The sequence below is a fragment of the Methylobacterium sp. GXS13 genome (assembly GCF_001455965.1).
Classification (GTDB): domain Bacteria; phylum Pseudomonadota; class Alphaproteobacteria; order Rhizobiales; family Beijerinckiaceae; genus Methylobacterium.
Window position 1 is genome coordinate 1 of record NZ_LKKO01000019.1, and the last position, 56,458, is coordinate 56,458.

Here is a 56,458-nt window from a genome sequence, read left to right on the forward strand (position 1 = left end):
GCGGGGGGCTTGCGCCCCTTCGAGCCGCCGCGTGGGGGTGGTCGTGTCGTCATGATTCCGCCAGCACCCGTCTCCGCTTCGGACGGAACGTCCGGGCGCATCGGCCGCGGCGTCGCCGAGGACCCGGACCGATGGGGTCGCCCGGCTCTAGCATCGCGGGGGCGCAGCGGCAAAGGCGGGGATGGCCGACCCCACAACCCTCAGTACTTGAGCCCGGTGTCGCACAGCACCGTCACGGCAACCGCGACGGCCGGCAGGCGGCCGGAGGCGAGCAGAGCCGCGGCCGCGCAGACATTGGCGGCGGCCGAGTAGCCGACATGCAGGCCCTCCCGCGTCGCCAGCAGCCGGCGCCAGTGCACGGCCTCGTCATCGGTCACGGAGAGGGCGAGATCCAAGAGTTCGGCATCCCAGTGCGGCGGCACGCTGCCGTAGCCCGTCCCCTGCAGGACATGGCGCGGCTTGGTGACGGGCTCGCCCGCGAGGGGCCGGCAGCCGTCGGGCTCCACCGCCGCGCAGACCACGTGTGGGTTCCGCACCCGGAGCGCCGCGGCGACGCCCAGGAAGGTCGCGCCCGTCCCCACGGAAGCGACCCAGGCGTCAACGCAGTTCCCAGATTGCGCCCAGATCTCCGGGCCGGTCGTGGCCCGATGGATCCCGACGCCCTCCAGAGCGTGGAACTGATCGACGTAAAAACCGCCGCGTTCCCGGGCGAGGCGCCCCGCTTCTTCGGCTGCGGCCGCGACATCGGCACCCGTCACCTGCCCCGGCACCCCATCGACCTGCGGCACCGAGACGACCTCCGCCCCGAGGGCTTCGAGCATCCGCGCCCGCTGCGGGCTGTTCCCCGCCGACAGGGTGACGACCAGCGGATGCCCGAGAGCCGCGCAGGCCACGGCGAGGCCGGCCCCCATATTGCCACTGGTCATCTCGACCACCGGAGCCCCCGGGGCGAGACGCCCATCCGCTCGGGCGGCGAGCAGGATGGCGCGGGCCGCCCTGTCCTTCACGCTCCCCCCGGGCTGCATGAACTCGGCCTTCGCCAGAATGCGGCCCGGTCCGGGATAGGCGCGGTCGAGGGCGATCAGGGGTGTGCCGCCGATGAGATCGAGCGCGGATGCGGTGATGGTCGATTGCAAGGACGTCGACTCGGCGGGGATGATTCCGACGCGGACAGCTTAGCAGCGGGCGGCTGGGGCTTCACGTCACTGTAGTCCGACGCGTCCGAGGCTACGGGCCGCCCCCGGCCAGCAGCCGCGCCTTGAGCCCGACCGGAAAAAGCTCAGGCCCGCCGTCGCGATCGAGATCCTCGAGGTCATACCAGCGGGCCACGCAGGGCGCGCCGGAATCCTCGTGGAAGACGACAGACTCGAGCGTATCGAGCGGGCCGGGCGGCAGGGCGACGGGGAACAGGAACAGCACCTCGTGCCCGGGGCTGCCCTCATGCACGTACAGATTCTCCATGATGAACGGCGGATCGAGAATCCGCACGGTGAGCCCCAGCTCCTCCTCGAATTCCCGCAGGAGCGCCTGCTCCGCCCGCTCGCCGAAGGCCACGCTGCCCCCGAGCGGCCGCACGCCCTTGAGGCGTCCGGCGTCGGTATAGACTTCGGCGACCAGCAGCCGACGGCCCCGCCAGGGCAAGCCCAGCGCCTTCACGCGGATTTCCGGAGGGGGGCGCCAGACATGCATGCCGTCTGGTAGTGCGCGGCTCGCAAACCGACAACGGCCCGGAATGCCGGCGCCGCGGCTTCCGGCGGATCGGATGCCCGGCCGCGATCCGCAGCGCCGGAACGTTACGCGAAGGCGTGCTTACGGTCCGGCACCTGAGCCCGTGTCTGGGCAACATGGAGCCGTGTCGCGGCGACCTGGGACCAGGCCGTGGCGACCGAGTCGTTCCGCACGTTTCGCTCGCGCCTGCGGACTGCGGCGATGTCGAACTGCTTCTGCATCTCCATCAGCATTTCCATGCTGTATCCGAACGCCTTCTCGATCTGAAAGGCCAAGTCGGCCGTCAAACCGGTCTTCTCGGTCAGAAAGTCCGAGAGCACGTGACGCGTGACACCCAGAAGGCCGGCCGCCTCCATGATCGTCAGGTTGCGCGGCTCGAAGACCTTGCGGCGGACGAACAAACCGGGATGGCACGGACTTGTCGCTTGATGGACAACGTTCACCTGGGTCTCCTTCACCAACGGATCGAGTCAACGTCGCAACGGCGTTCAGGTCGACCGATCGCCGCAGCGGCAGACCTGTCGCTCCACACGCGCGCAAGCAGCGCTCCGCCCGCGTGATCGGAACCAAACGATTAGCTTAGCCAGCCATGATCTGTTTAATTTTGCCGGTACAGAAACTGTATTGTCCGGCAATCAAGACATAACGCCCATATCAACCGATTTGCCGGCCGTCAATCTTCGCCATTAACGGCGATTTTTCTTGGTAATATTGATTTTATTCTGAAAAAAGTCGTAATATACATCGAGATTTGTGCATATGTGTTGATCATCAGGCGATCGATACAACTATCGTCGCCGAGACAACAATAGGATCGTGTGCACGCGACGCCGTCCGTCGACGAAGAATGCCGGCCCGCTTCAGTCCGTAACAACCAACGGTATCGCGCGGCGATATCTGCTCCACTTGGCATCCCTGGCCCGGCATCGGCAGGAAGCACCGGGACGGTTTTCTCGGAACCGCAGCTTTCCGCGCGTCGGCAGCCGACGAGTCGTTTCTCGCCCGATCACGGCGGGGCGGGCCGGGACAGGTTACCCGGGCAGCGCGGCGGCTACGCGACGACGTGCCGGCCATCCGATCCGCCCCGGGCCGATGCGCCTTCATCCCGCGTCGCGCCCGGGGATACCATCCGCCTCGGCACGGCCGTCATGGGGCCAGGACAGGGATCGAATGTCACCGGGTCCGACTGAACCCTGGCACGTCTCAGGCGCGATAAGGCCCGGCATTCGCGCCGAACCACATGGCAGAGGACGAACGGCAGCGGCGGAGGGACGAGACCCCTCGTCGCTCCGCCGCTCTGGTCCCGATGCGGCATCCCCGACGTTCGGTCACCGCGAACCGGCCTCACCCGAACGCGTAGAGGCGCTTGACGATGGCCAGAGGCCGTCGGGTCGGAGCCTGAACCTGAATCCGCGCCGCAAGCTCGCTCGCGATCTGCCGCTCGCGCTTCCGAGCGCGGGCGATATCGAAGCGGGTCTGCATCTCCATCAGGGTTTCCATGCGGCACCCGAAGGCTGTCTCGATACGCAGCGCCAGCTCGCCGGTGAGAGGCGACGTCTCATTGAGGAAGTCGGACAGAGTCTGGCGCGTTATGCCCAACTGGCTGGCCGCGGACATGACGGTCAGATTGCGTGGCTCGAGGATATTACGACGGACGAACCCGCCAGGATGGCCGGGGTTCTCCAAAACATAATGCGTTCTCATTACGAACTCCTTCCTGGATATTGAACTTCGACAGGATACAATCCGGATCGAAGTCCGTTATTTTTGGAAGATACGACCTTCGTTCATCATTCTTCACGAAGGCTATCGTGCTTACGTTGCAGATCACAAAAAGTTCCGCAGCCGTATTTTGCATGCGTTAGGCATACGCTTTGGCGTTATCACACCATTATTCGTCGATTTCGGCAGAATTAGTGTATTATTCCGCAGATTAATTGCCATATCTCCCTGAATACGGCGGCATTTGATCGCAGAATACCAAATCCATGGTCTATTTGGCCGTGCGATACGCAAGACTTGGAGCGTCCTGCAAAGCGATCCTCCCGCTGATGCCGGACTACCGGAAGCCTTCGCGATCCCGCGCGCGGTCCGCTCGCCGGACCAGATATCCACACGCTTGACGTTCAACTGGTCTACAGCCAAGCTATACAGTGACGGTTCCCTTTGGGGATCAAAAGGGAACGCGGTGAGGGGTCTTTTCCCGAAACCGCGGCTGTCCCCGCAACTGTGAGCGGCGAGCCCTTCACCACCACGTCACTGGGCCTCGGCCCGGGAAGACGGTGCGAGGGCGGCGACCCGTGAGCCAGGAGACCTGCCGTCAGCCGTGGTCACACGCGAAACGCGCTGGGCGGGGTGTCCTGGCGGGTGTCGAGACGGTCGTTGCGCGAGCGCGGTCGGCGAGGCTTCGTTCGCGGTGACGTGCCACAGCAAGCGCGCCCGCGTTCCGGTTCCCGATGCTCTCTCTTGTCGTGCCGATCCCGGCTGCGCCTTCGCGCGGACCGATCCACCACCCGGGCCACTGCGCCCCGGCGGAGCGGATGGCGGCACGCAACAGTAATTGTAATGTTATTACATTGCTTGTAGAGCGTCCGGGCCGGTTGCCGCCGCGCATGGACCGTCTCTAACCATGTCCCTATCAAAACAACCGCTCTACAGCTGGAGCGTGCCGTTCTGCGGCGCCCTGCTCACCGTGCTGGCGAGCCAGGCCGGGGCCCAGGATGTCGTCGCCCTCGACCAGCTCTCCGTCGAGGGGGAGGGCGGCGTCAGCCTAACCCGGGCCGCCCCGATCGGGCTGAACCTGCGTACCCCCGACCGGACCGCGAGCCGGCTCGGCCTGACACCGCTGGAGACGCCCGCGAGCGTCGACATCGTGTCCGGCGAGACCGCACGGCTGCGCGGCCAGGACACGATCGCCGAGGCCGTGACCCAGGATGCCACCGGCATCACCACGATCGCGGCGCCCGGCGCCCGCAACGGCGCGTTCACCTCCCGCGGCTTCGCGGGGCCGAACTCGATCCAGCAGCTCTACGACGGCACCCGCTTCTATGTCGGCGCCAACACGGTCACGTTCCCGTTCGACACCTGGAACGTCGAGCGCATCGAGGTGCTGCGCGGGCCGTCCTCGGTGCTCTACGGCGACGGCGCCATCGGCGGCGTGATCAACGTCGTGCCCAAGAAGCCGGTCTTCGTGCCGATCAACGTGGCGCGCGCGGTCATCGGCACCGACGGGGTCGCCCGGCTCGCGCTGGATTCGGGCGGGGCGCTCGGCCGGGAGGAATTCGGCGAGACCTTCGCGTATCGCCTGAACGTCAGCGGCAACCGCGCGGACGGCTGGATCCGGCCGGAGGGCGATTTCCGCAACCTCGCGGTCTCGGCCGCCCTCCTGTTCCAGCCGAGCCCGGACCTCACCTTCACGGCGAGCCACGATCTCGGCTACCAGGAACCGGCGCGCTACTGGGGCACGCCCCTGGTCGAGGGCAGGATCCCGGACCTGATCCGGTTCAACAACTACAACGTCCGCGACGCGAAGATCACCTGGGCGGATAACTGGACCCAGTTCAAGACCGAGTGGACGCCTTCGGCCGACATCATCGTGCGCAACACCGCGTACCGGCTCACCAGCCGGCGCCACTGGCTCGATACCGAGCAGTATATCTACAATCGCGGTACCGGACTGGTCGACCGCGGCGATTATCTCGAGATCTATCACAGCCAGGAACAGGTCGGGAATCGCCTGGACGCCAGCTTCAAGGGCAGCCTGTTCGGCCTGCCGAACGCGTTCGCGGTCGGGTTCGACGTGAACCACATCGACTTCCGCCACACGAACAATTTCTATTTCGACCAGACCACCAGCGTGCCGCTGACCGGCTACGATCCGGGCTACTTCCCGCAGAACGGTCGGGCGCGGCCGGCCTACGCCACGCAGACCAGCCAAGCGTCGGTCTTCGCCGAGGACCGGGTGATCCTGTCGGAAAAACTCTCGTTCCTCACAGGGGTGCGGCTCGACGTGCCGACGCTCCATCGGCAGGATCTGCAGGCGGGCACGCAGTTCGAGAAGACCTATCAGGCGCTCGGCTACCGGTTCGGCCTTGTCTACAACCCGACGCCGGACAGTGCGCTCTACGCGCAGTACAGCTTCGCCACCGACCCGGTGAACAGTCTCATCACGCTGACGCAGTCGCTCTCCAACTTTCAGTTGGCCACCGGCACGCAGGTCGAGATCGGCGCCAAGGGGCTCGCCTTCGACGGCGCGCTCGAATGGACGGTGGCCGGCTACCGGATCGTCAAGGACAATCTGATCTCGGCGGTGCCGGGCCAGCCGACGCTGTCGACCCAGGTGGGGAGCCAATCCTCGCAGGGCTTCGAGCTGGCGCTGGGCTGGCAGTTCAGCCCGGGCTGGCGGCTCGACGGCAACCTCGCGCTGCTGCACGCGCAGTACGATGCCTTCGACCAGAACGTGAACGGCGCCACCGTCTCGTATGCCGGCAACCAGCCGATCGACGTGCCCGAGCGGGTCGCCAATCTTTGGCTGACCTGGGATTTTTCGCGGGACTGGACGGCGCGCGTGGGGCTCCAGAACGTGGGCCAAGTCTACAGCGACTTCTCCAACACGGCCCGGCGCCCGGCCTACAACCTCGTCAACCTCGTGCTCGACCATCAGGTGACCGTGGATTCGCGCTTGAGCCTGCGGGTCTACAACCTGTTCGACAAGGTCTACGCGATCAGCGGCAATGCCGTGAACGGCGTCGGCACCAACTGGCTGCTGGGCCGGCCGCGCTCCGTGGAAGTCGCCTACACGGTGACGTGGTGAGGCGCTGGATCGGCAAGGCGGCCCGGCGCTGGATGCTCCTGTTCCACCGCTGGGCCGGGATCGCCACGGGCCTGTTCTTCGCCCTGTGGATCGGCTCCGGGCTGGTGATGCTCTACGTGCCGTTCCCGGCGCTCACGCCGCCTGAGCGCCTCGCGCACCTGGCGCCGATCGCCTGGGATCAGGTCGGTGTTTCGCCGGATGCGGCGCTCGCGGCCGGCGGCGTCGCGGGCGTGCCGGCCGCGTTCGCCCTGGAGATGCGCGGCGACGAGCCGATCTACCGCATCATCGGGCGCGACGGCGCGCCGGCGACGGTCTCGGGCCGGAATGGCACGCGGCTCGGCCCGGTCGACGCGGAGGCGGCCCTGCGGCTTGCCGCCGGCGACCGGCCGGGCGCCCGCGTCGAGCCGGTCGAGCGGGACCAGTGGACCGTCACCGCCCGCTACGACCCGCTGCGGCCGTTCCACAAGGTCGCCCTCGGCGATCCTGCGGGGACCGAGCTCTACGTCTCGCAGGTCACCGGCGAGATCGCGCTCGACACGACACGGTCCGAGCGTGCCTGGAACTGGCTCGGCTCGGTGCCGCACTGGATCTACCTGACGCCTTTGCGTGCCCGGGCGGAGCTGTGGCGCACGGTGCTGCTGTGGCTCTCGGGCTTCGCCGCCCCCGCGGCGCTCAGCGGCCTCGCCATCGGGATCTGGCGCCTGCGCCTGCGCCGCCGCTACGCCGGGGGCGCCGTGACGCCCTATCGCGGGCTGGCACGCTGGCACCACCTGTTCGGCCTCGCGGGCGGGCTGGGGCTCGGGGCGTTCATCCTGAGCGGCTGGATCTCCATGAATCCGAACCGCTGGTTCGCGTCGAGCGCGCCGCCTTCCGGGCTGCGCGCGGCCTATGCCGGAACGCCCGGACCGCTCGGCGTGGCAATCCATCAGATCCGCGATCGCGCCGGACCGGAAACCCGATCCGTGCGCTTCACCGTCATCGGTGGCCGCTGGTGGGTCTTTGCCGACGCAGCGGACGGTCCACGCCCCGTCGTGGCGGACGGCAGCTCTTTTCCCGATACAGCCACCCTCGCGGCCGCCGCCGCCGCCGCGATCCCCGACGGACGCCTGCGGGCGACCCAGCATCTGGCCGCCTACGACACCTATTGGTATCCGCACGGGACGGACCCGCGGCCCCTCCCGATCCTGCGTCTGCGCTTCGACGACCCGGCCGCCACCTGGCTCCATATCGACCCGCGCGACGGCACCATCCTGCAGCGGCTCGACCATTCCGGCCGCATCAACCGCTGGCTGTTCGACGCGCCCCACCGCCTCGATCTTCCGGTCCTGACCGGCCGACCGACCCTGCGCGCGGCGGCGCAATGGCTCCTGAACCTGCTTGCCGCCGGAATCGCGGTCACCGGGATCGTCGCGGGTTGGCGGCGCCTCAGCCGCAGCCCGAGGCGTCCTGCTCACCCGGCGTCAGCGTCAGTGCAACCGACGTCCCGGTCCGTGCCGCGATGAGGGCCGCCTCCAGGCAAGCCATCACCTGAAGCGATTCCAGAGCCGCCGACGACTCGACTACGCCTTGGACAAGCTGTCGAGCCAGATCCGCATAGTAGCGCCGCTGGTCCCCGACCACCGCAGGCGCATGTGCCACGGCTCCGCTCCCGTCGTGGATGGCGATCCCGTCCGGGTCCTCGCCCCATCCCGGCGCCCCCGGAGCCATGCCGGCCAAGAGCTGCTGCTCCTGGATGTCGCTCCGCTCCTTGATGAGGCTGCCGGCCTCGCCGTGGACGACGAAGCGGGACGATCCGCCGGCGACCAGCATGCTGGCCTGCAGGACCACGCGCAGGTCCCGATACTCCAGCACGACGTGCGCCCAATCGTCGGACAGGGCGCCGGGGCGCAGCCGCGCCAGATTGGCCGTCACCCGGTCGGGCAGCCCGAACAGCTGGAGCGCCTGATCCACGAGGTGCGGGCCGAGATCGTACCAGATGCCGCCGCCGGGCCCGGCGCCCTCCCGCCATCGGTCACGGACCTGCGGGCGGAACCGGTCGAAATGCGATTCGAAATGCCGGACCTTGCCGATGACGCCCTCGGCGATGGCCCGCCGGACACTCAGATAGTCGCTGTCCCAGCGCCGGTTGTGGAAGACGGACAGCATCCGGCCCTGGCGCCGCGTCAGCGCGACGAGCCCGCGCGCCTCGGCGAGGTCGAGGGTGAAGGGCTTGTCGACGACGATGTGCTTGCCCGCCTCCAGGGCGATTTGGGCCAGCGGCGCATGCGTGTCGTTGGGGGATGCGATCACCACGAGGTCGACATCCTCCGAAGTGGCGACCGTCGCGGGATCGGTGAGGACGGCCAGGCCGGGCAGGTCGGCCCAAACCTTGGCGGGGTCGCTTGAGGCGACCACCCGAAGGTCGAGCGCCGGAACCGCCCGGATCAGCGGGGCGTGGAAGGTCCTGCCGGCATAGCCGTAGCCGATCAGGCCGACACGGATCCGTGCAGGTGCGCTCGCCATTCGGGTGCCGTCCGGCCCGGCCATCGGGGCGGCGTGACTATAGCGGCGTGAGCGTCGGTGTTCACCGCCTCCGCTGCCCTTCTCCGTCATCACGAGCGAAGCGAAGTGACCCAGGGCAGCACGACATCTTCGAGGCTGGCGCCGCACTGGGTTGCTTCGCTGCGCTCGCAATGACGGAGGGGCGCACAGGCCGGCGCATGAGAACAGTATCCGGCGCGTCCGCCGCCCAGGCCCGTCCCTAAAACCGCGCGGTCAGGAACAGCCGCACGTTCCGGCCCGGCAACAAAATCTCGTCCTTCTTGAACGAGGTCGAGTTGCGGATATCGTCGTCGAGCAGGTTCCGGCCCTGAACGCCCAAGGTGATCGCACTCGCCCCATAGATCGCTGGATCGACAACCTTGGTGTAGCTCAGCTCGGCGCGCAGGTCGTTGTAACCAGGGGTCGGCGTCTCGAACAGGGCGGTCGCCTGGTGATCGAAGGCGTGGAGCAGGTTCACCCGGGCGAACCAGCCATCCGCCCGCAGGTAGACGCCGCCGCCCAGCCGGTAGGGCGGGATGCGCGGCACGTTGGTGCCGTTGTCGAACTGGGCGCGCACGAAATCGAACTGGGCCTCGACGCCGGCAAAGCCGTTGCCGACCGGCAGGACGTCATACTGGCCGATGATCTCGGCGCCGTAGAAGGTGGCGTTCTGCTGCTGGTAGACGATCTGCCGGTTCTCGGTACCGCTGCCGCAGGAGGCGAAGTCGTCGTCGCAGACCAACCCGGTGAAGTTGCGATAGATGAAGCCGGTATAGCGCGTGTAATACCCGGTGGCGTCGAGCCGTAGCGGGCCCTCGGCCCGCCGGATGCTGGCCTCCACGGTGCGGGCGCGCTCCTTCTTCAGGTCCGGATTGCCGATCTCGAACGTCGCGGTGGCATCGTGCGGCCCCTGCGAGAACAGCTCGTAGCCGGTGGGACCGCGCTCGACATAGGAACCGTTGAGGCTCGCCACGAAGCCGTAGGGCAGATCCTGGAGGGCGCCGATGCTGGCGCTCTTCGGGGCGAAGCGCCGCGTCCGGGCGTATTGGAACGGATCCTGTCCGTCGACCGGGGCGTAGTCGGCGGGGAATTGCGCGGCCGTGCTCGACAGCCGGTCGACTTCGTAGCGGCCCGCCGCCTGCAGCCGCGTGCCGGGGCGCAGTTCCAGCTCCTCGAACAGGTAGACCGCGTTGGCGCGGGACTCGGTCTTGGGCAGGAACGATTCGAGCTGGGTGTTGATCACCCGCCGGTCCGACTGGAAGCCAAGCGCGCCGGTGAGCCGGCCGAACGCGGTGTCGACCGGGACGTGCTGGAGTTCCAGCCGCCCCTCCGCCTCGCGGTTCTTGAAGATCGCCTGGATGCCCTCGATCCCATCCTCGCCGATGCCGACCTCGTTGTGGCGGTAGACCGAGTAGCCCGCCCAGTAGCGGATCACCTCGAAGGGGCCGTCCAGCGGCCGGTATTCGCCCCGCGACAGCACCCGGTCCTGGTTCGGGGTCAGGCGGGTGCGGTCCTGCTCGGCGACGCCGCCCGGGATCGCGTAGATCGCGTCGTAGTGGCTGAACGAGATGCCGACGAAGCCACGGTCGCCGATCGCCGAGATGCCGACCGCGCCGCCTTGCGATTCGTTGTAGGAGTTGCGCTGGATCCCGCCCGGGATCGCGTAGCTGTCGTTGGCAGTCTTGAACCCGTCGGCATGGACCGCGATGCCGTCGGCCCCGGCATCCACCGTGGCGGCGCCGAGCCGGCCGTTGTCGACGCTGGAGAAGCCGGTGGTGACCTGCCCCTGCACGCCGTTCGCCGGGATGAAGGTCGGCACCCGGTTGTTGTCGGCCGAGACCACGCCACCGATGGCGCCGGAACCGTAGCGCAGGGTCGCGGGCCCGCGGATCACCTCGATCCGGTCGGCGACCAGCGGGTTCACCGGGACCGCGTGGTCCTCGCCGAGATCCGAGACGCCACCGTTGACGATACCGTTCTCCTGGATGCGCACCCGGGCATTGTCGAGGCCGCGGATGATCGGCCGCGAGGCCGCCCCCGGCGCGTAGGTGGTGGCTGAGATCCCCGGCCGGTCGAACAGGGCGTCTCCCAGGGTCCGGGGCTGGTCGCGGGCGATCTGGTCCTGGGTCACCACGGTGACGGGCGAGAACGTGTTGGTCGCCACCGGCAGGATGCCGGTCTGGACCGAGGTGGCGGGGCCGAGAGCGGGCCGGGATGCCTGGATCGGGCTGGGACTGGTGACGCTGATCTCGTCGAGGGCCACGGATTGCTGCGCATGCGCCGGAGCGGTGAACAGGCCGGCGCCGAGGGGCGCCGACAGGATCGTGCCGGCCAGGAACGCGAGGCGAGGAGACGGGGTCATCGGAGCTCACACAGTGTTATATCGTTTCATTCGCGTGCCACGATGATGGGGCGCAAGGGCCGACCATGGAATTGGAGCGGGAAAGAGGGCAACGTTACATCGTTGCAACATCGACGCGGATGCAGCGTGATGTTGGTGCGCGACCAGGCGCTCAACGCCCGTTCGAAGGCGTTCCTTCATCTGCAGGCCGTCGTCGCGCGCGCGGCGTAGCAACCTCGGAAGACGCCGTCATCGGAGATCGCATGCGGCCCGGCACGCTACGCTGCGCGCAAGGACGGACCGCGTCAGACCGCGATCGCCTCGGCCTCGTCCTCTTCCGCCTCGATCTCGGCATCGACCTCTGAGACCGGGCCGGAGGCACCGGCCGCCTCGGCGAGACCGCGGGCGGCCTTGCGCAAGAGCTTGCGCAGGCGGCGTCGGTCGGTCTTGTCGAGATGGTCGAGGAGTTCCGCCTCGACCTCCTCCTGGATCCGCTCGATCGCCTCGGCCTTGGCGAGTCCAGATTCGGTGAGTTGCACCCGCACCACCCGCCCGTCACCCGATTCGGCCCTACGCTCGACGATGCCGAGGGCTGCGAGCCGGGTCACCGTCTTCGAGGCGGGCGAGGGCCGCACCCGCAGGAGCGCGGCGAGGTCGCCCATCGTCATGGTCCCCGCCGCGGCCAGGGCCTGCACCACCTGCTCTTGCCCGGCGAACAAGCCGAGCTTGGCGAGCCGGTCGCCGGTGCGGGCTCGGTGTAGGCGCGCGGCCTGCACCAGCGCCCAGCCCACGCTGCGCACGCCGGGCGGCCGCATCTTCTTGGCGGATCCCTCCGACGCGCCCGCGTCCTTGATCTCACGATCGCGTTTCTGCTTGTCGCCCACTGGAGCGCCCGCATCTATGCCGGCGGCCGCCGGACCATCCTGAAGCTGCACGATCCATCCCCGTCACACGGCCGCCCGGGATCCTGTGGCGCGGGTGGGTGACGCTGCGATGACGGGGGCCGACAAGGCTGCGCGTTCAGCACTGCATCAGGCGCTTGAGACGGTCCAGAATGTCCTCGCCGGTGCAGGGCCGGGCGATAAAGTCGGCATGGGACGGCATCCGCGCCGGATCGGGGGCCGCCCGCCCTGACACGATCAGAATCGGCAATTGCGGCCGAGCCTCGGCCACCGCGCTCGCCAAGTCGAAGCCGTCGGTCTTTCCCGAAAGCTGCACGTCCGTCACCAGCCCGCAGATATCCGGACGTGCCTGGAGGATGCTGAGCGCCCGCTCGGCGGAGGCACATTGCACCGTGTCGTAGCCACCATCCTCCAGCACGTCCCCGAGGTCCATGATCGTCAGCGCCTCGTCCTCGACGAGGAGGATCACCGGCCGATCGCCGCCCGAAACCGTCTGCTCGCTCGCCACTGTGTACTCCCTCCGGCAGCGTCCGGCCGCACGGGCCGCCGCACGCGATGTCAGCGTGAGCCCAACGGCAGAAACGGTTCCGGGTTGCAGGCCGAGGCAGCGGCGGCTCGCGCGATCGTGTAGCCGCGGCGCTCAGGACAGAGCCGCGGCCTGCCCGGGGACGACGGCGATGACGGACTCGATCAGGCGATCGAGATCCGCCGCCGGGATGGTCAGGGCGGGAGTGAGATAAGCGATGTCGCCGAACGGCCGCACCCAGACGCCCCGATCGAGGAAGGCCGCCTTGAGGGCGGCGAGGTCGGGTGTGCGGGCGAACTGCACCGCCCCGATGGCGCCGAGCACGCGCACATCCGCCACCCCGGGCAGGGTTTTCAGGCTGGCCAGCCCGTCCGCGAGACGGCGCGCGATGGCTCGGGCCTGATCGAGGCGCGGCTCGGTCTCGAACAGATCGAGGCTGGCATTGGCAGCCGCGCAGGCGAGCGGATTGGCCATGAAGGTCGGGCCGTGCATCAGCGCGGCAGCCGGATCCTCGGACCAGAACGCCTCGAACACCTCCGTCCGGGCGACGGTCGCAGCCAGCGCCATGGTGCCGCCGGTGAGCGCCTTCGACAGGCAGAGGATGTCCGGCACGATCCCGGCCTGCTCGCAGGCGAACAAGCTGCCGGTGCGACCGAACCCGGTGAAGATCTCGTCGGCGATCAGCGGCAGGCCGTGACGGCGGGCGAGGCGCGCGATCGTCGCCAGCACTTCCGGCGGGTGAATCAGCATGCCGCCCGCGCCCTGGACGAGGGGCTCGACGATCACGGCGGCCAACGTCTCGCGGTGGGCCGCGAGAGTCGAGTCGCGCACCCCGTCCTCGGCCGGGCTGCGCGGCAGGTCACAAAAAATCTGGCTCGGCAGGTAGGCTCCGAAGCGGCGATGCATGCCCTCCTCGGGGTCGCAGACGGACATCGCCCCCATCGTGTCGCCGTGGTAGCCGCCCCGGAAGGCCAGCACCCTGGTCCGGCCGCTCACCCCGCGATTGAGCCACATCTGGGCGGCCATCTTCAGCGCGACCTCGACGGCGACAGAGCCCGAATCGGTGAAGAAGACGTGGTCGAGATCCCCCGGCAACAAGGCGGCGAGCCGCGCCGCCAGCCGCTCGGCCGGGGCATGGGTCAGGCCGCCGAACATCACGTGCGGCATCCGCGCCAGCTGATTCGCCACGGCTTGGGCAATATGCGGGTGGTTGTAGCCATGCACCGCCGTCCACCAGGAGGCGATCCCGTCCACCAGCTCACGGCCATCGGCCAGCACGATACGGCTGCTGTGCGTCGCCACCGCCTCCAGGGGCGGCGGCGCCAGCCGCATCTGCGTGTAGGGCCGCCACAGGTTTTTTCGGGATAGGTCGGACGTCATGGCGGAGGGATGGGCGGTGGGGCGGGGGCGGTCAAGCGGAGCTCAGCTCGCGCTCAGCGCGATGGCAGCCGATCGGCCCCACCTCCCCGGCCGCCGCGCCCGCGGCCCCATCACCCATCCGATGGACAGCCTCGACGCCTTTGCCCGCACCAAACTCGACGCCCTGGAGGCCGGCAGCCTGCGGCGGCGGCTGACGCCCACCGAGCGGGGCGCCGAAGCCGCGGCTGTACGCCGGGGCCGGGCGCTCGTCTCGTTCTCGTGCAACGATTATCTCGGCCTGTCGCATCACCCGCGGGTAATCGCCGCCGCGCGGGACGCGGTCGCGGCCTACGGGGCCGGGGCGGGCGGGTCGCGGCTGGTCACCGGCGACCATCCGGTGCTCGGGGCGCTGGAGAATCTGCTGGCGCGGCACAAGGGCACCGAGGGTGCCCTGGTCTTCGGCAGCGGCTATCTCGCCAATCTCGGGATCACCCCGGCGCTGGCCGGGCGCGGCGACCTCGTGGTGCTGGACGAGCTGTCCCATTCCTGCATGTGGGCCGGGGCGCGGCTGTCGGGCGCCAAGATCCTTACCTTCCGCCACAACGAACCGGGCGATCTGGCAATGACGCTCGCGGAGCACCGCCCGCACCATGCCCGCGCCCTGGTCCTGACCGAGCGGGTGTTCAGCATGGACGGCGACCGGGCGCCGCTGGGCGACATCCTGGGCGTCGCGGACCAGTTCGACGCCTGGACCCTGGTGGACGATGCTCACGGGATCGGCGTGGTCGAGGACGGGCCGCGGGCGCCGCTCGAGATGGGCACCCTGTCGAAGGCGCTCGGCTCCTATGGCGGCTATCTCTGCGCGTCGCGGCCAGTGATCGACCTGATGACCAGCCGCGCCCGGAGCTTCGTCTACACCACCGGCCTGCCGCCGGCCTCGGCTGCCGCGGCCCTCGAAGCGCTGGCGATCCTGGAGGCGGAGCCGGCGCGCCGCGCCCGGCCGCTAGCCCTCGCCCGGCGGTTCACGGCCCGCCTGGGCCTGCCGGAGGCCGAGAGCGCCGTGGTGCCGGTCCTGGTCGGCGACGCGCAGACGGCGCTCGACATCTACGGGGCCCTGGAGGCTGAAGGCTTCCTGGTGGTGGCGATCCGGCCGCCGACCGTACCGGCCGGGTCTGCCCGGCTGCGCGTGGCCTTCTCGGCCGCCCACGCCGAGGCGCAGGTCGATGCCCTTGCCGACGCGGTGGCGGCGCTGACGGGTCGCGGTTCCCGTCCCTGAGCGCCGACCCTATACCTCGTCGCCGACGCTCCCGCCCAAGAGGAGCCCGGACCAGAGCAACCGAGAGGACGACGCCCGATGGACGCCAGCGCATTGCGAGCCCTTCAGGCTCCGATCAAGGACCAGTATCGCTCGGCCCCGGATTCGGCGGTCGTCACCCTGACGGCCCGGGGTACGCTGGACGACACCAAGATCGCCTGCAAGGTCGAGACCGGCCGCGCCATCGCTGGAGCCGGGCTGCACCCGGCCACCGGCGGATCCGGACTGGAATTGTGCTCCGGCGACATGCTGCTCGAAGCCCTCGTCGCCTGCGCCGGCGTGACCCTGAAGGCGGTGGCGACGGCGCTGGAGATCCCGCTGCGCTCCGGCACGGTGAGCGCCGAGGGCGATCTCGACTTTCGCGGAACCCTCGGCGTCGACAAGGAGGCGCCGGTGGGCTTCCGCAGCATCCGTCTGTTCTTCGCGCTGGATACGGACGCGCCGGAGGACAAGCTCGCGCAGTTGCTCAAGCTGACCGAGCGTTACTGCGTCGTGTTCCAGACCCTGAACCACAAGCCCGAATTGTCGGTCGCCGCCACGACGGCCTGAAGGAGGACGGCCATGGCCGGCGGCATCACCCAGGCCGAGTACTGGAACGGCGAGGTCGGGACCCGTTGGGCCCGCAACCAGACAGTTCTCGATGCGGTGTTCGCACCGCTGACCGAGGCTCTGTTCGCCCGCGCGGCGCTGCGCACCGGCGAGTCCGTGCTCGATATCGGCTGCGGTTCCGGCGCCACGACCCTGGAGGCCGCCCGCAGGGTCGGTCCGGAGGGGGCCGTGACCGGTGCGGACATCTCGGTACCGCTGCTCGCGGTCGCCCGGGGCCGCGCCGAGGCGGAGGCGGCCGGGGCTGCGCCGATCCGGTTCGTCGAAGCGGATGTCGAGAGCGCGGATCTCGGGACCTATGGGCAGGCCCTGTCGCGGTTCGGCGTGATGTTCTTCCCGGATTCGGCCCGCGCCTTCGCCAACATCCGCCGGATGCTGCACCCGGAGGGCCAGCTGACGTTCCTGTGCTGGCGTGCTCTGGCGGAGAATCACTGGGTGACGGTTCCCCGCGAGGCGGTGGTCCCGCTGCTGCCCGAGATCCCGCAGCCGCCGCCATCGGATACGCCCGGCCCGTTCCGCTTCGCCGCAGCGGACCCGCTGGTCGCATTGCTGCGCGGTGCGGGCTTCGGCACCGTGACTTGCGACGCGATCGACCGGGACGTGGAGCGCGGCCGAGCCGACACCGATGCGAAGGCCGCCGAGGCCGCCGCCCATGTGGCGCTCAATCTCGGGCCGACCGCGCATCTCGTACGCGAGGCCGAACCCGATCTGCGCGCCCGGGCCGCGACTGCGGTCACCGCCGCCCTGCGCCCGCTCGCGACCGGCGGCTCCGTTCGCCTGCGCGCCGCCTGCTGGCTGGTCCAGGCTCGCTAGCGCAGAGCGACTTCAGAACCCCAGCGCCCCGCCGTCGGAGCGCGGGTCGTGCATCGCCTCGATCCGCCCGTCCCGGGCCCGGCGCACCAGCATACCGGCATGGCCCAGCGTGTCGCTGTAGGGCACACCGACCGGCTCGATCTGGTGGCCCATGCGCTCCAGCGCAGACAGGATCGCCGGGTCGAACCGGTCCTCGACCTTCACGCTGAGCGACGGCGCGCCCCAGGTCCGGCCGTAGAGTAGCCGCGGCGCCTCCACCGCGCCGGCGACGGAAAAACCGTAATCGGCGTAGCGGCAGAAGATCTGTGCCTGGAATTGCGGCTGGCCGTCGCCGCCCATCGCGCCGTAGGCCATCACCCGGCCGTCGTCGAAGCAGGCCAGCGCCGGGATCAGGGTGTGGAACGGACGCCGCCCCGGCTCCAGCGGGTTCACGGCGGACGGGTCGAGGGAGAACGAGACGCCGCGGTTGAGCCAGTCGATCCCGGTGCGCGGCAGAACCACCCCGGAGCCGTATTCCCAGTAGACCGACTGGATGTAGGAGACCGCCAGCCCGTCGCGGTCGATCGCCCCCATCCAGACCGTGTCGCCCGGGGAATCGCGCAGCGGGACCGAGGCGGCCCGCTTCATGTCGATGCGGGCGGCTTCCGTGGCGAGGAACGCGGGGGCGAGGAAGTCGTCCAGGTCGTGGCGCAGGCGGCCGAAATCGGTCACCACCCGGTCGCGGATCGCGAAGGCGCGCTTCGTCGCCTCGATCAGCCCGTGATAATGCGCCACGCTCTCCGGGGCTGCGATGGTCAGCCGGTCGAACAGGCCCAGGATGATCAGCGCCGCGAGCCCCTGGGTCGGAGGCGGGAAGTTGAACAGGGTGGCGTCGCGCCGGCGCAGGGCCAGCGGCCTGCGCTCGGCCGCCTGATAGGCCTTGAGGTCGGCCCGGGTCACCGGCGCGCCGAGGCGCTCCAGATCGGCGCCGATCTCGTGCGCGACATCACCCCGGTAGAAATCGTCGAGCCCGGCATGGGCGAGCTGCTCCAGGGTCGCCGCGAGGGCCGACAGCTTGCGAATCTCGCCGGCCCGATAGGGCTTGCCGTCCTTGAGGAAGGTCGCGGCGAAGTTCGGAGCCTCGTACAGGGTGTCGCCCGGCTGCGGCTTGTAGCGCTCCTCGCTGGCTGAGACCGGCACGCCGTCGCGGGCCTGGGTGATCGCGTCGGCAAGCAGCACATCCAAGGGAAGGCGGCCGCCGAGCGCCTTGGACAACGCCAGCGCGAGCTCCCAGCCGCCGACCGCACCGGCCACCGTCACCATGGCGTCGGGGCCCCGCGACGGGATCGTGTCGTAGCCCTTCTCGCGGTAGCGCTGGATCGTAGCGAGGCGCCCGGCCGGTCCGCAGGCCTCGATGCCGCGCACCCGCCCACCGCGCTCGCGCACCAACCAGAAGCCGTCGCCGCCGATGCTGTTCATATGCGGGTAGACCACGGCGATCGAGGCCGCCATCGCCACCATCGCCTCGATGGCGTTGCCCCCCTGCGCCAGCACGGTCCGGCCGGCCGAGGCGGCGAGATGGTGAGGGGCGGCGACGGCGCTGTCGGAAAAGACGGGGGTCTCGGGCATCGACGATCCTGTGGTGTTCCGGTCGCAGCGTTAGGCAAGTGTGCGGCCGCTGCAAGGTCCCGCCGCTCGCCAGGGCTATGCCATGCTAGGAAGGCCGATGCCCGTCGCGCGGAAGCGGCCGATGTCGTTCAAGATTTGGCCTCGGTTGGCCATCGGCCTCACCCTGACTGCGGCCCCGGCCGCGGCGCAGCAGCGGGTACGGACCGTATACGAGGGCGCGGGGGCCGATCCGCGCATCTCGGTCGCGCAGCCGGAGAGCACCAGTCAGGCGTCCGGCGGCTACGTCCGGTCGATCGAGCCGTCCCTGGGCCCGCTCGGCGATCCCTTGCGCATCCGCCCCGGGCTGAAGGCCCGCGGCATCGAATACAGTCTGACCTATGTCGCCGATCTGCTCGGCAACCCGACCGGCGGAATCCGTCAGGGGGCGATCGTCGAGGATCGCCTGAATCTGCGGCTCAATCTCGATCTCGACCGGCTGGCAGGCTGGGAGGGCGCGACCATCCACGCCAACGCCTATTTCATCCACGGCACCGGCCTGTCGCGCTACTATGTCGGCGACCTGCTGACCACGAGCGTCATCGAGGCGCTGCCGTCGACCCGGCTCTACGTGCTGTGGTTCGATCAGAGTCTGATGGACGGGCAGCTCGGTCTCCGGATCGGCCAGCAGGCGGCCGACACGGAGTTCTTCGTCAGCCAGACCGCGACCCTGTTCGTGAACTCCACCTTCGGCTGGCCGGCGATCACCGGGCTCGACCTGCCGAGCGGCGGCCCGGCCTATCCGCTCTCGGCACCGGCGATCCGTGCGAAATATACGCCGGGCAACGGCGTCTCGCTCCAGGTCGGCCTCTATGACGGCGATCCGGCGGGTGCGAACCGGCCGGGCCAGGATCCGGAGGCGCAGCGGCTCAACCGCACCGGCACGAATTTTCGCACCAACGACCCGGCGCTGATCGTCGCCGAGGCGACCTACGCGTACAACATCGAGCCGGGGGCCAAAGGCTTGCCCGGGGACATCACGCTGGGCGGCTGGCAGAATTTCGGCCGGTTCGACAGCCTGCGCTTCGACATCACCGGTGTGCCGCTGGCCGACCCGAATGCTACGGGGATCGGCCGCCCCCTCCGGGGCAATGCCGGCCTCTACGCGATCTACGACCAGACCTTGTTCCGGGAATCCGGGAAGGACGACGAGGGCCTCGGCTTCTTCGTACGCGCGGCCTATTCGCCGACCCGTTCCAGCCTGATCGAGTCCTATTTCGATACCGGCCTCGCCTATAAGGGGCTGTTCGAGGGTCGAAACGACGACACGATCGGCATCAGCCTCGCGCAGGCCCGGATCAGCGACGATGCCCGCCGGGCCGACCGGGACACGATTTTCTACACCGGCGTCCCGATGCCGAGACGGCGGGCCGAGACGGTGCTGGAGGCGACCTACCAGGCGGTCGTGGTTCCGGGCTTCACGGTGCAGCCCGACGTCCAATACGTGTTCCATCCGGGCGCCGGGGTGGCTGGCCCGGACGGGCGTCGCCTGCGCAATGCAGCGGTGCTCGGGGTGCGGGCGACCGTGCAGTACTGAGCCGGGCGCCCTGGAACGGTCGCGGTGCCCGCCCTCTTTCCGCAGTATGGTGATCTTCGAGTGGGTTGTCGGCGTCCTGTTCGGCGCCGTCCTGTTGGCTGCGTTGGCGCGACGGCTGGGCGCGCCGTACCCGGCGTTCCTGGCCTTGGGCGGCGTCGGCCTCGCCTTCGTGCCCGGCGTGCCGAACCTGCGGCTCGATCCCGAGCTGGCGCTCGCCCTGTTCCTCGCCCCCGTCCTGCTCGATGCCGGCTTCGACGCCTCGATCCGGGACATGAAGGACAATTGGCGCGCGGTGTTCGGTCTCGCAGTCGGCGCCGTGGCGGTGACGACGCTCGCCGTCGCGTTCGTGGCGCATCTCATCGTGCCGGACATGCCGATCGCGGCCTGCATCGTGCTGGGCGCCGTGGTCGCGCCGCCCGATGCCGTGGCGGCGCTGGCGGTGCTCAAGCACGCGCCGATGCCGCACCGCCTCGCCACGATCCTGCGCGGTGAGAGCCTACTCAACGACGCCGCCTCGCTGATCATCTACCGGCTGGCGGTGGCGGCCGCGATGGCGGACGGCTTCCATCCGGCCGAGGTGGCCCCCGCTTTCCTGCTCGGCGTCGTGGCGAGCCTGGCGGCCGGCCCCTGCCTCGGCCTCGCCTTCGTCGCCCTGACCCGCCGCGTCACCGATCCGGCGAGCACCATCGTGATGCAGTTCGTCGCCGCCTTCGGGATCTGGCTCGCGGCCGAAAAGCTGGAGATGTCGGGGGTGCTGACCATCGTGACCTTCGCGGTCACGGTCGCGCGCCGGGCGCCCGGGATCACGGCGCCGCGCACCCGGGTGATCTCCTACGCGGTCTGGGACACGGCGGTGTTCGTGCTCAATGTCCTGGCCTTCATCCTGATCGGCATCCAGATCGACCCGATCCAGGACCGGCTGACCGGTGCGGATGCCTGGCAGGCGGCGTTCCTGGCCGCCGCGATCTTCGCCACCGTGGTGGTGACACGGCTCGCCTGGGTCCTCCCCACGACCGGCCTCAAGGGCCTCGGCCTGCGTCAGGCGGGCTCACGGGCGCGGTACGGCCCGGGGCTCGCTTTGTCCTGGGCTGGGATGCGCGGCATCGTCACGGTCGCGGCCGCCCTGGCGCTGCCGATGGAGTTCCCGCACCGGGACCTCGTGGTGTTCACCGCCTTCTTCACGGTGCTCGGGACACTGATCGTCCAGGGCCTGACCCTGCGGCCGCTGCTCGCCTACCTGAAGCTGGAGGATGACGATCCGGTCGGGCGCGACGTCGGCTGGGCGCGGGCCGCCGCCTACAAGGCCGCCCTCGAGAGCCTGTCCGAATCCGGGGACGAGCCGGCGATCGATTCGTTGCGGGCGGAGTTCCGCTCCGCGCTCGAGGAGGCCGAGGCCCATGACGAGGGCCGCGCCCCCGAGAGCCTGCCCTCGGACGCCGCCCGCCGCCGCTCGGTGGAGGCCGCCCGCAACGCGGTGTTGACCCTGCGCCGCCAGGGCCGGATCGGCGACGACGCGTATTTCCTGCTGGAGGAGGAGTTCGACTGGGCCGAGCTCAACGCAACGCCGAAGGCCGAAACTTAAAGCGCAGTCGACAAACGCCTGTGTTCAGACGCCCTTGCGCGCCGCGACGACGCCTTCGATCGCACCCCACACCGCAACCGACAAGTCGGGACCGCCGAGCCGCTGGATCGCCCGGATGCCGGTGGGGGAAGTGACGTTGATCTCGGTCAGGTGACCGTCGATCACGTCGATCCCCACCAGGATCAGGCCGCGCCGGGCCAGCTCCGGTCCGATCGTGGCGCAGATCTCGCGCTCGCGCTCGGTCAGCTCCGACGCAGAGGCCGCCCCGCCGCGGACCATATTCGACCGGATGTCGTTCGCCGCCGGGACCCGGTTGACCGCGCCCATCGCTACGCCGTCCACCAGGATGATGCGCTTGTCGCCCTCGGTCACCCGGTCGAGATAGCGCTGGATCACCCAGGCCTCCCGGAAGGTGGTCGCGAACAGGTCGAACATCGAGCCGAAATTCGGGTCCGTCTCCGTGACCTTGAACACCGCCGCGCCGCCATGCCCGTGCAGCGGCTTCATCGCCACGGTGCCGTGCTCCAGCCGGAACGCCTCGATCTCCGCCTTGTCGCGGCTGATCAGGGTCGGCGGCATCAATTCGGGGAAGTCGAGCACGAACAGCTTCTCGGGCGCATTGCGCACCTCGAAGGGATCGTTGACCACCAGCGTCTCCGGGTGGATCCGCTGCAGCATGTGTGTGGCCGTGATGTAGGCCATGTCGAAGGGCGGATCCTGGCGCATCAGCACCACATCCGCCTCCGCGAGGTCGATCCGCTCCGGCGGCGTGAGGGTGAAATGCGCGCCCTCGACATCCTGTACGGTGAGGCGCTGGACGCGAGCGGTGACCCGCCGGCCCTGCATCGAGAGCCGGTCGGGCGTGTAATAGATCAGGTCATGGCCCCGCCGCTGCGCCTCAAGCAGCAACGCGAAGGTCGTGTCCCCCGCGATCCGGATATTTTGGATCGGGTCCATCTGGACGGCGACGGTCAAGCCCATCGGAAATGCCCTTCGCACACGGCGGGTGTCTCGACCGGACGGGTCTTCAATCGTCGGACAGCGACTTGCTGCCGGTCCGCTTGTCGTAATCGCCGATCGCCGAGCGGCACTCGGGCGAGAGACGCTTGCGGTTGCGCATCATGCACTTGTCGGCGTCCTGGCTGTTCGGATCGACACCGGCGCAGAGACGGAAATAGTCGTTCGCGCAGCCGAGCTGCAGGCCCTGGTCCTCGCGCTGGGCGTAGGCGGGGCCGGCAGCGAGCGTCACGAGCGCGAGTGCCGCAGCGGCGAGGCTGCGCCGACGGTAGGCGTGCAAGGTGCGTTCCGGAACGAGTCGCATTCAGCGGTGTCCTCAAATCTCGATCGCGCGGAAATTCGATGCGGCGGTATCCCGTCCGCTTGGGTCCGCCATATCGGTCGCGCGGGGCGGTAGGCAAGCGCCGCAGCTGCGCATGGGTTCCCCGCGCGGAACGCTGCGCCAACACCCTGCCCGGGTGTGTCTCAGAGGCCGCACGGAGCCGACGCGAAAAAAGGCCTCGTCCGCGATCGGACGAGGCCTCAGTCATAGGGAGGAAACGCCCGCCATGGGCGAAAACAGCGTCGCAATTCGCGCGCCACATACGCCGGATGGCCGGCAAGACTCCGTTAACCACGTCATGCTGAATGGTTTCTGTAGCCCTTGCCGACCCCCTCTGCAGGGCCCGGGCACTGACGCTCGAGCCGCCGACAGGAGCCGGAGACGATGACCCCATTCAAGCCGCAGGTGACCAGCGCGCTCCGACCGCCGATGCCCGCCAACGATGCGACGTACGACGCACGGCCGGACGCTTCCGCGATCCTGATCCCGTTCCCCGGCCAGGAGGCGCGGCGGACGCGCCGCCTGCCGCGTACGGAGGAGCAGCGCGGCGAAATCTTGTTCTTCCTCGGCGTGCGCTACGAGCGCCTCGCTTCCTGAACACGTCGACCGGCCCGGCCGCGCGACGTTTCCGACGGTTTGATCATGCCTGTCCCGGACCGCCATCGGCCGCCCCTCATCCATGACCGAGGCAAGCGCGCGCGCCGCGCCCTCAAGGCTTCTCTTCTTCTGCCCACCGGAGCGGCCCTGGCGCTGCTCGCTGCCTGCACCCAAAGCGGCGATTTCGGACGGCCCCGGACCGGCGTCTGGAATGGCCTGATCGACACCACCGGCAGCTTCTCGGTGCGTGAACGGGGCCGCTTGCTCCTGGATTCCGGCCTGACCGACGACGAGCAGGCCCTGCGCGACCGCGCCTGGCGGTTCGTGCAGCCGGCCAGCACCTTCGCGGCCTTCCAGGATGCCCTGTTCGGGCTGGCCAGCGCGCACGCGACGCCGACTTGGCGGTTCGACGAGGTCGGGGCCTATTATGATGTGCTGACCGCCGAGCCCACGCGCTCGCCCGTATCCCGCTACCGCCAACTCGCCGACGACGCCACGGCCGATGGCCGCCTGATCCCGATCTTCGTAGCGTTGGCAGCGCGGGTCATCGATGCGGATGCCGCGCGGCTGCGCAGCCTGCCCTTCGCCAAGACTCTCGACGACGCGGATATCCGTCTGGCCGCGCAGCGCGTCGCCGAGAACCGGTGCCTGATCGCCTGGGTGCGGATCGAGACCGGCCTGCGGCTTGCGCGCTATCGGTTCGCCCTGGAGCACCTCTTCGCTGAGGCTCCGTCTCCGGAATCCGTCTCGGCCGAGCGGTCTCTGGCCATGCTCGCCGCCCGCCGCAACCTGCTGGTGCCACTGCTGCCGCCGGATGCCGCGGCACGCTGCGGCCTCGAAGCCGCCCTCGTGCCGGTTGCCGAAGCCCCGCCGCTCGTCGTAAATACTGATGCGGCGCTACCGCACCGCCGGCTTCGCGGTGAGCTCCTTGCCGGCAGGCTCGTCCGCGGGCGTGTCGGTGGTGCAGGAGACCGCCTGGACCGCCGCGTTGGCGCCCGGCCGCTGACTCGGCAGGCCGGCGATCACCCGCACGACCACGACGCCGCGCGTGTCCGGCGCGACGATGCGCACGTCGCGGCTCGGATCGTTCTCGTCGTCGTCGGCCAGGGCCTCGTCGTATTGGGCGCGGGTCAGGATCACGAGGTCGAGGGCGCCACGCACGGCGGCTTGGTCGGTCACCGCGTAGAAGGCCCCGCGCCGGGCATGGGCGGCCAATGACAGCGACAGCGGCCCTGTCCGGGCCGAGACGCGCATCGGGCCATCGGCGAGATCATAGGCACAGACGCCCACCGCCACGGCCGGGTCGGGGATCGGCAGCCACGCCTCGGGCGGGGAGGGGTCGTCGCCGGTCGCCACTGTGTAGATCGGCTGCGGGTGATCCAGGTTCTCGCTCGTCCGGGCGCGCGAGACGGCGTCCGTCTCGGACAGGCGCGGGATCGCGAGCACCGCCGCGATGTGCACCATCCCTGCGAGCACCAGCCCGATCAGCGTGGCATAAACGAAGCGCAGGTTCACGATGCGCATCCCAGGCGGGTGATGGCCGGCACGGAATCCCGATCCAGCGATCCGACGCTGGCGGCGGCCGGCGTATCGTAGAGACGCAGCGCCAGGCGCACCGGACCGCTGTCCCGGGGGCTCGGCAGCCAGTTCCCGGGCTGGACCTCGGGCGCGAGCACCACTGAGAACCGCCCGTCGGCCGTGCGCAGCACCTCCGTGGAGGTGAAGCCCTCGCGCACCGTCGGCCGGCCGGGCGCGCAGGCGCCGCGACCGGCGACCGTAAGGGTCCAGGCCCGGGCCGGCGGCGTCCCGCCGCCGATGCGATACGTACAGGTGGCGTCGAGCGCCTGCCCCTGGTCGTCGACTGCGGCGGTCAGCAGCAAGCCTTCGCCCACCGCCAGCGGGATCTCGCCGCGTCGGGCGTTGACGGCACGGGTATAGGGGTCGGCATTCGCCGAGCCAGCGCGAGGCCACGCCGTCCAGGCGCCGACCTGCACCCCGCCGAACGGGTAGCCGCCCCGCGTCGCCCAATCGGCGCTGGCGAGGCCGAGCACCCCGCCGAGCGCGAGGGCATAGACCGCGAGACCCGCGACCGAACTCTTGCGCCAGATACGCGCGAGGAGCCGCCCGGCACCGCTGAGGGAGCGTACCTCTGCCGCGGGTCGATCATCTCCGGCCGCGGATCTGCGGCCGGGGCTTCCTGGGATCGCGAGCCTCATCGCGTCACCGCAGCTCGATGCGGCCGCCGACAGACCGGGCGCCCTCGGCCACCTCCCGCGGCTGGGTCGGGGATGCTGCAGCCCGGTCGCCCGGCTTCCGGTCGGTCTTCTGCGTGGCCTTGTCCACGCTGCCGGCGTCCGGCCGCGCCTCGCCTGCGGGGGCGCGCTCCACGGTGCGGAACAGCCCGTTGAGGCCGCCGATCACCTCGAAGGAGCGGCGCGAGAGCTTGCCGTAGGCGCTGGCATTGGGATCGATCGGGGCGGTGGGGCCGCCTGCGGCCTGCTGCTGGGCGGCGCGCGGGCTGTCCTTCAGGCCCGGCAGGCCCTTGATCTCAATACCCTGGTGAGCCGGCTCCATCACGTCGTGCCAGAGCTGGGCCGGAAGTGAGCCGCCGGTCAGCTTGTTGGTCGAGGTGTGGTCGTCGTTCCCGAACCAGACCGCGCCGACGTAATTGCCCGTGTAGCCGACGAACCACGCGTCCCGGTACGCGTTGGTGGTGCCGGATTTGCCGGCCACCTTGACGCCCTCGAGTTGGGCGCGCTTACCGGTGCCCTCCTCGACGACCTTGTTGAGCATGAAGTTCATATCGGCGACGACCTGGGGCGGCAGCACCCGATCGGGCGCCTCGTCGGCATGGCGGTAGATCACCTCGCCGGACGAGTTCTTCACCTCCATGGCCGCGTAGGGCTTGGCCTTGAAGCCGCCATTGGCGAACACCGCGTAACCGGCCGCCTGGTCGATCACCGTCACCTCGTCGGAGCCGATCGGCATCGAGACTGTGTCGATCAGGTTCGAGGTGATGCCCATCTTGTGGGCCAAGTCGGTGATCTTCGCGCGGCCCGCCTTGGCCGCCCGGGCCTCGTGGCTGATGCCCATGGCCTTGCCCAGCGCGATCGAGATCTTGATCGGGATCGTGTTGATCGACTTCGCCACGGCGAGCCACATCGGAACGCGGCCGGCATAGGACCGGCCATAATTCTGCGGGCACCAGTTGCCGATGCAGACCGGGCTGTCGACCACCGCGGTCTCGGGCTTGAACAGGCCGGAGAGGAGGGCGGCGGAATAGACGTAGGGCTTGAACGACGAGCCCGGCTGACGCAGCGCGTCGGTAGCGCGGTTGAACTGGCTCTCGCCGTAATCGGCGCCGCCGACCATGGCGCGCAGCGCGCCATCGGGATCGAGGATGACCATGGCGGCCTCATCGACGTCGAAGGCGTCGCCGGACTTGCGCAGGATGTCGGCGACAACCTCGTCGGCCCGCTTCTGGATCGCGAGGTCGAGGGGCGTCTTCACCGTCAGCACCCGGTCGCTGCGGAGCTTGCCCGCATCGGCCATGCCCTTGATCTCGCCAAAGGCCCAATCGAGGTAGTAATCGGCGGTGATGTCGCGGGTGCGGGTCACCGGGGTCGCCGGATTGCGCAGGGCCGTCTGGATCTGCCCCTCCGTGACGAAGCCGGCCTCGACCATGTTGTGCAGCACGTCCGCCGCGCGGGCGCGGGCTGCGGGCAGGTTGACGTGCGGCGCGTATTTCGTCGGCGCCTTGAACAGGCCCGCCAGCATGGCGGCTTCCGCGAGGCTGATGTCCTTGAGCGGCTTGCCGAAATAGTAATCGGCCGCCGCCACGGCGCCGAAGGTGCCGCCGCCCATATAGGCCCGGTCGAGATAGAGCTTCAGGATCTCGTTCTTGGTCAGGTGGCTCTCCAGCCACAGAGCCAGGAACGCCTCGTTGATCTTGCGCTCCAGCGACCGCTCGTTCGTCAGAAAGAGATTTTTCGCGAGCTGCTGCGTGATCGAGGAGCCGCCCTGCGTGCCGCCGCCGCCGCGCGAGTTGTTGACCAGCGCCCGCAGGGTGCCGATCGGGTCGATGCCCCAATGCTCATAGAAGCGCCGGTCCTCGGTGGAGACCAGTGCCTTGATCATGATGTCCGGAAACTCGTCGAGCTTGAGCGAGTCGTCGTGCTTGATGCCACGCCTTCCGACCTCGGTGCCGTACCGGTCCAGGAACGTGACGGCGAGGTCCTGCTGCTTCAGCCAATTCTCGCTGGTGAGCTGGAAGGCCGGCTGCGCGAAGGCGAGCATCAGCACCGCGCCGCCGGCCCCGAGGGTCACGGCCTCGCTGGTCAGATCGAGGGCGATCCGCTTCCAGCCATGCACGGCGAACCGGCTCATCACCCGCTGGAAACGCTCGTAGACCGCCCCGGTGGAGCGGCCGCTGTCGTAGAGGCCGGCATTGACCCAGGCGTCGAACGCCAGGGCGGCGCGCTCAATGCGGATCTTGATCTCGGTGAGCGTCGGCAGGCGCACGATGTCGGACCCGGCTTGTCGAGCGCCTCTGCGGCGAATCTTGGCGGCGGAGGATCGAGCGCCCGCGCCGCGGGCAAGGATCCCGCGGCCGAGACACCGCGCGGCGTGTCCATCCTTAGCAGGATCTGCAACGGTCGGCGAGGCTCTGCGCAGTCTCGTGATTCGCCGCAGGGACTCCCGCTTGCCCCGCGGCGCCGGGTCTGGCCGCCACACGCTCTTCCCGATCGTGAGATTCCCCGATGTCCAAGCCCGAGGCGCTGCGCCGCGGGGTCGCCGAGCCGTTCTGGCGGACCAAGACCCTCGAAGCCATGACGCCGTCCGAGTGGGAGAGCCTCTGCGACGGGTGCGGCCGGTGCTGCCTGATCAAGCTCGAGGACGACGAGACCGGCGAGGTCCACCACACCGATATCGGCTGCACCCTTCTCGACGGCCTGTCCTGCCGCTGCCGTGACTACACCCATCGGCAGAAGCGCGTGCCCGATTGCGTCCGCCTGACCCCGGAGGCTGTGCGCACGATCCCGTGGCTGCCGCCGACCTGCGCCTATCGCCTCGTCCGCGACGGCGAGCCGCTCCATTCGTGGCATCCCCTGGTCTCGGGCCGGGCTTCGAGCGTGCACGAGGCCGGCATCTCCATCCGCGGCCGGCTCGCCGGCAACGAGGAGGAATTTTCCGACGACGAGCTGCCGGACCGGATCGTGGCCTGGCCAGGCGCGGATCCGGACGCGCGCTGAAGACTAACCGATGCCGCGGCCGAGCACCCGGGCGCCGGCGGGGCCGTTGAGGCCGATTACGCCGACCACCGCGACGGCGTGGATCAGCAGGTCCGACGCGGTCGCGTCGTGCGGGTGGAACGGCATCAGCAGCGCGGCGGCAGCGGCCGCCGCAGCGAGCCCGCCCAGGGCGGCCGTCAGGTTCGGCCGCAGCGGACAGGCCCGGCGCAGCATCACGACGATCAGCACCGACAGCGGCACCGAGACGCAGACGAGGAAGCTGAAGCAGCCGGCGACCTCTTGCGGGTGTGGCTGGCCTGTGCCGGGGGCGATCCAGTCGCGCAGGCAGCCGAAGCCGCTCGCCCCGACCCAGAGGGCCAGCGGCGGCAGCGGCAGCAGGGCCCAGGCCTTGGTACGGCCAGGCACGCTGGTAGCGAAGGCGGCGAAGGCGGCCGCCACCGCCGTCAGCACCGCTCCGAGCGCTGCGCAGGCGAGATCCGGCACGCGCATACGCAGCATGAAGCCGGCGGTGTCGATCCGACTCGCCAGGACCAGGCCGATGAGCACGGCCACCCCGAGCCAAAGCGCCGCGCGCAGGGCCGGGGAGGGCAGTGGCCGAACCGGCTCCAGGCCGCCGGCGAGATCCTCGACGAGCCGCTCGTAGCGGGCCAGATCGGCCATCAGCGCCGCTCCTGCATCAGGTTGGCGCGCAGGGCCTTCAAGGCCCGGTGCAGATTGACCTTGAGCGCGCCCTTGCTGCGCCCGGTGAGGGCCGACGTCTCGTCCAGCGACAACTCTCGCAGGCCGAGATGCTCGACCGCCTGCCGCTGCCCGTCCGGCAAAGATGCGACGGCACGCGCAAGCGCGGCAGCCCGGTCGCGCGCCTCCAACCCCTGGCCGGGCTCGGGACCGGGATCGGCCTCGGCCTCGTAGGCGAGGGGATCGTGGACCTCCCGGGGCCGGCGGCCGGACCGGCGCAGGCGGTCGATGGCCCGGCGTTGGGTGATGGCCCGCAGCCATGGCAGGAACGGCCGCGCCGGATCGTAGCTGGCGCGCGCGCGATGCACGGTCATCAGCGTATCCTGAACGACATCATCCACCGCCTCGCCGCGCACACCCTGCGCGCGGGCGATCGCGGACACGACCGGCAGGCACGCCTTCAGAAGGGCGCGGTACGCCACCGCGTCGCCGTCCTGTGCGGCCGCCATCAGAGCGGCCAATTCTCCTTCGAGCGCCATCCGGGCTCCGCCGCCGATCCGTTCCCCGGCCTGGGCTGAGTCTAGCGCGGGGCGGGAGTCCGGCGCCAGCGCCCATCCGCGCCCGGCGACGCCGCCCGGCATAGCCAGCATCATCGCGGGCTCCCCTCGGCCGAGGCGAGGCGCTCGCCTAGCCGGGCCGCACCCAAAATACGGCCGTCCTCGGCCTGCAAGAGGAGGGCGGCGGTCTCGCCCGCCGGCGCGGCGGCCTCGAAGGTGGTGGCTGCGCCGGACCAGGGACCGAGATCCTGGATCGACCGGACCACGTTGGCCTGCTCGATGGTGCGGCCGGCATTCTCGCCGCGCAGGACCCGGCTGGTATGGCTCGGGTCGAAGCCGATCAGCAGGACCCGGCCGGCCCCGCTCCCGGACCCGACCCGGGCGGCCAGGCGAGCGCCCTCGCGGGCCAGGCTCACCCGGACAGACGGCCCGACGCGCCGCGCCTGCGCGATCGCCGCCCGCAGGCCTGTCTCGTCGGAACCGACCAGACCTGCCTGCCCGTCGATCACCGCCTGCGGCGTGTAACTCGGGCCACCGAATTGAGCCGCGTAAGTGTTCTGGCGGGCGGTGGCGGCCGGGAGGGAATAGGGGTCGCGCCAGTCGAGATGGTTCCAGTAGGTCACGTGGAACGCCAGCGGCAGCACGTCCGCGCTTTCTTTGGCGAGCCGGCCGATCAATGCCTCCGCGGGCGGGCAGGACGAGCAGCTCTGTGAGGTGAACAGCTCGACGACGACGGGGCGCTCCAGCGCCGCGGCCGGGCGGATGGGGGCCAGCATCAGGGCTGCTGAGATCAACGCGACGATTTTCATGGCCGGGCCTCCCGGCGCTGGCGAAGGATGCCTGCGCGTGACCGATCTTTCGGCCGGACGCGCGGGCCGGTTACGCCGGATCGGATTTGTCGAGCTCGAAACGGTCCACGTCCCGCAGCAGCGCCACGAAGGCGGCGGCGCCGTGATTGAGTGCCGTGAGCCCGGCCTCCGCGGATCCCAGCCGGGCATCCCCCATCGCCCCGGAGGGATGCAGGTCACCGGCCTTCCAGGCGAAGGCGGCTGGGCGGCCGGCACGCAGATGGGTGTAATCCCGGGCCATCGTGAGGCTGCGCGGCGGGAAATTCGCGATCTGGTCGGCCCGCACCAGATCCGGCCGCAGGGCCAGCATCAGCGCGGTCTCGACGCCGCCGGCATGGATGCCGTGCGCAATCTCCTCCGGAGGGAAGAGGCCGTCCGGGTATCCGAACCGGGCCCAGGCGGTCGTCACCGCGACCAAGCCGAACTGGGCGCGCAGGTCGCCAGCCACGAGATCGATGAGGGCACTGTTGCCGCCGTGGCTCGTGACGATCACCAGCTTGCGGCAACCCGTCCTGTGGATTGCGGCACCGATCCCGGCCCAGGCGGCCAGGGCCGTCCCGGTGTCGAGGGAGAGCGTGCCGGGAAAGGCATCATGCTCGTCGGATTTGCCGACAACCTGAATCGGCAGCAACAGTACGTCGAGGTCGTCCGGCACCAAGGCGCGGACACGGGCGAGATACCCCTCGGCGATGATCGCATCGGTGCCGAGCGGGAGGTGCGGGCCGTGCTGCTCGATGGCAGCCACCGGCAGCACCGCCACCGTACGCCGCATGTCGCGCCGTGCCAGGTCGTCCGTGGTCAGATCAGACCAGAGCCGTGCCACCATGCTTCGAGCCCGCCCCTCATCCGAAGCGACCGCCGCAGGGCGGGCGGTCGCCGAGGGCGATCTACACCGCCCGCCCGGCCGCCGTCGACGGCCGGGCGATACAGGGCTCTCAGGCGAAGAGGGCGTCGATGTCGTTCTGGGACGGGGTTTCCTCGACGGCCTGAGGGCCATTGAGGAGCAGGTCATCGGCACGGGCGCGGCGGGCCATCTCGACCGGATCCGTGGAGGCGGCATCCCGGGCCTTCACGGCGCCGACGAAGCGGGCGAGCCGCTGCTCGAACAGCCGCAGGGCCTCCACGACCTTGGCGATGCGCTGGCCGGTGATGTCCTGGAAGGCGCAGGCCTCGAAGATCGTGTTGATCCGCTCCTCGACCGCGTCCCGGTAGCCCGGACCGTCGGGGAGGCTGAGCATCGCCTCCGCGGCTTCCATGATCGTGTTCGTCGCTCCCGCCGTGGCGGCGACGACGCTGCCGAGTTCCTCATGAGCCATGGGAATCCGGTCGCGACTCATCTCGTTCGCCCGGAGTGCGCCGATCTCCTCGCGCAGATGAGCGATGTAATCCGCGATCTCGATCAACTCGGAGATCACGGCGTGCGGTTCGCGGAACCGCATCTCGGGCTGTCGCGCGGCGGCTGACGACATGCTCTCCTCCTGGGATCGGCGACCAGCGATACCGGCGGCATCGCTCTTGGGCGCCTTCCGGCGTGCGGGGGGCTTGGCCGGAGGGCGCATTGGACGTGCCACGGAAATCATCAGTTCCCGCAGACGGCCTCGATCTTGGATTTGAGCGTCGCCGCATTGAACGGCTTGACGATATAGTTGTTCACGCCAGCCTTCTTCGCAGCGATGACGTTTTCAGTCTTCGACTCGGCCGTCACCATGATGAAGGGCGTCGTCCGAAGATTTTCGTCGGCGCGCACGTGCCGGAGCAGCTCGTAGCCCGTCATCGGCTCCATGTTCCAGTCCGAGATGACCAGACCGTACTTGCGGTCCTTGAGGCGCGCCAGTGCTGCCGTACCATCCGAAGCGTCATCAACCTCTTCGAAGCCGAGCTGCTTCAATAGATTCCGAATGATTCGAACCATCGTCTGGTAATCGTCGACAACGAGGATCGGCATGCTCAGATCGAGAGCCATAGACCAACTGCTCCGTATTGCCCGGCGGGAGGCCGAGGCGGCTCCCGAAAAGATGAACGCTTCACTAACGCTGCAAAATAGCTGCGCTGCTCAGCATTTAAAATAGGGCAGGCGCATTGCGAAGCCGTTAATCTGCAGGTGTGGCATTCGCCGCCGCCCCCTGCGATGTCGCGGACCGGCTCGCTCGCTTGACCCTCCGGGCGCGTTTCGGCAGGGTCCGGCTCCGTCGGGCCTGCCGCGGACAGCGCAGGCGCTCCCATCCGGCCCTTTCCGAGTCTCCGATCCCGAATCGATGGCCCCAGGCGACGAACCGGCCATGCGGCCCTTCACGATTTGCGGCGTGGACGCGCCGGTACCGCCGCCCCTTGCCGGGGCGGTCGCAGCGATCGGCAATTTCGACGGCGTCCATCGCGGCCATCGGGTGCTGGTGGAGAACGTGCGCGCGGCGGCACGCGAGGCCGGCCGGCCGGCCGCGGTACTGACCTTCGAGCCGCATCCGCGCGCCTATTTCGCGCCGGATGCGCCGATGTTCCGCCTCACCGCATTGGCCGCGAAGGAGATCGTGTTCGCGCATCTCGGCCTCGACGGGCTGATCGTGCGACGCTTCGACGGCGCCCTGGCCGCCACCGGCGCCCGCGCCTTCGTGCTCGACTTCTTGAAAGGGTCGCTCGGCTTGTCCGGCGTGGTGGTCGGCCACGATTTCCATTTCGGCCGTGGCCGGGAGGGCACACCCGCGATCCTGGCCGAACTCTGCCAGGAGGCCGGCATGGGATGCCGGATCGTGGAGCCGGTCGCCCTGGCGGGCGAGACGGAGCCGGTCTCGTCGAGCGCGATCCGGGCGGCCCTGGCGGCCGGCGACGTCGCCCGAGCCAATGCGCTGCTCGGCTATCGCTGGTTCGTGCTCGGCCAAGTCCGCCATGGCGACAAGCGTGGCCGCCAGCTCGGCTTTCCCACCGCCAACGTGATGCTGCCCGATTGCGGACTGGCGCACGGCATCTACGCGGTGCGCGTGCGCCTCGGACCCGGTGAGGTCCGGAACGGCGTCGCGAGCTACGGCCGCCGTCCAACCTTCGACGACGGAGCGCCGCTTCTCGAAGTCTACCTGTTCGATTTTTTCGGCGACCTCTACGGGCGGGAGATCGCCGTGGAATGCGTCGGCCACATCCGCGGCGAGGAGCGGTTCGCCAGCGCCGAGGCATTGATCGCGCGCATGCACGTCGATTCCGACGCGGCGCGGGCCCTGCTGGCCGCCGATCAAACGCCCTCGATGCTCGACTGATTCTGCGAACGCCGCGGATCGTGTAGAATGCGGGATCGATCAGGAGGCAAACGTGCTGGGTCGCTATGAGCGTGGACAGAACGGCGAGGCGGTCGTCCAATATGGGGACGGCACCATGCGCGTGGTCAAACCGGGCAGCTTCGTCCGCTGTGCGGTAACCGGCGAGCAAATCCCGCTCGACGGGTTGCGCTACTGGAGCGCCGCGCGGCAGGAAGCCTATGTGTCGCCCGAGGCGATCCTGACGCGGCTCAAGGAAACCGGGCGGCCGTAGAGTCCGACAGGGCCTGTCGGATCTGCCGGCAAAGGGCCTGCGGATCGTTCGGCACCAGGCGCACACGCAGCACGCTGACCCGGGCCGCGACGGCGGCGGGCAGCCGCACAGCGTCCTTTTCGGTCGTCACGAGTTCCGCACCGAGCCGGTCCGCCTCGGCGACCAGGGCCGCCAGTTCCGTTTCACCATAGGGGTGATGGTCGGCGAAGGGCCGTTCAGCCACGATCACGGCTGCGGTTTCGCGCAGCGTGGCGAAGAACTTTTCCGGGCGGCCGATTCCCGCGAAGGCGAGGAAGCGCCGGCCGGCCAGTTCGATCGTGTCCGGGACAAGCCGGGCCCGGTGGACTGGCAGTCCGCGCCTCTCCGCGCTCTCCGCGACCGACGCACCGGGGGCCCCGTCGCCCACCAGGATCAGGCCGGCGACATGGGGCCATTGCCGTCTGAGCGGCGCCCGCAAGGGACCAGCCGGGAACGGTCGCCCGTTGCCGATGCCGGCTCCGCCATCCACCACTGCCCAGGCGAGATCCTTGGTAAGCGTCGGGTTTTGCAACCCGTCATCCATGACGATCACGTCGGCGCCGAGCGCCCGGCACTGGGCCGCCCCGGCTGGCCGGTCCCGCGACACGATCGTCGGCGCGTGACGGGCGAGGAGCAGCGGCTCGTCGCCGACATCCGCGGCCCCGTGGTGGTTCGGGTCAACCCGGATCGGCCCAGCCAGGCGCCCGCCATAGCCGCGGGACAGAAAAGCCGGGCAGCGGCCGAGTTCGACCAGCAGGGCGGCGACCGCGATCGCGGCGGGCGTCTTGCCGGCCCCTCCAAGGGTGAAGTTCCCCAGGCACAGGACCGGGCAGCCCGCCCGTAGGCCGGGCCGATCCATGCGCCGCGCGGTGAGCGCGCTGTAGACCGCGCCGAGCGGCCCCAGGGCACGTGCGACCGAGTGATCGGCGCCTGCCGCCCAGAAGCGTGGTGGCCGCATCAGGCCCGCACAAGCGGTCGTGCGAGGTCGCCCCGGTCGAGCCGCTGGAGCTTCATCTGCGCCACGAACGGTTCGAGCACCGCAAGCGTGCGCCCGACCGCGCCCTCGAACGGCCGTAGCGCCCCAGGTCCGGCCTGCACCATGCGGTCGAGACGCGCCGGGTCACCCAAGAGTTCGCCGACCAGGGTGGCCAGCTCGACTCCGTCCCGGACCGGAAGAGCGGCGCCGGCTTGGTCCAGGGCGCGATAGACGACGTCGAAATTCGCGGTGTGCGGCCCGTGCAGGATCGCCGTATCGAGGCGCACCGGCTCGATCGGGTTCTGGCCGCCATGCGGGACCAGCGAGCCGCCGAGAAAGGCCAGCGGGGCGAGCCGGTAGAACAGGCCCATCTCGCCGATCGTATCGGCGACGTAGACCTCGACGGACGGATGGGGACGTCCGCCGCTGGAGCGCCTGGCGCTGCGCAGGCCGTAGGAGGCCGCGCTTTCCTCCGCCTCCGCGCCGCGACTCGGATGCCGGGGCGCGAGGATCGTCAGGAGCCTCGGAAACTGTGCCTTCAGCACCGCGTGGGTGTAGGCGACGATGCTGTCCTCGCCCTCATGCGTGCTCGCCGCGATCCAGACGGGGCGGTCGGCGATCAGATCGCCCAGATAGGCGAGCTGCTGTCGATCGACCGGTGGCACCTGGGCGTCGAATTTCAGGTTGCCGGCGACGCTCACCCGGGGGGCTCCGAGCTTGGCATAGCGTGCGCCATCGTCCTGGGTCTGCGCGAGGCAGATCGCGATCCGCGACAGCAGCGCCCTGGCGGTGCGCGGGCAGCGCTCCCAGCCCTGGAACGACCGCTCCGACATGCGACCGTTGACCAGGATCAGCGGGATCTCGCGGGCGTCCAGTTCCAGGATCGTGTTCGGCCAGATCTCTGACTCCGCTACGATGGCGAGGTTCGGCTGCCAATGGGCGAGGAAGCGGGCCACCCAGCGTGGCGCGTCGAGCGGCACGTATTGATGCACGGCGCCAGGCGGCAGGCGAGAGCCGATCAGCTCGGCAGCCGAGCGTGTCCCGGTGGTCACCAGCACCGAGAAGCCGCGGGCGATCATGCCTTCCACGAGCCCGATCAGCGACAGGACCTCGCCGACACTCGCGCCGTGCATCCAGACCAGGGGGCCGACCGGGCGGGCCCGACCAGGCAGGCCACGCCGCTCAAGCAGCCGCAGCGGGTCCTCCTTGCCGTGATGCGCACGCCAGGCGAGGAGCCCGGCCAGAGCGGGCTCGCCGACCCGCAGGCCGGCCCGATAGGCCAGCAATGGCAGGGTCACGGACGGTCGCTTCACGCGGTGTCTCCCACCGGGGCGGCCGCTACAGCCGGGGACCCAACGCGATAGAGAGCCGCACGGTCGGGGCGCCCGACCAGCGCATAGGCGCGCGCATGCACCCGATTCATCTCCGCTTCGAGGTGGCGTCGGAGCCCCTCGAACTCGTCGCCGGCGCAATCACGCGCGACGTAGATCGGCTCGCCCAGCACCACCGCGCCCCGGCCGAAGGGCAGGCCGAGACAGGCCCGATCCCAGGATTTGAAGCGCAGGTGGCGACTCGTGACCACGGCGGCCGGGACGATCGGACGGCCGGAGAACCGCGCCAGCGTCAGGATTCCGGCATCGCAGCGGCGCGAGACCTTCGGAACGTCCGCGCTGAAAGCGACCGACTCGCCCGCTTTCAAGGCCCGCAGCATCGCCCGCAAACCCTCCGCACCACCCTTGGCGCGCAGATCTGTCGCCCGATCCCGACCGCGGGCGCCGGAGGCCCGGATCACGCGCACGCCGAGATGCTCCAGCGCGATGGTGTTGATGTTGCCGTCCGGGTTCTTCGAGATGATCGTCGCGACCCGGTCGCTCGGCCGGCGCATGAACGGCATCATGATGTGCTGGCCGTGCCACATGCCGGCGATGAGGGGCACCTGTGCGTCGATCCACCGATCCGCCGCACCCGACCCGCCCGCGCCGGCCTGCACCTCGAAGCGGTTCGTAGCCCGCACGAGGCGCAGATACCCGGCCGCCACGCGCCCGAGGAGGCGCTGAACGACGGGATGGCGAAGGATACGCTTGCCGAGATTCATGTGACGCTTGTGGCAGCCGGACCGGCACAGCCCGAATCGACCGGGCGTGATTTCGTCCGCCGATGGTCTAGTCCCCCAGCCTGAGCCGACGCAACTCGCGCGCCGCCGGGCATCGGGATCGAACCGTCGTCGAGCCCCCGATCCGGCCGAGCTTGACCGTGATCCGACGAAATTTAAAACTTGCCTTGTTTAGATCAGTTCTAAATCATAGTTTGGAATTCGTCTAAACAGGAGTGTTACCGATGGCAGCCGCCCTCGAGACCGTGGTCGACGCCGCCGCCGAGGCCCGGCGCGTCTTCGCCTTGCGCTATGTGCAGCCCGGGCTGGCCGGCCTGATCGATGGATCGGTCTCGACCCTGGCGCCGATCTTCGCGGCGGCCTTCGCCACGGGCCATAACGGCGCGACCTTCCTGGTCGGGCTCGCGGCGTCCGTGGGGGCAGGCATCAGCATGGGCTTCACGGAGGCCCTGTCCGACGACGGCAGCATCACCGGCCGGGGCGACCCGTGGATGCGCGGACTGGTCTGCGGGGTGATGACGACGCTGGGCGGCCTCGGACATACGCTGCCCTACGCGATCCCCGACCGGCTCCCGGCGGGCTGGCCGGATCCGTTCGTCCTGGCCACCAGCCTCGCCGTCCTGGTGGTGATCGTCGAGCTGATCGCGATCGCGGCGATCCGCACCCGCTTCATGGCGACGCCGTTCTGGCGCGCGGCGATCCAGGTGATGCTCGGCGGCGCGCTGGTGCTCGCGACCGGCATGCTGATCGGCAGCGCTTGACGCGCGGGCTCGCGACCGCGATGCGGGGCGCGTCCCGTGCCCCTCTTGAGCGTTGATTGTCGGCCTTGACCTTCCGCCTGGCCCATCTGAGCGACCCCCATGTCGGCCCATTGGGTCGCGTGCGCCTGCACCAGCTCATCGGCAAGCGCGCCACCGGCTACGCCAACTGGCGGCGCGGCCGCTCGCGCAGCCACGACATGACTGTGCTCGAAACCCTGGTCGCGGACCTGAAGCAGCAGGGCGCTGCGCACATCGCCTGCACGGGCGACCTCTGCAACATCGGCCTGCCGAGTGAGTGGGAGACCGCCCGGACCTTCCTGGAGGCCTTGGGCTCGCCCGAGACGGTGAGCTTCGTGCCGGGCAATCACGACGCCTATGTGCGCGGCTCCCTGGAAGGCCTGCTGGCGGCCTGCGGTGGCTACACGGGCGACGATTCGGGCTCATCCGGCCGCTTCCCGTATCTGCGTCGTCGGGGGCCCGTGGCCCTGATCGGGCTCTCGAGCGCGATCCCGACGAAGCCGTTCGTCGCGACCGGGCGCCTCGGCCCGCCTCAGCTCGCCGCCGCAGAATCCCTGCTGCGGGCGCTCGCCACCGAGCCGGGCAAGCCGTTCCGGGTGGTGATGATCCACCACCCGCCTCAGCCCGGGGGCGCATCGTCGGGGCGGGAACCCAAGGATGCCGCTGCCTTCACGGCGATGATCGCCCGGGCCGGCGCAGACCTGATCCTGCACGGTCACAATCACACCACCACCAGCGCCCGCGTGCCAGGGCCGGACGGAAGCGGCATCCCGGTGGTCGGCGCGCCCTCGGCCTCGGCGCGGCCTGACGGACATGGCGGCTTGGCAGCGCGCCGAGCCTCCTACATCTTGTACGATATTACCCGGAATGGCGCTGGCTACGCGGTCAGCGCGCGGCGGCGCGCCCGCGATGCGGCGGGTGCCATCGGCGACCTGGGTCCGATCGACCTCGACTGACGGCTGCGAGTCTCCGATCGTCGGTCCCGAGGCCGGCTGGGCCCATTCGGGTCGGCCAGCCTCTGGAGGGATTCAATGAGCCGCGGCGGCGAGTTCAGTCCGTTGCTGCTGGCTGATGCTCGCTTCGTAGCGTTCGGCCTGGAGGCGGGTCAGACCGCTGATCAATGCGAGAGTCCCGCGATAGACAGTGTAGGTGCCGTCGTGAGTCGGCTTGACGCGAATCATCTCTGCCATGGAAGCCTGCCTTGTTCTGGAGGTTGCCTGTCTTCGTCGGAGGAGAGCGATCCTTTTTGCTGATCTGGCCGGTCGAACGCCCGAACGAGAAGAGGTTATCAATCACTCTATGTCTGGCAAGGGCCGGCTAAGGCGAAATGCTTAGTTCCGTCTGCTGCAATGCGGCAAACCGTTGCCGCCGCTCGCAATCGCCAAGTGCTCAAAAAAGCGGCCGGGCATTTGCATAAAGAATAAGGCCGCTTCGAACCGTGGCGCCCGCCCGCACGGCTCGGATCCGGAGCGAATCTCGGCCCCGCGAATCTTTGTGAAGGGATCTTTCATGCAGCTTTGGCGTCTGACCGCGACCGACCTCTCGGCGTTGATTCGCACCGGCGAAGTCTCGGCCCGGGAGGTGGCACAGGCGGCCCTCGGACGGCTCGATGCGGTCAACGGCCGGATCAACGCGGTGGTCGAGCACCGCCCGGAGGAAGTGCTGGCGCAAGCCGACGCGGTCGACGCCGCACGTGCTCGTGGCGATGCGCTGGGCCCCTTGGCGGGCGTGCCGGTGACGATCAAGGTGAATGTCGACCAGCGCGGCTTCGCGACCACGAACGGCCTGCGGCTCCAGCGCGACCTCGCGGCTGCCGACGACAATCCCGTCGTGGCCAATCTCCGGCGGGCCGGCGCCGTGCTGCTCGGGCGGACCAACACGCCAGCCTTCTCGCTGCGCTGGTTCACCACCAATCAGCTGCATGGGGAGACCAAGAACCCGCGCGATCCAGCGCTGACCCCCGGGGGCTCGTCGGCGGGCGCGGGCGCCGCGGTCGCAGCCGGGATCGGGGCTCTCGCCCACGGGACCGACATTGCCGGCTCGGTGCGCTATCCGGCCTATGCCTGCGGCGTGCACGGACTGCGCCCGAGCCTCGGCCGGATTCCAGCATGGAACGCCTCGTCGCCAGAGCGCGGGATCGGGCCGCAGCTCATGGCGGTGTCGGGCCCGCTGGCACGCAGCATCGCGGATCTGCGCCTTGGCCTCCACGCAATGGCGGCCGCCGACCCGCGCGACCCATGGTGGGTGCCGGCGCCGCTAGAAGGTCCGGCCGTGCCGCGCCGGGCAGCGCTCTGCGTGCGCCCCGGCGGCCTCGCGGTCGGGCCCGACGTCGAGATCGCGTTGCGCGAGGCCGCGCGACGGCTGACCGCGGCCGGCTGGGCGGTCGAGGAGATCGCCGACACCCCGCCGATCCGCGAGGCCAGCGCGTTGCAATTGCAGCTCTGGCTGGGGGACGGCTACGGTGCAGCCCGGGCTGCCGCCGAGCGCGAGGGCGACGCGGCGGCCATCGACCTGCTCGGCTATTTCCGCGGGCGGGCAGAAGCGATGGGCCCCGACGCCATCGCCAAGGCGCTCGTCCGGCGGAACACGTTGGCGCGAGAATGGTCACTGTTCCTCGCCGAGTATCCGGTGCTGCTGGTGCCGGTCTCGGCTGAGCTGCCGTTCCCGGACGGGCTCGACCGCACCGGCGAAGCCGGGATCGAGCGCGCCTTCGAGGCGAATCTGCTGCAGGTGGGTCTGGCGCCGCTCGGCGTCCCTGCTCTCACCGTCACCACCGGCCTCGTCGGACGCACCCCCGTGGGCGTGCAGATCGTCGCGGCCCGATACCGGGAGGATCTGTGCCTCGCGGCGGGCGCGGTCATCGAGGCCTCCGGCGTGCCGGAGATGCCGATTGATCCAGTCTGACCCACACCCGCCTGTCGCCAGGGAACAGGATTGCAACGGCCGCGCTTATACAACCGATAGTTGTGTGAGGCCTCCGATGTCCGTGATCGCCACTGCAGGGTGCATCGGTAGCTCCCTGGTCTGCGCGCTGGCCGCGCCCTCGGGGCCGCTGCTGGCCCTGGCCGGATTTTTCGGCGGCGGCACGATCGGGGGGATGGTCGGCGCCCTCGCGGTTGCGTTCCTTGGCTGGGGCCGCGCCTGACCTTACGCCTGACTGCGTGGGCCGGCGGCCGTCGACAGGAACATCCGAGCCGTCGTCCAGCGCAGGTCCGGGTAGCGGTCATTGTCGAGGGGCGTGAGCCGGGCACGGCCCTCGAACATGTCGCGCAGGTATTGCATGCCCTGCCAGGCCGGAAACACCGCCCCGCGCCCCGGCGCGAGGGTACGAGCTACGCGGATCATCATCCCCAGAGAGCCTAGCCCGCCGGCACGCAGCGTTCGATAGCGCGTGCCCCGAGCCGCGCTCGCCGCCTCGGCCAAGTCGCGAGCGCTCAAGCTGTCGCCTGCGATGCGCAGCCAGCGCGGCGTAGCGGCATCCAGGGCGGCCCGGGCCGTGAAGGCTGCGGTATCGTCCTTGGTGGTGAAGTCGAGGATCTGGTCGGCGCTGCCCCAATGGAGCACCCGGTGCGGGCGGTGGAGGATCAGCGGGGCCTGTCCGTCCAGCAACTCCATGAAGGCACCGTTGAGAACCGAGGTGGCCTGGATCTCCGCCGCGTCGAGGCGCGCCTGAAAGGCCCGGCGCAGGTCGAGGTTGCGATTTCCGCCCGGCGCGGTCTTGGCGTAGTCGATGGAGAAGTCTGACGGGATGAAGCGCGGTACGCCAGCCCGGACGGCGCCTTCCAGCAGGGCGGTCTGCGCGTCGATCACCGTCGCGCTCAAGCCGTTGAAGGCCGAAACCACGCAAGCGGCGCCCGCGCAGGTGGATTGCCAGCTTCCGGGACGGCCGGGGCCGGCTTCGACCACCAGCGCACCCAGCGCGGTGAGCGGCGCGATCCGGGCCTGATCGGTCCCGGGCCGGACGAGGGCGGTGACCGCCGCGCCCTCGCGTCGGAGCGCGCGCACGATCCGCAGGCCGAGATCGCCGGTGGCACCGGCGACCGCGACCGTCACGGGGTCCGGGCTCACGATCGGCCCGCGGTGCCGAGCGTGGCGAGCAACGCCGCGAACAGCCGCGCCCGCTGGGACAGCGTCGCGATCAGCACGTGCTCGTCGAGGGTGTGGAAGCCCTGGCCCAGCGGCCCGAGGCCGTCGAGGGTGGGGATGCCGTTGGCGCCGGTGAAGTTGCCGTCCGAGCCGCCGCCGGCGCTGCGATGGGGCAGGGGCTGACCGAGCGCCTCGCTCAGGGTCCGCGCCTGGTCGTAGAGGGCCAGGCAGCCGGCATCGGGCTCCCAGACCGGCCGGGTGACGCCCCGCGCCACCGAAAAGCGGACGCCGTCCTGATCGCCCGAGAGGGCCAGCATCCGCTCGACGCCGCGGTCGAGATCGGCCTGCCGCTTGGCCATGCTCAGGGCTTGGCCGCGGCACAGGGTCGGAACGCAATTGACCCATTGCCCACCCGAGACGATACCGGTGGAGAAGGTGCAGTCCGCGTCCGACATGCCGTCGATCGCCAGGATCATGCGCGCCATGGCACGGATCGCCGAGCGGCCCTCATGGGGCGAGGCGCCGGCATGACTCGGGCGGCCCACAGCTTCCAAGTCGAAGCGCGCGATGGCGTACCGGCCCGTGACGACGCCGTTGTCGGACTGGCCGGGCTCGGGCACCAGCACGAAGGCGTGGCGGGCGGCCTCGGCCTCGATCAGATCCCGGGTCGCGGGACTGCCGACCTCCTCGTCGCCGGTGAACAGGAACGTCACCGGTAGCGGCGTCTCAATGCCGGAGGCGACCAGAGCGCGCATCGCCGCGAGCGCGATGACGTTGCCGCCCTTCATGTCGAGGATGCCCGGCCCGTAGGCGCGGTTTCCCTCGATCCGCCAGGGTAGGCTCGCCAGGGTTCCGACCGGATGGACGGTGTCGAGATGCCCGAGCACCAGGATGCCGGGTGTATCACGGTGCCGATGGGGGAAGCGGGCGCGCACGCAATCGCTGAGACCCATCCGCCCCGGGATGGTCTCGACCGCAGCCCCGGCGACCGCGAGGTCGCGAGCGGCCAGACCCATCATCCGGTTGACCGCGGCGGCATCGTGAGTCGGACTCTCGCATTCCACCCAGGGGCGCAAGGTCGCCAGGATGGACTCCGCGTCGAACGGCAGGTCCGGGATCATCGGGCGCTCTCGGCGGAGGAATTGGCGAAGGGATCGGCGACCTTGGGCCAGTAGCGGCCCGAGCGCTTGGTGTAGGGGATCGCGCCGTAATCGGGCGGGACCGCGCCCGGCGCCGCGACGTAGCGGACCTCGCTCGCGATCGGCGCGAAGGCGGCGTAGAAATGCTGCATCGACTTCACCACGACGATCCGCTTGTCGTCGAGCGTCAGCCCCAGCCCCGTGAAGGCGTCGGGCGCGAAGGCCTGCTGGCGGATATGGGTGAGGATCACGTGGATCCCGTCGGCCTCGACCCAGGCGGCGGGGCCAAGTCGGGCCCGGCCGCTGCAGGGGCCGCCCTGGCTGTGATCCTCGGAGAGGCCGCGCACGGTGATGCGCAGATCCACCGGATCGCCCGAGGTGACGCCGCACTTCCCGCCGATGCGCAGCACGAAGGTCGCGCCGAGCCCGGCCTCGTGGCAGATCCCGACCGCGCCGGGATCCCAGATCAGCCCGAGCGCCACATCCGTGATGCCGCGTTCGGCCAGGCGCGCCAGGATCGCGGTGTTGTCGGAGGGCGCGCCGGCGCCGGCATTGTCGGCGAAATCGGCCAGCACCATCGGGCGGGGGTGGTCGGAGGCGAGCGCGGCGTCGATGGCGGCATCGATGCTGTCGCAGCGGCTCGCCGCTTCCTCGCGCATCGCCCAGACCTCCCGGGCCAAGTCGTCCGCCACCGCCTGTGCCTTGACGGCATCGCCGTCGGCGACGACCAGCATCTTCGCGCCGACATCCGGCACGTCGCCCCAGGGGAAGCCATGCCCGAAGGAGACCGACAGGATCCCATCCCGGCCCTCCAGCGCCTCCATCCGGCGCACGAAGCCGGCGACCGGCTCGCGGGTGGTGCGCCACATGTTGATCATTCGGCAATCGGCATAGGCCATCACGGGCCGGATGTCCTTGGCGACCGTGCGCATCACCAGCGGGTAGAGGTCGCGGGCACGGTCGACGATGTCGGTGTGGGGGTATTCCTTGTAGATCACGATGACGTCGGCGCTCTGCCGCATCGCCTCGGTGAGGTGGCAATGCAGGTCGAGCTCGACGCCGATCGTCGCGTCCGGTCCGACGATAGCGCGAACCCGCTCCAGGGTGTCGCCTTCGCAATCGTCGGTGCCTTCGGCGACCATGGCGCCGTGCATGAACAGCAGGACGGCGTCGACCGGCATGGCCGCCCGGAGATCGTCGAGCAGGGCGTCGCGCAACTCCTCGTAGACGGCGCGCAGAGTGATCCCGCCCGGCTGCGCGAAGGTCGAGAGGCTCTCGACGACATTGTGCCCGTCCGTCTCGGCCTGCTCGCGCCAGGCCTTGAGGGCGATGTTGCTGAGGCGGGGCGGGTTCTGGCTGCCGTCGCGGCGGGCATAATCGGCCAGGAACGCGGCACGGCCCGTCGGCAGCGGCGCGAAGGTGTTGGTCTCGGTGGCCAGTCCGGCGATGAAGATCTGCAAGGTCTTTTGGTCCTCGTCTTCGGCCGGCCACCGGTCAGGCGGAGGCCGGGCTCAGCGTGATGATCGTCTCGGTGGCCGTCTCCACGGCGGCGCGACCGTAGAGCATCGGCACATGGTCCCGGCGGCCCCAGACGGGGGCCAGGTCGGCGTAATGCGGGCTGCCCGGGTCCCCCGACTGGCCCGGCACGTTGATGAAGACCGATCGGTCCCAGTCGCCCACATCCACGACCATGCGGAACGAGGCGCCGTGGGTCAGCTGGAACGTGTCGGTCCGATACTCCGCGTGCATGACCGATGCCGCGGCGCCCCCGACGGCCAATGGGCCGACATCCCAGCCCGAATCCGGCCTCAGGGCCGAGAGCGGATGGGCGAACCGGGCGTGGTGCAGCCGGCCCCAGGACCAAGCTCCGGTATCCGGCCCCATCCGCGTGCGGCACTCCCGGAACGCAGCACCCAAAGTCTCCGCAAGGAGGCCGTCGCGGGTGGCCGGATCAACGACGTCCGCCAGCCGCTCGATCAGGCTCTGGGTATCGCCGGGCGGCAGCAGGCGCCGGGTCCGGGCGTCCGGCACCAGGGCCTCGAGCAGGGCCGGGCGCAGGTGGCGGACCCAGAAGACTTCGATCAGGGCAGCGGCGGCCGAGTTCTCGTGCAGCGCCCCGTCGAACGGGGCCAGCAGGGCGATGGCCGCATCGAGATCCGGATCCGTCACCGCCGGCAGCGCCCGTACGAGCCCGGCGAGACGCAGGGCCGGCTCGGAGATGTCGTCGCCCTGAAGCGCCCGGGAATCGGCCAGGCTGTGTCGGCTCTGGCCGTCGAGCACCACCTGGATGCGCCGCGCGCGCCAGGGTTCGGCCCATTCGAAACCGACCTTGCGGGTCTCAGCGGGAAAGTCCGCGGGCAAATTCATCTCGTTGGCGGTGGCGAGGTAGCCCTCCGGCGGGTCGATGCGGTGGGGCAGGGCGCCGGGATCGTGGAACCCGGCCCAGTCGTAGCGGCCGTCGCCCGGCACCGGCAGAAGCCCGTCATGAACCGGCCGCACGGGCGCCTTGCCGGCCATGAACCACGCGATCCGGCCGGTCACGTCGGCGTAGAGCTGGTTGACCGAGGGGGCCGACCAGTGGCGCAGAGCCTGTCCGAACGCCTCCGGGCTCGTGGCGCCGAGATAGGCGAGGCTGCCGAGATACGCGGCAGCGCCCGGCTCGGACCAGACGGTGCGCAGCGCGAAAGCCCGCCCGCCCGTCTCGCGGATCACCGGGCCGTGCCGGGTGAAGCCGAGCATCACGGTCTCGTCCGGCCCGCCGCGCACCGGGATGGTTTCAGTGACGCGCTCGATCGGCGCCCAGTCGCCTTCGTAGCGATACCGATCCGGATCCCCGGGATCGGTCTCGCACACGAAAAGATCCTCCTGATCCATCGGCGCGATGGTCAGGCTGAAGGCGGCGTGGCCGTTATGGCCGATGGAGATGCCCGGCAGGGCCGGCTCGCCTGCGCCGATCACGTCGAGGCCCGGGGCGGTGAGGTGGACCGCGTAGCGCAGCGACGGCTGCAGATAGATCCGGTGCGGGTCGCTCGCCAGGATCGGACGGCCGGTCTCGGTACGGGAGGGTCCCACCACCCAGTTGTTCGAGCCCTCGACCGGTTCCGTCGGGGCGGCGCGCGGCCCCCGCGTGACCGCGCCGTGGGCGTCGACCTTGGTCCAGTCCCAGGCCTCGTCGCGCCGGGCCGCCATCCGCTCGGGGGTGAACCCGACCGGGGCGATGGCGAGCCGGAAATCGTCCAGGAGATCATCGGGCCAATTCGCGGCGTCGAGGCCGTCCGGGACCGACGGATCGTGCGGTGGGCTGATGCGCTTGCGCAGGTCGTCTGTCAAAAACCCGGCCTCGCGGGTCTCGGCCCGGGCCAGCACCCGGGCGCGGGCAACCTCGGATAGGACGTTGCGCACCAGTCCGTGGCTGCGGATCCGGACCACGTCCTCGGGCAACCACCGGGCTGGGCGCGTGTCCGTCAAGCTGAATTCCGGCGGGCGCAAGTCCGGCCGCGTCTCGGTCAGCTCGACGAAGGCATTGATCCCGTCGACGAAGGCGGTGACGATCGCTTGCGTATCCTGCGGCCCGTAGGCGGCCCATTCGGCGGCCATGTCGCCGCGATACAGGAACAACCGCGCGGCCCGGTCCTGGGCGAGGTAGCCCGGCCCGAAATCCGCCGCCAGCAGGCCGAGGCCGCGCTTGCGCCACAGGTCGAGCTGCCAGAGCCGATCCCGGGCGGCGTTGAAGCCCTGGACCCGGAAGGCGTCCAGCGGCGTCGCGGCCCGGATATGCGCCAGGCCCCAGCGATCGATTCGGATCTCAGCCGGGCCTTCGAGCCCGGGCAGCGCGTAGGCGGCTCCGCTCACAGGGCGACTTCGATGAGGTGTGGGCCGGGCGTATCCAGCCCGTGCCGGAACGCCGCGATGAAGTCCTCCAGCGTCTCGACCCGCCGGCCCTCCACTCCGAAGCCGCGGGCGAGGCTGACCCAATCCACCGCCGGGTTGTCGAGGCTCAGCATGCCGAGCGCCTTCGGGCCGGGATTGTGCGCGCCGACATTGGCGAGTTCGGCCCGCAGGATCGCGTAGGACCGGTTCGACCAAATGAGCGTCACCACGTCGAGGCGCTCGCGGGCCTGGGTCCAGAGGGCCTGGGCGGTGTAGAGCCCGCTGCCGTCGGCCTGGAGGTTGATCACCTTGCGGCCCGGGCAGGCGATGGCCGCCCCGGTGGCCATCGGGATGCCGAGGCCGATCGAGCCGCCGCTGAGCTGCAGCCAGGCATGCGGCGCCGCATCCCGGGTCAGGGCGAAGAAGTTGCGGCCGGTGGTGATCGACTCGTCGCAGATCACCGCGCCCTCCGGGATCAGCGCCCCGAGCACCTGACCGATCGCATCCTGGTCCAGCGCGCCCGAGCGGAGCAGGCTCGGCCGCGGCTTCACGGCGATTGGCTCGGCCGGCGGCGCGGCGACCGCCTCCGCGAGCCGCTCCAGCGCGTCGATCTGATCCTCCTCGGGGGTGGCGAGGGTGAGGGTCGCGCAGCCTTCGGGGGCGAGCAGGCTGGGCTTGCCGGGATAGGCGAAGAAGCCGACCGGCTGGGTCGCGCCGATCAGGATGATGTGGCGGAAGCCCTTCAGGGCCTCGATCGCCTGGTCGATCGGGTAGGGCAGGCGCTCGATCGGCACCGTGCCGGCGCCCCGGTCGATCCGGGCGTTGGAGGTCATGGCCATCAGCGTCGCGCCGGTCTTGCGGGCGATCCGGTCGGCGATCACCCGGCCCTCGCCCTGCACCGCCCGGTCGCCGAGATGGAGCAGCACCGGCTCGCCGCTGGCGAGCGCCGCCACGGCGGCCGCGATGGCCGAATCCGCGGCTCGCGCCCGCTCGGGGATCGGCGGCACCGGGGCGATGCCCGTGCCCGGGTCCCAGGCGGTGTTGGCCGGCAGGATCAGGGTCGCGACCTGCCCCGGCGCGGTGCGGGCGGCCGCGATGGCGGCGGCGCCGTCGGCACCGATCTCGGCGGCGCTCAGGCCGGTATGCACCCACGACGACATCGGGCGAGCCAGCCCCTCGATGTCCGAGGTCAGCGGCGCGTTGTACTCCCGGTGGTAGGTGGCGTGCTCGCCGACGATGTTGACGACGGGCGTGCGCGCCTTCTTGGCGTTGTGCAGGTTGGCCAGCCCGTTGGCGAGGCCCGGCCCGAGATGCAGCAGGGTCGAGGCCGGCTTGTCGGCCATGCGGGCATAGCCGTCCGCCGCGCCGGTCGCCCCGCCCTCGAACAGGAACAGCACGCAGCGCATCCCCTCGACCCGGTCGAGGGCGGCCACGAAATGCATCTCGGACGTGCCGGGATTGGTGAAGCAGACCTCGACCCCGCCGTCGACCGGGGTCCGGACGAGGCTCTCGGCCCCGTTCATCGTGGTTGGCGTCCCATCGGTCACGGGCGGCTCCCTCTCGATCCGGCCCAGACGGCCGGCGAATCGCATTCTTTATTATCGTGGCGCAGCCCGTGACGAGCGCAAGGGCCGAAACGCGCCGCGGCCCGGTCATCGAGCGCCTGGGCTATCGCACGATCTGGCGCGAGTTTTGCCGTTGGCATCCCGCAACCTCGACGAACGGGATCCGATGAAACTTCGCCGCCTGCTTGCCGCTGCCGTCGCCGGCTCCTTCGTCGTGGCTGCCCCGGCCAACGCCGAGAGCGTGCTGCGGATCGCCATGACCGCTTCCGACATCCCCACCGCCACGGGGATGCCCAACAACGGCTTCGAGGGCATGCGCTTCCTCGGCTACCCGATATTCGAGGGGCTGGTGCAGTGGGACCTCAAGAGCACGGCCAAGCTCGCCGGCATCATCCCGGCCCTGGCTGAGCGCTGGGAGCAGGATCAAACCGACAAGACGATCTGGACCTTCCACCTCCGCCGGGGCGTCAGCTTCCATGACGGCACCCCGTTCAACGCCGACGCGGTGATCTGGAACCTCGACCGCTACTTCAAGAACGACAGCCCGCAATTCGAGCCGCAGGGGGCCGGCATCTCCCGGGCCCGGGCGCCCCTGGTCGGGAGCTACAAGAAGATCGACGATGCCACCGTGCAGATCACGACCACGCAGGTCGCGTCGTACTTCCCCGACATGGTGGTCTACCTGCTGTTCACTTCGCCCCAATCCTTTGAGAAGGCGGGCCGCGACTGGGCCAAGGTCGCGGCGCTGCCGGCGGCCGGCACCGGCCCGTTCAAGATCACCCGAGTGGCCCCGCGGGAATCGGTCGATCTGGCCAAGTTCGACGGCTACTGGGATCCGAACCGGATGGCGAAGGTCGACAAGGTCCGGCTGATGCCGATCCCCGAGGCGAATGCGCGGGTCGCGGCCCTGCGGTCGGGGCAGGTCGACTGGATCGAGGTGCCGGCGCCCGACGCGATCCCGTCCCTGAAGCAAGCGGGCTTCGCCATCACCACGGGCTCCTACCCGCATGTCTGGCCCTACATCTTCAACATCGGCGCCAAGGACAGCCCGCTGAAGGACGTGCGCGTCCGACAGGCGCTGAACTACTGCGTCGACCGCGCCGGCATCGTCGAGCTGCTCAACGGCACGGCCGAGCCGGCCTCGGGCTGGCTCAACGACAAAGACCCGAATTTCGGCAGCCCGAAGAACCGTTACGGTTTCGACGCCGCTAAGGGCAAGGCGCTGCTGGCCGAGGCTGGCTACTCCGAGAAGAAACCCCTCAGCCTCAAGGTGATGATCTCGTCCTCGGGCTCGGGCCAGATGCTGCCGATGCCGATGAACGAGTACTTGCAGGAAAACCTCAAGCAGGCCTGCAACGTCGAGCTCAGCTTCAACGTGGTCGAGTGGCAGGTGCTGCTGAATTCCAGCCGGGCGCTGCCGGACGCGCAGAGCCTCCAGGGCTCGATGGCGCTCAACGTCTCCTCACCCTCGTCCGACCCGAGCGTGATGGCGCGCTACTTCGCCGGCGACCGGTTCCCGCCCGGCGGCTTCAACTTCCCGAACTGGAAGGACGACGCGTTCGATGCCGCCCTCAAGGCGCTGGCCGAGACCGACGACACGAAGGTGATCGACGCGCAGACGGCGCTCGCCCACGAGCGGCTGGTGGACAACCCGCCGTGGCTGTTCATCGTGCACGACCTCAACCCGCGCGGGATGTCGAAGAAGATCCACGGCTTCGTCTCCCCGCAATCCTGGTTCGTCGATCTCACCCTCGTCAGCGTGCAGTGATCCCGATGGCTGATTTTGATCTCGTCGACGCGTCCGCGGCCGAACTCGCCCGGGCGATCGGATCGAAGACGCTCTCCCCGGTGGATGCGGTCGACGCGCTGCTCGGCCGGGTCGCGCAGCTGGAGCCGAAGCTCCAGGCCTTCACGGAGGTGTTCGCGGTCGATGCGCGTCTGGCGGCCGAGGGCGCCGACCGGGCGATCCGCGCCGGCCACGCGGTCGGGCCGCTCCACGGCGTCCCGGTGGTGCTGAAGGACCTGATCGACCTGGAAGGCCGGATCACCATGGGCGGCTCGGCCGCCCACCGGGCGCGCCGGGCCGAGCGCACCGCGACCATCGCCCGGCGACTGATCGCGCAGGGGATGATCGTGCTGGGCAAGACCCACACGGTGGAGTTCGCCTATGGCGGCTGGGGTACCAACCAGCATCTCGGCACCCCCTTGAACCCCTGGGATCTGGAGACGCCGCGCACGCCGGGCGGGTCGAGCAGCGGCACCGGGGTCGCGGTCGCGGCCCGGATGGCGCCCTGGGGCATCGGCACCGATACCGGCGGCTCGGTGCGCCTGCCCGCCTCCTTCTGCGGGCTGACCGGCCTGAAGGTCACGGTCGGGCGCGTCTCGACCTGGGGGATCGTGCCGCTCTCGACGACGCTGGACACGCCCGGCCCGCTGGCGCGCAGGGTCGAAGATGCCGCGCTCCTCTACGAGGCGATCTCCGGCCCCGACCCGCTCGATCCCACCACCCGGGGGATCGCCCCGGACGCGCCCTGGTCGACCCTGAACCGCGGCGTGCGCGGCCTGCGCCTTGGGCGGATGCCGGAAGTCGAGCGGGAGGGTGTCGCCGCCGACATGCTGGCGGCCTACGATGCGGCCCTTGATCTCCTGGCCCAGCTGGGGGCCGAGATCGTCGACGTCGCCCTGCCGTTCCGGTTCAGCGACTGCGTGGCGATGAGCGGAATCACCAACGCCGAGGCCTATTTCGTCAACGGCGCCCTCGCCGAGGACCCGGCCTCGCAGCTCGGCGACGCCGTGCGGGCCCGGATCCTGGCCGGCGCGACAGTCTCGGCCCAGGAGTATCTCGGTACGCTTCAGCGCCGCGCCGCCATGAAGGTCGCCTATGCCGCCGCCCTGGAGGGGATCGACGCCCTGCTGACGCCGACCACCGAATGCGCTGCCGTCGCACTGTCCGAGGTCGACGAGGCGCATCTGCCCTCGCGCTTCACCCGCTTCGGCAACCTCCTCGACCTCTGCGCCCTGGCGCTGCCCAACGGGTTCACATCCGCCGGGCTGCCGCTGTCGCTGCAAATCACCTGCCGGGGCTACGACGAGGCGATGGCCCTGCGGATCGGCCAGGCCTACCAGCAGGCGACCGACTGGCATCGACGCCGCCCGCCGGTCTGACGCGTCGGGGGTTCAACCAGCCGCGTATTCGAGCTGCGGCTCGAGCACGCGGTCGCTGTCCGCATGCATCGTGACCGGGATCATCTTGGCCGCCGGCGTCTTGCTGCCGGTGGCGTAGTGCCAGATCGGCATCAGGACATTGCATTCCGGATAATAGCCACCGATGCAGCCGATCGGGATGTCGTAGGCGACGACCAGCAGCCCGGAGAGCCGGCGGTCGATGCCGTCATGCGCGAAGGTCTTGAGCGTGACCGCCTGCCCGACCTTCAGCCCCAGCCGGTCGATATCCGACCGGTTCATCAGCACCACCTTACGGGTGTTGTTGATGCCGCGGAACCGGTCGTCGTAGCCGTAGACGGTCGTGTTGAACTGGTCGTTGCTGCGCAGGGTCATCAGGCGCAGCACGTCGTGCCCGATCGCCGGCATGTCGGCATCCTCGTCCAGCGCGTTCGGCGTGACGAAGTTGGCGCGGCCGGTATCGGTGCACCACTCGCGCCGCTTCACCGGCATGTCGCGCTGGAACCCGCCCGGCTCCCACATGCGCCGCTCGTAGTCCCAGAACGACTCCGGCAGCGTCTCGCCGATCTCCTTACGGATCTCGGCATAATCCTGCATGTAGTCGTCCCACCGCACCCGGGGGTTGGGTTCGAGCACCGCCCGGGCGAGTTCGCAGATCAGCCGGATCTCGCTGATCAGGTGCGGCGAGGCGGGTTTGCGCAGGCCGCGATTGCCGTGCACGCAGGCCGAGGTGTCCTCCATCGAGAGCACCTGCGCGCCGGCCTTGGTCTCGTCGATCTCCAGGCGCCCGAGCACCGGCAGGATGTAGCTGATCTCCCCCGGCAGCAGGGCGCTGCGGTTAAGCTTGGTGATGACGTTGACGGTCAGGCGGATCCGGCGCCAGGCCGGCTCCATCTGGCCGTGATCGGGGATCGCCCGGACGAAGTTGCCGCCCAGCATGATGAAGGCGCGGACCTCGTCCTTGAGGACCGCCTGGCAGGCCTCGACCGTGTTGTAGCCGGCCTCGCGCGGCGGCTCGAAACCGAACTGCGCGCCCAGCCGGTCCAGCGGGAACAGCTCGGGCTTCTCGGTGATCCCGACCGTGCGCTGCCCCTGGACGTTGGAATGGCCCCGGACCGGGCAGATGCCGGCGCCGCCGCGGCCCATATTGCCGCGCATCAGCAGCAGGTTGACCAGCATCTGGACGGTCTCGACGCCGGCCTGGTGCTGGGTGAGCCCCATGCCGTAGACGGCGATCACGGCCTTCGAGACGCTGTAGACCTTGGCGGTGGATTCCATGTCGGCCCGGTGCAGGCCCGAGCGCCGCTCGAGTTCGTCCCACTCCCGGGTCTCGAGCCAGGCAAGGAACTTGTCGAAGCCGTGGGTGTGCTCCTGGATGAAAGCCTCATCCAGCACCGGCTCACCGCCCTCGGCGAGCGACGCGTCGTGGAGGGCCAGCACCGCCTTGCAGATCCCGGCCAAAGCCGCGAGGTCGCCGCCCGCCTTGACCTGATGGTACTGCGAGCTGATCCGCGTCGCCTTGCGGCTCAGCATCTCGGCGGGGGATTGCGGGTTCAGGAAGCGTTCGAGCCCGCGCTCGCGCAGGGGATTGTAGGTGATGATCGGAACGCCGCGCTGGCTCGCCTCCTGCAGCGGGTGCAGCATGCGCGGGGAATTGCTGCCCGGGTTCTGGCCGAAGAACAGCAGGCAGTCGGCCTTGCCGAAATCGTCCAGCGCCACCGTGCCGATGCCCTGGCCGATGCTGGCCGGCAGCGCCACCGAGGTGGTCTCGTGGCACATGTTGGAGGAATCGGGCAGGTTGTTGTTGCCGTAGAGCCGGGCCAACAGCCCGTAGAGGTAGCTCCCCTCGTTCGAGAGGCGGCCGGAGCTGTAGAACACCGTGCCCTTCTTGCGGTCCTCCACGGCGCGCAGCTCGCGGGAGATCTCCTCGACCGCATGGCCCCAGGAGACCGGCACGTATTTGTCGCTCGCCGCGTCGTAGCGCAGCGGATGGGTCAGCCGGCCGGGCTGCTCGAGGTGGTAATCGTCCCAGTCCAGAAGCTCGGTAACCGTGTGCTTGGCGAAGAAGTCCGGCGTGCAGCGATGCGCGGTCAGCTCCCAGGCCACTGCCTTGACCCCGTTCTCGCAGAACTCGAAGGGCAGGGGGCTCGCCGGCTTCACCCAGGCGCAGCTGTTGCACTGGTAACCATCGACTTTGTTGTGACGTGTCAGTGCGATCGGAACGCTCGCCAGCACGCCCTCACGCCGCAGGATGTTGCCGACGGAGAGGGCTGATCCCCAACCGCCGGAGGGTAGACGGTACGGCTTGAAGGTGGGCTTTTCCAACGGGCGAACTCCGGGCCTGTAAGGCTGGGAAACACCTGCCGCCCACCGGTGTTTCCTAAAAGAGTTTCCGCATCCGGAAATTTATGTGCTGCTAACATACATCATTGATAGAGGTTAATATGGTCATCGGCCGCGATTACATGCTGAAAAAACCGTCCGGCCCGTCAGTGTCGAAGCATTTTCTTCACACGCAGCTTGTGCCGCGTGCCGTCAATATTTCCGGAGCGCTGGAAGTGGCGTTGAGCCGCGCCTCGGCACGGACCGGCATTCGCCCGGCCGTCATCCTCGCCGGCATCGCGGCTGCGGCGGTGATGACGGTGTTCCGGCTCCGGCAAAGCCACGCCGGAGCGGTCGAACGGAGGATGTGAGGTGGTCGCCGGGGGTTCGGTTCGGCGCCAACGCGACTTTGCGACGGAAGCGTTGCGCGACGCGGGTTGATCGGTCGGATTTCTGCCTTCGCCTACGAGCCGCGAGTCACGGCGCCGGAGCTTGTCCTGCCACCACCACGCCGAGCGTATCGAGCAGCGAGGAGCGCGCCCGGCTGACCCGGCTCTTCACCGTACCGACCTGGCAGCCAAGCTTGTTCGCCGCTTCCTCGTAGGTGTGGCCCTCCGCACCGACCAGCAGCAGCGCCTGCCGCTGCGCGGCGGGCAAGGTCCCGAGCTGCTTCCAAACGACCTTTAGGGTGCTGGCATCCTCCTGGTCGGACAGGCTGGTCATCTGGCCGGCATGGGCGCCGTCCACATCCTCGACCTCGCGCCGGTTCTTGCGCAGCTCCGAGTAGAACTGGTTGCGCAGGATCGTGAACAGCCAGGCGGTGAAGTTCGTCCCGGGCCGGAACCGTGCCTGGTTGGCCCAGGCCTTCACGAAGGTTTCCTGCACGAGATCGTCGGCCCGGCTCACGTCGCCTACGAGCGACAGCGCGAAGGTCCGGAGGGACGGAAGCGCCGTGATGATATCGCTGCGGAAATCGAACGCCACGACTTGGCCGTACGCCGCCACGGCGGCCTCGAAGCGTGCGACGAGGCCGGCAAGCGGGGCCGGAAGCGGCTCTTGCTCGACAACCTGAAAATAGTCCCGGATCGGCAGAGCGAGGTGCTGGCCGATGATCGCGGCGTAGCCGGTCGCGCCGGCGCGCTCTGCTCCGTCCGACCCCGGCGCGTTATCATCAGTCATGCGCGTATCCTGGTCCCGATCGCCGAGTATACTGGAATTGGTCTAACGTCGGTAGCGCCCCAAGTCTGAACCGATGCCAAACACGCCCGTGAAAAATCGGAGGATTGCGCCATCCGCGGCGATCATGATTGATACATCGCAACGACAGTGGCCGGGGGCGAGGCAGCGGTGCAGAATGCCGATCGCCAGGAGGACGGATGAGCCACGACCACGCGCACTCGCATGACCACCCGCACGGCAGCGACCTCTCGCCCGTCGAGGCACGAGTCCGCGCCCTCGAATCCCTGCTGACCGAGAAGGGCTATATCGATCCGGCAGCCCTCGACACCCTCGTAGACCTCTACGAGAACAAGGTCGGGCCGCATGCCGGCGCCCGGGTGGTGGCGCGGGCCTGGGTCGATCCGGCTTACCGAGTCCGGCTCCTGTCCGACGCCACGCGGGCGATCGCCGAGCTCGGTATCGGCGGGCGGGGCGGGGAGCACATGGTGGTGGTGGCCAATACCCCCGAGACCCACAACCTTGTCGTGTGCACGCTCTGCTCCTGCTATCCCTGGCCGGTGCTCGGCCTGCCGCCGATCTGGTACAAGGCGCCACCCTATCGTGCCCGGGCGGTGATCGACCCGCGCGGCGTGCTGGCCGAGTTCGGGGTATCGATTCCCGAATCCACCCGGATCACGGTCTGGGATTCCACGGCCGAGACCCGCTACATGGTCCTGCCGATGCGCCCCGCGAACACCGAAGGGTTCTCCGAGGAGGCC

Annotated in this window: 50 protein-coding genes, 2 pseudogenes and 1 riboswitch (1 of these 53 cut by a window edge); of the genes and pseudogenes, 20 read left to right on the forward strand and 32 right to left on the reverse strand. The window is 69.7% G+C overall.

The features are described from left to right. Positions 1-200: 200 nt before the first annotated feature. The 4 genes from AO398_RS05620 to AO398_RS05635 form a co-directional block, all read right to left on the reverse strand. Positions 201-1,136 carry a cysteine synthase family protein gene (locus AO398_RS05620; RefSeq protein ID WP_244498674.1) on the reverse strand — a complete coding sequence of 312 codons (936 nt, stop codon included), beginning with the start codon at positions 1,134-1,136 and terminating at the stop codon, positions 201-203. 91 nt (positions 1,137-1,227) lie between these two features. Next, positions 1,228-1,689, reverse strand: a complete 462-nt coding sequence (locus AO398_RS05625; protein WP_058191052.1) for an NUDIX domain-containing protein — start codon at positions 1,687-1,689, stop codon at positions 1,228-1,230. A gap of 104 nt (positions 1,690-1,793) precedes the next feature. After that, entirely contained in the window at positions 1,794-2,171 is a 378-nt protein-coding gene (locus AO398_RS05630) for a HigA family addiction module antitoxin (RefSeq protein WP_082643147.1), read from the reverse strand. A 901-nt stretch (positions 2,172-3,072) separates the two neighbouring features. Beyond that, positions 3,073-3,432, reverse strand: a complete 360-nt coding sequence (locus AO398_RS05635) for a HigA family addiction module antitoxin (protein WP_058191053.1) — start codon at positions 3,430-3,432, stop codon at positions 3,073-3,075. Positions 3,433-3,868: 436 nt separating this feature from the next. Continuing rightward, positions 3,869-4,065, forward strand: a riboswitch (cobalamin riboswitch). A gap of 292 nt (positions 4,066-4,357) precedes the next feature. Here AO398_RS05635 and AO398_RS05640 point away from each other — a divergent pair. Beyond that, positions 4,358-6,541 (forward strand): TonB-dependent receptor, encoded by a 2,184-nt coding sequence (locus AO398_RS05640; RefSeq protein WP_058191054.1) that lies wholly within the window; start codon positions 4,358-4,360, stop codon positions 6,539-6,541. Between the two features lie 32 nt (positions 6,542-6,573). Beyond that, positions 6,574-8,043, forward strand: coding sequence for a PepSY domain-containing protein (locus AO398_RS05645; RefSeq protein WP_244498678.1), 1,470 nt, complete (start codon positions 6,574-6,576; stop codon positions 8,041-8,043). On the opposite strand, the gene AO398_RS05650 is transcribed toward AO398_RS05645, so the two are convergent. The 5 genes from AO398_RS05650 to AO398_RS05670 form a co-directional block, all read right to left on the reverse strand. After that, entirely contained in the window at positions 7,967-9,043 is a 1,077-nt protein-coding gene (locus tag AO398_RS05650; protein WP_058191055.1) for an oxidoreductase, read from the reverse strand. The two genes, AO398_RS05645 and AO398_RS05650, sit on opposite strands and share 77 nt — an antisense overlap. A 238-nt stretch (positions 9,044-9,281) precedes the next feature. Beyond that, positions 9,282-11,423, reverse strand: coding sequence for a TonB-dependent receptor (locus tag AO398_RS05655; RefSeq protein WP_058191056.1), 2,142 nt, complete (start codon positions 11,421-11,423; stop codon positions 9,282-9,284). Positions 11,424-11,707: 284 nt separating this feature from the next. Further along, on the reverse strand, positions 11,708-12,337 hold the full coding sequence (locus tag AO398_RS05660; protein ID WP_152997426.1) for a MarR family transcriptional regulator: 630 nt from the start codon (positions 12,335-12,337) through the stop codon (positions 11,708-11,710). An 85-nt stretch (positions 12,338-12,422) separates the two neighbouring features. Beyond that, complete coding sequence (locus tag AO398_RS05665) at positions 12,423-12,812, reverse strand: response regulator (RefSeq protein ID WP_058191058.1); 390 nt, start codon at positions 12,810-12,812, stop codon at positions 12,423-12,425. A 132-nt stretch (positions 12,813-12,944) separates the two neighbouring features. Next, positions 12,945-14,210, reverse strand: a complete 1,266-nt coding sequence (locus tag AO398_RS05670) for an adenosylmethionine--8-amino-7-oxononanoate transaminase (RefSeq protein ID WP_058191059.1) — start codon at positions 14,208-14,210, stop codon at positions 12,945-12,947. Positions 14,211-14,331: 121 nt separating this feature from the next. Between AO398_RS05670 and AO398_RS05675 the strand changes: the two genes are divergently transcribed. The 3 genes from AO398_RS05675 (at position 14,332) to AO398_RS05685 (ending at position 16,923) form a co-directional block, all read left to right on the forward strand. Continuing rightward, the gene (locus AO398_RS05675; RefSeq protein ID WP_058191136.1) at positions 14,332-15,465 is read left to right on the forward strand and encodes an aminotransferase class I/II-fold pyridoxal phosphate-dependent enzyme; all 1,134 of its coding nucleotides are present in this window, start codon (positions 14,332-14,334) and stop codon (positions 15,463-15,465) included. A gap of 78 nt (positions 15,466-15,543) precedes the next feature. Beyond that, positions 15,544-16,053 (forward strand): OsmC family protein, encoded by a 510-nt coding sequence (locus AO398_RS05680; RefSeq protein WP_058191060.1) that lies wholly within the window; start codon positions 15,544-15,546, stop codon positions 16,051-16,053. Positions 16,054-16,065: 12 nt separating this feature from the next. Continuing rightward, positions 16,066-16,923 (forward strand): class I SAM-dependent methyltransferase, encoded by an 858-nt coding sequence (locus tag AO398_RS05685; protein ID WP_058191061.1) that lies wholly within the window; start codon positions 16,066-16,068, stop codon positions 16,921-16,923. Between the two features lie 12 nt (positions 16,924-16,935). On the opposite strand, the gene AO398_RS05690 is transcribed toward AO398_RS05685, so the two are convergent. Then, positions 16,936-18,531: a gamma-glutamyltransferase family protein gene (locus AO398_RS05690; RefSeq protein WP_058191062.1), complete on the reverse strand. Its 1,596-nt coding sequence runs from the start codon at positions 18,529-18,531 to the stop codon at positions 16,936-16,938. Between the two features lie 121 nt (positions 18,532-18,652). Between AO398_RS05690 and AO398_RS05695 the strand changes: the two genes are divergently transcribed. After that, positions 18,653-20,104 carry a carbohydrate porin gene (locus AO398_RS05695; RefSeq protein ID WP_058191137.1) on the forward strand — a complete coding sequence of 484 codons (1,452 nt, stop codon included), beginning with the start codon at positions 18,653-18,655 and terminating at the stop codon, positions 20,102-20,104. Positions 20,105-20,150: 46 nt separating this feature from the next. After that, on the forward strand, positions 20,151-21,686 hold the full coding sequence (locus AO398_RS05700) for a sodium:proton antiporter (RefSeq protein WP_058191063.1): 1,536 nt from the start codon (positions 20,151-20,153) through the stop codon (positions 21,684-21,686). A gap of 24 nt (positions 21,687-21,710) precedes the next feature. On the opposite strand, the gene gshB is transcribed toward AO398_RS05700, so the two are convergent. Further along, positions 21,711-22,667, reverse strand: coding sequence for a glutathione synthase (gshB, locus tag AO398_RS05705; protein ID WP_058191064.1), 957 nt, complete (start codon positions 22,665-22,667; stop codon positions 21,711-21,713). A gap of 46 nt (positions 22,668-22,713) precedes the next feature. After that, positions 22,714-23,007, reverse strand: a complete 294-nt coding sequence (locus AO398_RS05710; protein WP_007560002.1) for a hypothetical protein — start codon at positions 23,005-23,007, stop codon at positions 22,714-22,716. A gap of 402 nt (positions 23,008-23,409) precedes the next feature. Here AO398_RS05710 and AO398_RS05715 point away from each other — a divergent pair, with 402 nt between their 5' ends. Both AO398_RS05715 and AO398_RS05720 read left to right on the forward strand, forming a co-directional pair. Beyond that, a complete protein-coding gene (locus AO398_RS05715; RefSeq protein WP_058191065.1) occupies positions 23,410-23,622 on the forward strand; it encodes a hypothetical protein in 213 nt (70 codons plus the stop codon). A gap of 45 nt (positions 23,623-23,667) precedes the next feature. Continuing rightward, positions 23,668-24,501 (forward strand): annotated as a pseudogene (locus AO398_RS05720) (hypothetical protein); the annotation flags it as partial. Between the two features lie 18 nt (positions 24,502-24,519). Here AO398_RS05720 and AO398_RS29290 read toward each other — a convergent pair. From AO398_RS29290 to AO398_RS05730, 3 genes are read right to left on the reverse strand one after another with little or no spacing between them, the layout of a single operon-like run. Next, positions 24,520-25,146, reverse strand: coding sequence for a hypothetical protein (locus AO398_RS29290; RefSeq protein WP_082643141.1), 627 nt, complete (start codon positions 25,144-25,146; stop codon positions 24,520-24,522). Continuing rightward, entirely contained in the window at positions 25,134-25,838 is a 705-nt protein-coding gene (locus AO398_RS05725; RefSeq protein WP_058191066.1) for a DUF1214 domain-containing protein, read from the reverse strand. The genes AO398_RS29290 and AO398_RS05725 overlap by 13 nt, the downstream gene beginning before the upstream one ends. Before the next feature lie 4 nt (positions 25,839-25,842). Then, the gene (locus AO398_RS05730) at positions 25,843-28,143 is read right to left on the reverse strand and encodes a PBP1A family penicillin-binding protein (protein ID WP_058191067.1); all 2,301 of its coding nucleotides are present in this window, start codon (positions 28,141-28,143) and stop codon (positions 25,843-25,845) included. Between the two features lie 239 nt (positions 28,144-28,382). On the opposite strand from AO398_RS05730, the gene AO398_RS05735 reads away from it, so the two are divergent. Beyond that, on the forward strand, positions 28,383-28,874 hold the full coding sequence (locus AO398_RS05735; protein WP_058191068.1) for a YcgN family cysteine cluster protein: 492 nt from the start codon (positions 28,383-28,385) through the stop codon (positions 28,872-28,874). A 3-nt stretch (positions 28,875-28,877) separates the two neighbouring features. Here AO398_RS05735 and AO398_RS05740 read toward each other — a convergent pair whose 3' ends face one another. The 6 genes from AO398_RS05740 to AO398_RS05765 all read right to left on the reverse strand — a co-directional run bounded on the left by AO398_RS05740 (position 28,878) and on the right by AO398_RS05765 (position 32,920). Further along, positions 28,878-29,534, reverse strand: coding sequence for an NrsF family protein (locus AO398_RS05740; RefSeq protein ID WP_058191069.1), 657 nt, complete (start codon positions 29,532-29,534; stop codon positions 28,878-28,880). Continuing rightward, on the reverse strand, positions 29,534-30,205 hold the full coding sequence (locus tag AO398_RS05745; protein ID WP_243960613.1) for a sigma-70 family RNA polymerase sigma factor: 672 nt from the start codon (positions 30,203-30,205) through the stop codon (positions 29,534-29,536). The genes AO398_RS05740 and AO398_RS05745 overlap by 1 nt, the downstream gene beginning before the upstream one ends. After that, positions 30,202-30,918 (reverse strand): DUF1223 domain-containing protein, encoded by a 717-nt coding sequence (locus AO398_RS05750; RefSeq protein ID WP_058191070.1) that lies wholly within the window; start codon positions 30,916-30,918, stop codon positions 30,202-30,204. Before AO398_RS05750 ends, AO398_RS05745 begins: the two co-directional genes overlap by 4 nt. A gap of 70 nt (positions 30,919-30,988) precedes the next feature. After that, a complete protein-coding gene (locus tag AO398_RS05755; protein ID WP_058191071.1) occupies positions 30,989-31,783 on the reverse strand; it encodes a creatininase family protein in 795 nt (264 codons plus the stop codon). 109 nt (positions 31,784-31,892) lie between these two features. Further along, positions 31,893-32,426: a protein phosphatase CheZ gene (locus AO398_RS05760; RefSeq protein ID WP_058191072.1), complete on the reverse strand. Its 534-nt coding sequence runs from the start codon at positions 32,424-32,426 to the stop codon at positions 31,893-31,895. 110 nt (positions 32,427-32,536) lie between these two features. After that, positions 32,537-32,920 carry a response regulator gene (locus AO398_RS05765; RefSeq protein ID WP_007560016.1) on the reverse strand — a complete coding sequence of 128 codons (384 nt, stop codon included), beginning with the start codon at positions 32,918-32,920 and terminating at the stop codon, positions 32,537-32,539. 292 nt (positions 32,921-33,212) lie between these two features. Here AO398_RS05765 and AO398_RS05770 point away from each other — a divergent pair, with 292 nt between their 5' ends. Together AO398_RS05770 and AO398_RS05775 are read left to right on the forward strand one after the other, a co-directional pair. Next, positions 33,213-34,199 carry a bifunctional riboflavin kinase/FAD synthetase gene (locus AO398_RS05770; protein ID WP_058191073.1) on the forward strand — a complete coding sequence of 329 codons (987 nt, stop codon included), beginning with the start codon at positions 33,213-33,215 and terminating at the stop codon, positions 34,197-34,199. Positions 34,200-34,251: 52 nt separating this feature from the next. Further along, positions 34,252-34,470 carry a DUF2093 domain-containing protein gene (locus tag AO398_RS05775; protein ID WP_058191074.1) on the forward strand — a complete coding sequence of 73 codons (219 nt, stop codon included), beginning with the start codon at positions 34,252-34,254 and terminating at the stop codon, positions 34,468-34,470. Here the strand turns inward: AO398_RS05775 and lpxK are convergent. Genes lpxK through AO398_RS05790 form a run of 3 tightly spaced genes read right to left on the reverse strand, consistent with a single transcriptional unit; the run spans position 34,448 to position 37,559 of the window. Further along, entirely contained in the window at positions 34,448-35,446 is a 999-nt protein-coding gene (lpxK, locus tag AO398_RS05780; RefSeq protein ID WP_058191075.1) for a tetraacyldisaccharide 4'-kinase, read from the reverse strand. The genes AO398_RS05775 and lpxK overlap by 23 nt on opposite strands. Further along, the gene (locus tag AO398_RS05785) at positions 35,446-36,777 is read right to left on the reverse strand and encodes a 3-deoxy-D-manno-octulosonic acid transferase (RefSeq protein WP_058191076.1); all 1,332 of its coding nucleotides are present in this window, start codon (positions 36,775-36,777) and stop codon (positions 35,446-35,448) included. Before AO398_RS05785 ends, lpxK begins: the two co-directional genes overlap by 1 nt. Next, positions 36,774-37,559: a lysophospholipid acyltransferase family protein gene (locus tag AO398_RS05790; RefSeq protein ID WP_058191077.1), complete on the reverse strand. Its 786-nt coding sequence runs from the start codon at positions 37,557-37,559 to the stop codon at positions 36,774-36,776. The genes AO398_RS05785 and AO398_RS05790 overlap by 4 nt, the downstream gene beginning before the upstream one ends. A gap of 287 nt (positions 37,560-37,846) precedes the next feature. Between AO398_RS05790 and AO398_RS05795 the strand changes: the two are divergent. Both AO398_RS05795 and AO398_RS05800 read left to right on the forward strand, forming a co-directional pair. After that, positions 37,847-38,338: pseudogene (locus AO398_RS05795) on the forward strand (VIT1/CCC1 transporter family protein); the annotation flags it as partial. A gap of 65 nt (positions 38,339-38,403) precedes the next feature. After that, positions 38,404-39,312 carry a metallophosphoesterase gene (locus tag AO398_RS05800; protein ID WP_058191079.1) on the forward strand — a complete coding sequence of 303 codons (909 nt, stop codon included), beginning with the start codon at positions 38,404-38,406 and terminating at the stop codon, positions 39,310-39,312. Positions 39,313-39,384: 72 nt separating this feature from the next. Here AO398_RS05800 and AO398_RS28960 read toward each other — a convergent pair whose 3' ends face one another. Further along, the gene (locus AO398_RS28960) at positions 39,385-39,546 is read right to left on the reverse strand and encodes a hypothetical protein (RefSeq protein WP_201025715.1); all 162 of its coding nucleotides are present in this window, start codon (positions 39,544-39,546) and stop codon (positions 39,385-39,387) included. Positions 39,547-39,865: 319 nt separating this feature from the next. On the opposite strand from AO398_RS28960, the gene AO398_RS05805 reads away from it, so the two are divergent. Together AO398_RS05805 and AO398_RS28965 are read left to right on the forward strand one after the other, a co-directional pair. Then, positions 39,866-41,260, forward strand: a complete 1,395-nt coding sequence (locus AO398_RS05805) for an amidase family protein (protein WP_058191080.1) — start codon at positions 39,866-39,868, stop codon at positions 41,258-41,260. Between the two features lie 76 nt (positions 41,261-41,336). Further along, the gene (locus AO398_RS28965) at positions 41,337-41,501 is read left to right on the forward strand and encodes a hypothetical protein (RefSeq protein ID WP_201025716.1); all 165 of its coding nucleotides are present in this window, start codon (positions 41,337-41,339) and stop codon (positions 41,499-41,501) included. Between the two features lie 2 nt (positions 41,502-41,503). Here AO398_RS28965 and AO398_RS05810 read toward each other — a convergent pair whose 3' ends face one another. The 5 genes from AO398_RS05810 to AO398_RS05830 are packed head-to-tail and all read right to left on the reverse strand — an operon-like array spanning position 41,504 to position 48,974. Further along, complete coding sequence (locus AO398_RS05810) at positions 41,504-42,409, reverse strand: NmrA family NAD(P)-binding protein (RefSeq protein ID WP_058191081.1); 906 nt, start codon at positions 42,407-42,409, stop codon at positions 41,504-41,506. A gap of 11 nt (positions 42,410-42,420) precedes the next feature. Then, positions 42,421-43,563, reverse strand: coding sequence for a M20/M25/M40 family metallo-hydrolase (locus AO398_RS05815; protein ID WP_058191082.1), 1,143 nt, complete (start codon positions 43,561-43,563; stop codon positions 42,421-42,423). Next, a complete protein-coding gene (locus AO398_RS05820) occupies positions 43,560-45,041 on the reverse strand; it encodes a M81 family metallopeptidase (protein ID WP_058191083.1) in 1,482 nt (493 codons plus the stop codon). Before AO398_RS05820 ends, AO398_RS05815 begins: the two co-directional genes overlap by 4 nt. A 34-nt stretch (positions 45,042-45,075) precedes the next feature. After that, positions 45,076-47,433, reverse strand: a complete 2,358-nt coding sequence (locus AO398_RS05825; RefSeq protein ID WP_058191084.1) for a penicillin acylase family protein — start codon at positions 47,431-47,433, stop codon at positions 45,076-45,078. Then, complete coding sequence (locus AO398_RS05830) at positions 47,430-48,974, reverse strand: acetolactate synthase large subunit (RefSeq protein WP_058191139.1); 1,545 nt, start codon at positions 48,972-48,974, stop codon at positions 47,430-47,432. Before AO398_RS05830 ends, AO398_RS05825 begins: the two co-directional genes overlap by 4 nt. Before the next feature lie 208 nt (positions 48,975-49,182). On the opposite strand from AO398_RS05830, the gene AO398_RS05835 reads away from it, so the two are divergent. Both AO398_RS05835 and AO398_RS05840 read left to right on the forward strand, forming a co-directional pair. Further along, entirely contained in the window at positions 49,183-50,784 is a 1,602-nt protein-coding gene (locus AO398_RS05835; protein WP_058191140.1) for an ABC transporter substrate-binding protein, read from the forward strand. Positions 50,785-50,789: 5 nt separating this feature from the next. After that, on the forward strand, positions 50,790-52,181 hold the full coding sequence (locus AO398_RS05840; RefSeq protein WP_058191141.1) for an amidase: 1,392 nt from the start codon (positions 50,790-50,792) through the stop codon (positions 52,179-52,181). Between the two features lie 12 nt (positions 52,182-52,193). Here AO398_RS05840 and AO398_RS05845 read toward each other — a convergent pair whose 3' ends face one another. Next, positions 52,194-54,524: an FdhF/YdeP family oxidoreductase gene (locus AO398_RS05845; RefSeq protein ID WP_058191085.1), complete on the reverse strand. Its 2,331-nt coding sequence runs from the start codon at positions 54,522-54,524 to the stop codon at positions 52,194-52,196. Between the two features lie 119 nt (positions 54,525-54,643). On the opposite strand from AO398_RS05845, the gene AO398_RS05850 reads away from it, so the two are divergent. After that, the gene (locus AO398_RS05850; protein ID WP_058191086.1) at positions 54,644-54,892 is read left to right on the forward strand and encodes a hypothetical protein; all 249 of its coding nucleotides are present in this window, start codon (positions 54,644-54,646) and stop codon (positions 54,890-54,892) included. 106 nt (positions 54,893-54,998) lie between these two features. Here AO398_RS05850 and AO398_RS05855 read toward each other — a convergent pair whose 3' ends face one another. After that, on the reverse strand, positions 54,999-55,700 hold the full coding sequence (locus tag AO398_RS05855; RefSeq protein WP_058191087.1) for a sigma-70 family RNA polymerase sigma factor: 702 nt from the start codon (positions 55,698-55,700) through the stop codon (positions 54,999-55,001). A gap of 197 nt (positions 55,701-55,897) precedes the next feature. Between AO398_RS05855 and nthA the strand changes: the two genes are divergently transcribed. Then, on the forward strand, positions 55,898-56,458 hold the 5' portion of the coding sequence (gene nthA, locus AO398_RS05860) for a nitrile hydratase subunit alpha (RefSeq protein WP_058191088.1). It continues 87 nt past the right edge of the window; only the first 561 of its 648 coding nucleotides appear in the window; the start codon lies at positions 55,898-55,900; its stop codon lies beyond the right edge, outside the window.

Coding starts and splice junctions, on each gene's coding strand:
- AO398_RS05635 (WP_058191053.1), bottom strand. CDS start 3,432: ATGAGAACGCATTATGTTTTGGAGAACCCCGGCCATCCTGGCGGGTTC.
- AO398_RS05855 (WP_058191087.1), bottom strand. CDS start 55,700: ATGACTGATGATAACGCGCCGGGGTCGGACGGAGCAGAGCGCGCCGGC.
- AO398_RS05680 (WP_058191060.1), top strand. CDS start 15,544: ATGGACGCCAGCGCATTGCGAGCCCTTCAGGCTCCGATCAAGGACCAG.
- AO398_RS05850 (WP_058191086.1), top strand. CDS start 54,644: ATGGTCATCGGCCGCGATTACATGCTGAAAAAACCGTCCGGCCCGTCA.
- AO398_RS05645 (WP_244498678.1), top strand. CDS start 6,574: ATGCTCCTGTTCCACCGCTGGGCCGGGATCGCCACGGGCCTGTTCTTC.
- AO398_RS05790 (WP_058191077.1), bottom strand. CDS start 37,559: ATGAATCTCGGCAAGCGTATCCTTCGCCATCCCGTCGTTCAGCGCCTC.
- AO398_RS28960 (WP_201025715.1), bottom strand. CDS start 39,546: ATGGCAGAGATGATTCGCGTCAAGCCGACTCACGACGGCACCTACACT.
- AO398_RS05770 (WP_058191073.1), top strand. CDS start 33,213: ATGGCCCCAGGCGACGAACCGGCCATGCGGCCCTTCACGATTTGCGGC.
- lpxK (WP_058191075.1), bottom strand. CDS start 35,446: ATGCGGCCACCACGCTTCTGGGCGGCAGGCGCCGATCACTCGGTCGCA.
- AO398_RS05650 (WP_058191055.1), bottom strand. CDS start 9,043: ATGGCGAGCGCACCTGCACGGATCCGTGTCGGCCTGATCGGCTACGGC.
- AO398_RS05725 (WP_058191066.1), bottom strand. CDS start 25,838: ATGAGGCTCGCGATCCCAGGAAGCCCCGGCCGCAGATCCGCGGCCGGA.
- AO398_RS28965 (WP_201025716.1), top strand. CDS start 41,337: ATGTCCGTGATCGCCACTGCAGGGTGCATCGGTAGCTCCCTGGTCTGC.
- AO398_RS05715 (WP_058191065.1), top strand. CDS start 23,410: ATGACCCCATTCAAGCCGCAGGTGACCAGCGCGCTCCGACCGCCGATG.
- AO398_RS05830 (WP_058191139.1), bottom strand. CDS start 48,974: ATGAACGGGGCCGAGAGCCTCGTCCGGACCCCGGTCGACGGCGGGGTC.
- AO398_RS05740 (WP_058191069.1), bottom strand. CDS start 29,534: ATGGCCGATCTGGCCCGCTACGAGCGGCTCGTCGAGGATCTCGCCGGC.
- AO398_RS05710 (WP_007560002.1), bottom strand. CDS start 23,007: ATGCGACTCGTTCCGGAACGCACCTTGCACGCCTACCGTCGGCGCAGC.
- AO398_RS05625 (WP_058191052.1), bottom strand. CDS start 1,689: ATGCATGTCTGGCGCCCCCCTCCGGAAATCCGCGTGAAGGCGCTGGGC.
- AO398_RS05755 (WP_058191071.1), bottom strand. CDS start 31,783: ATGGTGGCACGGCTCTGGTCTGATCTGACCACGGACGACCTGGCACGG.
- AO398_RS05805 (WP_058191080.1), top strand. CDS start 39,866: ATGCAGCTTTGGCGTCTGACCGCGACCGACCTCTCGGCGTTGATTCGC.
- AO398_RS05685 (WP_058191061.1), top strand. CDS start 16,066: ATGGCCGGCGGCATCACCCAGGCCGAGTACTGGAACGGCGAGGTCGGG.
- AO398_RS05670 (WP_058191059.1), bottom strand. CDS start 14,210: ATGACGTCCGACCTATCCCGAAAAAACCTGTGGCGGCCCTACACGCAG.
- gshB (WP_058191064.1), bottom strand. CDS start 22,667: ATGGGCTTGACCGTCGCCGTCCAGATGGACCCGATCCAAAATATCCGG.
- AO398_RS05750 (WP_058191070.1), bottom strand. CDS start 30,918: ATGAAAATCGTCGCGTTGATCTCAGCAGCCCTGATGCTGGCCCCCATC.
- AO398_RS05840 (WP_058191141.1), top strand. CDS start 50,790: ATGGCTGATTTTGATCTCGTCGACGCGTCCGCGGCCGAACTCGCCCGG.
- AO398_RS05690 (WP_058191062.1), bottom strand. CDS start 18,531: ATGCCCGAGACCCCCGTCTTTTCCGACAGCGCCGTCGCCGCCCCTCAC.
- AO398_RS29290 (WP_082643141.1), bottom strand. CDS start 25,146: ATGCGCATCGTGAACCTGCGCTTCGTTTATGCCACGCTGATCGGGCTG.
- AO398_RS05745 (WP_243960613.1), bottom strand. CDS start 30,205: ATGATGCTGGCTATGCCGGGCGGCGTCGCCGGGCGCGGATGGGCGCTG.
- AO398_RS05695 (WP_058191137.1), top strand. CDS start 18,653: ATGTCGTTCAAGATTTGGCCTCGGTTGGCCATCGGCCTCACCCTGACT.
- AO398_RS05675 (WP_058191136.1), top strand. CDS start 14,332: ATGGACAGCCTCGACGCCTTTGCCCGCACCAAACTCGACGCCCTGGAG.
- AO398_RS05760 (WP_058191072.1), bottom strand. CDS start 32,426: ATGTCGTCAGCCGCCGCGCGACAGCCCGAGATGCGGTTCCGCGAACCG.
- AO398_RS05700 (WP_058191063.1), top strand. CDS start 20,151: ATGGTGATCTTCGAGTGGGTTGTCGGCGTCCTGTTCGGCGCCGTCCTG.
- AO398_RS05835 (WP_058191140.1), top strand. CDS start 49,183: ATGAAACTTCGCCGCCTGCTTGCCGCTGCCGTCGCCGGCTCCTTCGTC.
- AO398_RS05765 (WP_007560016.1), bottom strand. CDS start 32,920: ATGGCTCTCGATCTGAGCATGCCGATCCTCGTTGTCGACGATTACCAG.
- AO398_RS05815 (WP_058191082.1), bottom strand. CDS start 43,563: ATGATCCCGGACCTGCCGTTCGACGCGGAGTCCATCCTGGCGACCTTG.
- AO398_RS05640 (WP_058191054.1), top strand. CDS start 4,358: ATGTCCCTATCAAAACAACCGCTCTACAGCTGGAGCGTGCCGTTCTGC.
- AO398_RS05735 (WP_058191068.1), top strand. CDS start 28,383: ATGTCCAAGCCCGAGGCGCTGCGCCGCGGGGTCGCCGAGCCGTTCTGG.
- AO398_RS05655 (WP_058191056.1), bottom strand. CDS start 11,423: ATGACCCCGTCTCCTCGCCTCGCGTTCCTGGCCGGCACGATCCTGTCG.